The 57,671-nt window shown below is 46.1% G+C and carries 58 protein-coding genes, 1 tRNA gene and 1 pseudogene (2 of these 60 running past the window's edge); 14 read left to right on the top strand and 46 right to left on the bottom strand.

All coding sequences use genetic code 11. From position 1 onward, the window contains the following. The 8 genes from MH117_RS19925 to MH117_RS19890 form a co-directional block, all read right to left on the bottom strand. On the bottom strand, nt 1-130 hold the 5' end (the start) of the coding sequence (locus MH117_RS19925) for a TerD family protein (protein WP_239331663.1). Its footprint begins 449 nt before the window's first position; only the first 130 of its 579 coding nucleotides appear in the window; it begins with the start codon at nt 128-130; its stop codon lies off the left edge, out of view. A gap of 86 nt (nt 131-216) precedes the next feature. Beyond that, nucleotides 217-798 (bottom strand): TerD family protein, encoded by a 582-nt coding sequence (locus MH117_RS19920; RefSeq protein ID WP_239331661.1) that lies wholly within the window; start codon nt 796-798, stop codon nt 217-219. 23 nt (nt 799-821) lie between these two features. Next, nucleotides 822-1,427: a TerD family protein gene (locus MH117_RS19915; RefSeq protein WP_239331920.1), complete on the bottom strand. Its 606-nt coding sequence runs from the start codon at nt 1,425-1,427 to the stop codon at nt 822-824. Nucleotides 1,428-1,727: 300 nt separating this feature from the next. Further along, nucleotides 1,728-2,642, bottom strand: coding sequence for a TIGR01777 family oxidoreductase (locus tag MH117_RS19910; RefSeq protein WP_239331659.1), 915 nt, complete (start codon nt 2,640-2,642; stop codon nt 1,728-1,730). Between the two features lie 210 nt (nt 2,643-2,852). Next, nucleotides 2,853-3,740, bottom strand: coding sequence for an ADP-ribosylglycohydrolase family protein (locus MH117_RS19905; protein ID WP_239331657.1), 888 nt, complete (start codon nt 3,738-3,740; stop codon nt 2,853-2,855). A gap of 79 nt (nt 3,741-3,819) precedes the next feature. After that, a complete protein-coding gene (locus MH117_RS19900; protein ID WP_239331655.1) occupies nt 3,820-4,884 on the bottom strand; it encodes an AAA family ATPase in 1,065 nt (354 codons plus the stop codon). A gap of 61 nt (nt 4,885-4,945) precedes the next feature. Then, a complete protein-coding gene (gene pnuC, locus MH117_RS19895; protein WP_239331653.1) occupies nt 4,946-5,617 on the bottom strand; it encodes a nicotinamide riboside transporter PnuC in 672 nt (223 codons plus the stop codon). Between the two features lie 56 nt (nt 5,618-5,673). Next, complete coding sequence (locus MH117_RS19890; protein WP_239331651.1) at nt 5,674-6,444, bottom strand: NUDIX domain-containing protein; 771 nt, start codon at nt 6,442-6,444, stop codon at nt 5,674-5,676. A gap of 175 nt (nt 6,445-6,619) precedes the next feature. Between MH117_RS19890 and MH117_RS19885 the strand changes: the two genes are divergently transcribed. From MH117_RS19885 to MH117_RS19875, 3 genes are all read left to right on the top strand, one after another. Beyond that, on the top strand, nt 6,620-6,817 hold the full coding sequence (locus tag MH117_RS19885) for a hypothetical protein (RefSeq protein WP_239331649.1): 198 nt from the start codon (nt 6,620-6,622) through the stop codon (nt 6,815-6,817). A 312-nt stretch (nt 6,818-7,129) separates the two neighbouring features. Further along, complete coding sequence (mqnB, locus tag MH117_RS19880; RefSeq protein ID WP_239331647.1) at nt 7,130-7,987, top strand: futalosine hydrolase; 858 nt, start codon at nt 7,130-7,132, stop codon at nt 7,985-7,987. Further along, the gene (locus tag MH117_RS19875) at nt 7,987-8,829 is read left to right on the top strand and encodes a 1,4-dihydroxy-6-naphtoate synthase (RefSeq protein ID WP_239331645.1); all 843 of its coding nucleotides are present in this window, start codon (nt 7,987-7,989) and stop codon (nt 8,827-8,829) included. Before mqnB ends, MH117_RS19875 begins: the two co-directional genes overlap by 1 nt. A gap of 142 nt (nt 8,830-8,971) precedes the next feature. Here MH117_RS19875 and MH117_RS19870 read toward each other — a convergent pair whose 3' ends face one another. Together MH117_RS19870 and MH117_RS19865 are read right to left on the bottom strand one after the other, a co-directional pair. Next, nucleotides 8,972-9,709 carry an acyl-[acyl-carrier-protein] thioesterase gene (locus MH117_RS19870; protein ID WP_239331643.1) on the bottom strand — a complete coding sequence of 246 codons (738 nt, stop codon included), beginning with the start codon at nt 9,707-9,709 and terminating at the stop codon, nt 8,972-8,974. Between the two features lie 120 nt (nt 9,710-9,829). Beyond that, nucleotides 9,830-10,717, bottom strand: a complete 888-nt coding sequence (locus tag MH117_RS19865) for an endonuclease/exonuclease/phosphatase family protein (RefSeq protein WP_239331641.1) — start codon at nt 10,715-10,717, stop codon at nt 9,830-9,832. Between the two features lie 528 nt (nt 10,718-11,245). Between MH117_RS19865 and MH117_RS19860 the strand changes: the two genes are divergently transcribed. Continuing rightward, nucleotides 11,246-12,532 carry a glycosyl hydrolase family 18 protein gene (locus MH117_RS19860; protein WP_239331639.1) on the top strand — a complete coding sequence of 429 codons (1,287 nt, stop codon included), beginning with the start codon at nt 11,246-11,248 and terminating at the stop codon, nt 12,530-12,532. Between the two features lie 95 nt (nt 12,533-12,627). Further along, nucleotides 12,628-12,704 (top strand) — tRNA-Asp (locus tag MH117_RS19855). 212 nt (nt 12,705-12,916) lie between these two features. Here MH117_RS19855 and MH117_RS19850 read toward each other — a convergent pair. After that, nucleotides 12,917-13,738, bottom strand: coding sequence for an arylamine N-acetyltransferase family protein (locus tag MH117_RS19850; RefSeq protein ID WP_239331637.1), 822 nt, complete (start codon nt 13,736-13,738; stop codon nt 12,917-12,919). A gap of 571 nt (nt 13,739-14,309) precedes the next feature. Here MH117_RS19850 and MH117_RS19845 point away from each other — a divergent pair. Then, complete coding sequence (locus MH117_RS19845) at nt 14,310-15,920, top strand: discoidin domain-containing protein (RefSeq protein ID WP_239331635.1); 1,611 nt, start codon at nt 14,310-14,312, stop codon at nt 15,918-15,920. 111 nt (nt 15,921-16,031) lie between these two features. Here MH117_RS19845 and MH117_RS19840 read toward each other — a convergent pair whose 3' ends face one another. From MH117_RS19840 to MH117_RS19830, 3 genes are all read right to left on the bottom strand, one after another. Next, nucleotides 16,032-16,559, bottom strand: coding sequence for an NAD(P)H-dependent oxidoreductase (locus MH117_RS19840; protein ID WP_239331633.1), 528 nt, complete (start codon nt 16,557-16,559; stop codon nt 16,032-16,034). Between the two features lie 111 nt (nt 16,560-16,670). Next, nucleotides 16,671-16,943, bottom strand: a complete 273-nt coding sequence (locus MH117_RS19835; protein ID WP_239331631.1) for a hypothetical protein — start codon at nt 16,941-16,943, stop codon at nt 16,671-16,673. Continuing rightward, nucleotides 16,924-17,166: a helix-turn-helix transcriptional regulator gene (locus MH117_RS19830; RefSeq protein ID WP_051286864.1), complete on the bottom strand. Its 243-nt coding sequence runs from the start codon at nt 17,164-17,166 to the stop codon at nt 16,924-16,926. Before MH117_RS19830 ends, MH117_RS19835 begins: the two co-directional genes overlap by 20 nt. A gap of 210 nt (nt 17,167-17,376) precedes the next feature. On the opposite strand from MH117_RS19830, the gene MH117_RS19825 reads away from it, so the two are divergent. Beyond that, nucleotides 17,377-17,751, top strand: a complete 375-nt coding sequence (locus MH117_RS19825; protein ID WP_239331629.1) for a helix-turn-helix domain-containing protein — start codon at nt 17,377-17,379, stop codon at nt 17,749-17,751. 537 nt (nt 17,752-18,288) lie between these two features. Here the strand turns inward: MH117_RS19825 and MH117_RS19820 are convergent. The 9 genes from MH117_RS19820 to MH117_RS26585 form a co-directional block, all read right to left on the bottom strand. Continuing rightward, nucleotides 18,289-18,672, bottom strand: coding sequence for a DUF5071 domain-containing protein (locus tag MH117_RS19820; protein ID WP_239331627.1), 384 nt, complete (start codon nt 18,670-18,672; stop codon nt 18,289-18,291). Between the two features lie 33 nt (nt 18,673-18,705). Next, nucleotides 18,706-19,194, bottom strand: a complete 489-nt coding sequence (locus MH117_RS19815; protein WP_239331625.1) for a hypothetical protein — start codon at nt 19,192-19,194, stop codon at nt 18,706-18,708. A 131-nt stretch (nt 19,195-19,325) separates the two neighbouring features. Next, nucleotides 19,326-19,727, bottom strand: coding sequence for a RidA family protein (locus MH117_RS19810; RefSeq protein ID WP_239331623.1), 402 nt, complete (start codon nt 19,725-19,727; stop codon nt 19,326-19,328). 329 nt (nt 19,728-20,056) lie between these two features. Continuing rightward, on the bottom strand, nt 20,057-20,482 hold the full coding sequence (locus MH117_RS19805) for an NUDIX hydrolase (RefSeq protein WP_239331621.1): 426 nt from the start codon (nt 20,480-20,482) through the stop codon (nt 20,057-20,059). Between the two features lie 76 nt (nt 20,483-20,558). After that, nucleotides 20,559-21,062 carry a hypothetical protein gene (locus tag MH117_RS19800; RefSeq protein ID WP_239331619.1) on the bottom strand — a complete coding sequence of 168 codons (504 nt, stop codon included), beginning with the start codon at nt 21,060-21,062 and terminating at the stop codon, nt 20,559-20,561. 58 nt (nt 21,063-21,120) lie between these two features. After that, nucleotides 21,121-21,882 carry a kanamycin nucleotidyltransferase C-terminal domain-containing protein gene (locus MH117_RS19795; RefSeq protein WP_239331617.1) on the bottom strand — a complete coding sequence of 254 codons (762 nt, stop codon included), beginning with the start codon at nt 21,880-21,882 and terminating at the stop codon, nt 21,121-21,123. Between the two features lie 36 nt (nt 21,883-21,918). Then, a complete protein-coding gene (locus MH117_RS19790) occupies nt 21,919-22,548 on the bottom strand; it encodes an HAD family hydrolase (protein ID WP_239331615.1) in 630 nt (209 codons plus the stop codon). Nucleotides 22,549-22,690: 142 nt separating this feature from the next. Next, nucleotides 22,691-23,317: a hypothetical protein gene (locus MH117_RS19785; RefSeq protein ID WP_239331613.1), complete on the bottom strand. Its 627-nt coding sequence runs from the start codon at nt 23,315-23,317 to the stop codon at nt 22,691-22,693. Between the two features lie 107 nt (nt 23,318-23,424). After that, nucleotides 23,425-23,550: a hypothetical protein gene (locus MH117_RS26585; RefSeq protein ID WP_275444742.1), complete on the bottom strand. Its 126-nt coding sequence runs from the start codon at nt 23,548-23,550 to the stop codon at nt 23,425-23,427. A 16-nt stretch (nt 23,551-23,566) separates the two neighbouring features. Here MH117_RS26585 and MH117_RS19780 point away from each other — a divergent pair. Next, nucleotides 23,567-24,158, top strand: a pseudogene (locus MH117_RS19780) (response regulator transcription factor); the annotation flags it as partial. 149 nt (nt 24,159-24,307) lie between these two features. On the opposite strand, the gene MH117_RS19775 reads toward MH117_RS19780, so the two are convergent. From MH117_RS19775 to MH117_RS19755, 5 genes are all read right to left on the bottom strand, one after another. Next, a complete protein-coding gene (locus tag MH117_RS19775; RefSeq protein WP_239331918.1) occupies nt 24,308-24,637 on the bottom strand; it encodes a low molecular weight protein tyrosine phosphatase family protein in 330 nt (109 codons plus the stop codon). Nucleotides 24,638-24,835: 198 nt separating this feature from the next. After that, the gene (locus MH117_RS19770) at nt 24,836-25,447 is read right to left on the bottom strand and encodes a hypothetical protein (RefSeq protein ID WP_239331611.1); all 612 of its coding nucleotides are present in this window, start codon (nt 25,445-25,447) and stop codon (nt 24,836-24,838) included. 301 nt (nt 25,448-25,748) lie between these two features. Further along, nucleotides 25,749-27,905, bottom strand: coding sequence for a DEAD/DEAH box helicase (locus MH117_RS19765; RefSeq protein ID WP_239331609.1), 2,157 nt, complete (start codon nt 27,903-27,905; stop codon nt 25,749-25,751). After that, nucleotides 27,902-29,221: an ATP-binding protein gene (locus tag MH117_RS19760; RefSeq protein ID WP_239331607.1), complete on the bottom strand. Its 1,320-nt coding sequence runs from the start codon at nt 29,219-29,221 to the stop codon at nt 27,902-27,904. The genes MH117_RS19765 and MH117_RS19760 overlap by 4 nt, the downstream gene beginning before the upstream one ends. Nucleotides 29,222-29,544: 323 nt before the next feature. Beyond that, the gene (locus MH117_RS19755; RefSeq protein WP_239331605.1) at nt 29,545-32,100 is read right to left on the bottom strand and encodes a TerB N-terminal domain-containing protein; all 2,556 of its coding nucleotides are present in this window, start codon (nt 32,098-32,100) and stop codon (nt 29,545-29,547) included. 391 nt (nt 32,101-32,491) lie between these two features. On the opposite strand from MH117_RS19755, the gene MH117_RS19750 reads away from it, so the two are divergent. The 3 genes from MH117_RS19750 (at nt 32,492) to MH117_RS19740 (ending at nt 35,022) form a co-directional block, all read left to right on the top strand. Further along, the gene (locus MH117_RS19750; RefSeq protein WP_239331603.1) at nt 32,492-33,196 is read left to right on the top strand and encodes a hypothetical protein; all 705 of its coding nucleotides are present in this window, start codon (nt 32,492-32,494) and stop codon (nt 33,194-33,196) included. 321 nt (nt 33,197-33,517) lie between these two features. Beyond that, the gene (locus tag MH117_RS19745) at nt 33,518-34,585 is read left to right on the top strand and encodes a M23 family metallopeptidase (RefSeq protein ID WP_239331601.1); all 1,068 of its coding nucleotides are present in this window, start codon (nt 33,518-33,520) and stop codon (nt 34,583-34,585) included. A gap of 14 nt (nt 34,586-34,599) precedes the next feature. Then, entirely contained in the window at nt 34,600-35,022 is a 423-nt protein-coding gene (locus tag MH117_RS19740; protein ID WP_239331599.1) for a bactofilin family protein, read from the top strand. Nucleotides 35,023-35,077: 55 nt separating this feature from the next. Here the strand turns inward: MH117_RS19740 and MH117_RS19735 are convergent, their stop codons facing one another. Beyond that, nucleotides 35,078-35,968: a LysR family transcriptional regulator gene (locus tag MH117_RS19735; protein ID WP_239331597.1), complete on the bottom strand. Its 891-nt coding sequence runs from the start codon at nt 35,966-35,968 to the stop codon at nt 35,078-35,080. Nucleotides 35,969-36,065: 97 nt separating this feature from the next. Between MH117_RS19735 and MH117_RS19730 the strand changes: the two genes are divergently transcribed. Then, nucleotides 36,066-36,956: a DMT family transporter gene (locus MH117_RS19730; RefSeq protein WP_239331595.1), complete on the top strand. Its 891-nt coding sequence runs from the start codon at nt 36,066-36,068 to the stop codon at nt 36,954-36,956. A 282-nt stretch (nt 36,957-37,238) separates the two neighbouring features. On the opposite strand, the gene MH117_RS19725 is transcribed toward MH117_RS19730, so the two are convergent. The 8 genes from MH117_RS19725 to MH117_RS19690 all read right to left on the bottom strand — a co-directional run bounded on the left by MH117_RS19725 (nt 37,239) and on the right by MH117_RS19690 (nt 46,570). After that, nucleotides 37,239-38,525, bottom strand: coding sequence for a polysaccharide deacetylase family protein (locus MH117_RS19725; protein ID WP_239331593.1), 1,287 nt, complete (start codon nt 38,523-38,525; stop codon nt 37,239-37,241). Nucleotides 38,526-38,816: 291 nt separating this feature from the next. Continuing rightward, the gene (locus tag MH117_RS19720) at nt 38,817-39,974 is read right to left on the bottom strand and encodes an acyltransferase (protein ID WP_275444741.1); all 1,158 of its coding nucleotides are present in this window, start codon (nt 39,972-39,974) and stop codon (nt 38,817-38,819) included. 90 nt (nt 39,975-40,064) lie between these two features. Further along, nucleotides 40,065-41,315 carry a sensor histidine kinase gene (locus MH117_RS19715; protein WP_239331591.1) on the bottom strand — a complete coding sequence of 417 codons (1,251 nt, stop codon included), beginning with the start codon at nt 41,313-41,315 and terminating at the stop codon, nt 40,065-40,067. A 12-nt stretch (nt 41,316-41,327) separates the two neighbouring features. After that, nucleotides 41,328-42,029, bottom strand: coding sequence for a response regulator transcription factor (locus MH117_RS19710; protein ID WP_239331914.1), 702 nt, complete (start codon nt 42,027-42,029; stop codon nt 41,328-41,330). A 133-nt stretch (nt 42,030-42,162) separates the two neighbouring features. Beyond that, on the bottom strand, nt 42,163-44,043 hold the full coding sequence (locus MH117_RS19705; RefSeq protein ID WP_239331589.1) for a copper amine oxidase N-terminal domain-containing protein: 1,881 nt from the start codon (nt 44,041-44,043) through the stop codon (nt 42,163-42,165). Between the two features lie 213 nt (nt 44,044-44,256). Continuing rightward, nucleotides 44,257-44,964 carry a purine-nucleoside phosphorylase gene (deoD, locus tag MH117_RS19700; protein ID WP_239331587.1) on the bottom strand — a complete coding sequence of 236 codons (708 nt, stop codon included), beginning with the start codon at nt 44,962-44,964 and terminating at the stop codon, nt 44,257-44,259. An 84-nt stretch (nt 44,965-45,048) separates the two neighbouring features. Then, nucleotides 45,049-45,711: a nicotinamide riboside transporter PnuC gene (gene pnuC / locus MH117_RS19695; RefSeq protein WP_239331585.1), complete on the bottom strand. Its 663-nt coding sequence runs from the start codon at nt 45,709-45,711 to the stop codon at nt 45,049-45,051. Between the two features lie 163 nt (nt 45,712-45,874). After that, nucleotides 45,875-46,570: a Crp/Fnr family transcriptional regulator gene (locus tag MH117_RS19690; protein WP_239331583.1), complete on the bottom strand. Its 696-nt coding sequence runs from the start codon at nt 46,568-46,570 to the stop codon at nt 45,875-45,877. A 298-nt stretch (nt 46,571-46,868) separates the two neighbouring features. Between MH117_RS19690 and MH117_RS19685 the strand changes: the two genes are divergently transcribed. Then, nucleotides 46,869-48,923: a methyl-accepting chemotaxis protein gene (locus MH117_RS19685; protein WP_239331581.1), complete on the top strand. Its 2,055-nt coding sequence runs from the start codon at nt 46,869-46,871 to the stop codon at nt 48,921-48,923. A 214-nt stretch (nt 48,924-49,137) separates the two neighbouring features. On the opposite strand, the gene MH117_RS19680 is transcribed toward MH117_RS19685, so the two are convergent. From MH117_RS19680 to MH117_RS19660, 5 genes are all read right to left on the bottom strand, one after another. Then, the gene (locus MH117_RS19680; RefSeq protein WP_239331579.1) at nt 49,138-50,226 is read right to left on the bottom strand and encodes a Gfo/Idh/MocA family protein; all 1,089 of its coding nucleotides are present in this window, start codon (nt 50,224-50,226) and stop codon (nt 49,138-49,140) included. Next, complete coding sequence (locus MH117_RS19675; protein ID WP_239331577.1) at nt 50,219-51,181, bottom strand: AraC family transcriptional regulator; 963 nt, start codon at nt 51,179-51,181, stop codon at nt 50,219-50,221. Before MH117_RS19675 ends, MH117_RS19680 begins: the two co-directional genes overlap by 8 nt. 22 nt (nt 51,182-51,203) lie before the next feature. Then, a complete protein-coding gene (locus tag MH117_RS19670) occupies nt 51,204-52,205 on the bottom strand; it encodes a Gfo/Idh/MocA family protein (RefSeq protein ID WP_239331575.1) in 1,002 nt (333 codons plus the stop codon). 238 nt (nt 52,206-52,443) lie between these two features. Further along, nucleotides 52,444-52,722 (bottom strand): GNAT family N-acetyltransferase, encoded by a 279-nt coding sequence (locus tag MH117_RS19665; protein ID WP_239331573.1) that lies wholly within the window; start codon nt 52,720-52,722, stop codon nt 52,444-52,446. A gap of 20 nt (nt 52,723-52,742) precedes the next feature. Beyond that, entirely contained in the window at nt 52,743-52,886 is a 144-nt protein-coding gene (locus tag MH117_RS19660; RefSeq protein WP_239331571.1) for a hypothetical protein, read from the bottom strand. Nucleotides 52,887-53,126: 240 nt separating this feature from the next. Between MH117_RS19660 and MH117_RS19655 the strand changes: the two genes are divergently transcribed. Further along, a complete protein-coding gene (locus tag MH117_RS19655) occupies nt 53,127-53,714 on the top strand; it encodes a type 1 glutamine amidotransferase family protein (protein ID WP_239331912.1) in 588 nt (195 codons plus the stop codon). 61 nt (nt 53,715-53,775) lie between these two features. On the opposite strand, the gene MH117_RS19650 is transcribed toward MH117_RS19655, so the two are convergent. The 4 genes from MH117_RS19650 to MH117_RS19635 all read right to left on the bottom strand — a co-directional run. Next, nucleotides 53,776-55,494: a SulP family inorganic anion transporter gene (locus tag MH117_RS19650; RefSeq protein WP_239331910.1), complete on the bottom strand. Its 1,719-nt coding sequence runs from the start codon at nt 55,492-55,494 to the stop codon at nt 53,776-53,778. A 559-nt stretch (nt 55,495-56,053) separates the two neighbouring features. Then, nucleotides 56,054-56,770 (bottom strand): lysophospholipid acyltransferase family protein, encoded by a 717-nt coding sequence (locus MH117_RS19645; protein WP_239331569.1) that lies wholly within the window; start codon nt 56,768-56,770, stop codon nt 56,054-56,056. A gap of 142 nt (nt 56,771-56,912) precedes the next feature. Beyond that, complete coding sequence (locus MH117_RS19640; protein WP_239331567.1) at nt 56,913-57,221, bottom strand: hypothetical protein; 309 nt, start codon at nt 57,219-57,221, stop codon at nt 56,913-56,915. 412 nt (nt 57,222-57,633) lie between these two features. Beyond that, nucleotides 57,634-57,671: the 3' portion of an FtsX-like permease family protein gene (locus MH117_RS19635; protein ID WP_239331565.1), read on the bottom strand. Its footprint extends 1,888 nt past the window's final position; 38 of the gene's 1,926 nt are visible here — the last part of the coding sequence; its start codon lies beyond the right edge, outside the window; its stop codon occupies nt 57,634-57,636.

The raw sequence follows: 57,671 nt of genomic DNA, 5'->3' as shown, positions 1-57,671 counted from the left end.
CATCCAGATCAAAATCGTTGCCGCCATCGTACTTGTTCGTATCCCATCCTAATCCGATAATCACTTTGGTTAATCCGGGGTTAGACTTCGTTAAGTCTACTTTCTGGCCTTTCGATAAATTTACAGGCATCTACTCCAGCACCCTTCTCCTTGTATTAGAAGGAGCCGCCTGTTGTTGGACGGCTCTCAACACTGCATAGCAAGTAATGATTACGATTAGCCTACATCAAGGCCAAAATCGCGGCATAGGCCTGCAAGACCATCTCGATAACCGCTGCCTACAGCGCTGAATTTCCATTCACCACCATGACGATACAATTCTGCCACAACGATAGCCGTCTCTACAGAAAAGTCTTCGCCCAGGTCATAACGGATTAGTTCTTCACCAGACTGCTCGTTTACAATCCGAACAAAAGCATTGGACACTTGTCCAAAGTTCTGACTGCGCGTGTCCGCTTCGTGAATGGTGATACAAAATGACACCTTGTCAACCTCCGCTGGGATATTGGCCAGGTCCACTTTGATCTGCTCATCGTCCCCTTCGCCTTCGCCTGTGCGGTTATCGCCTGTATGTACAACGGATTGATTACTGTTCTGTGTATTGCCGTAAAAAACAAAATCCTTTTCCGAAGCTACTTTACCACCATTATTCAATAGAAACACTGTTGCATCCAAATCAAAATCTTTACCGCCATCATACTTGTTCGTATCCCATCCAAGTCCGACTACAACCTTAGTTAATCCAGGGTTTCCTTTTGTCAAATCAATTTTCTGGCCCTTCTGCAAACTAATCGCCATGTCGTATCCCTCGCTTCGTTGTTTTAGGTATATCGCGTTGCCAATACATTAATATGAGCAGCATGGGCACCTTCGCCCAATGCATTAAACTTCCATTCGCCGTCATGGCGATAGATTTCACCAACTAGCAGAGCTGTCATACCCGCATAGCTGTCCGTCAAATTAAAGCGAATAAGTTCTTGATTATTGCTTGGGTTGACCACACGGATAAAAGCGGAACGTATCATCCCGAAATCTTGACGACGTGATTCACATTCGTAAATGTTGACACACATCAGAATCTTATCTACGTCGGCAGGCACTTGAGACAAGTCGATCTGAATCTGCTCATCGTCACCGTCACCATCGCCTGTAAGGTTATCACCAGAATGGTGGACAGAACCACAAGGGCTCTTCAGATTATAGAAGCAAACAAGATTGCCTTCCTTCATGAGCTTCCCATTCGCACTTAACATGAGGGCAGAAGCGTCACAATCTACGTTCAGGACTTGTTTTTTCTTCATCCCAAACAGTCCTTTCTGCTCGACCTCGGCTGGATCCCACCCAAGACCTACAACGATGCGCGACAGACCTGCATTACCTTTTGTCAGATCAACCTTCTGACCTTTGACTAATGAAATCGCCAAAATATTTCACCTCCCATATTAGAATTATTATCCACCTTCATCTTGCTAGCATTCTACAATTCTAGTAAGGATTCGACGGATTATTTTGTGATATTTTTCTAGATTTTAATACGAGGCAACCTTAATTATAGTTTCATGTTTTTACCACGTAAAGAAAATTAATACTTTGTAAACATATAAACTCAAATTATGACAAAATACGACTAATAACGATAATATTCATAACATCTTTCTACAAAATAATAAGCCGTGAGCTTCTGCTCACGGCTTTGCCATCTGCTTGATTACACCCTTTTTGTAGAATTATTGTGCTGTAATTTGCCTCAGCGCTTCATCCAGTTTGGTGTACCGGAATGAGAAGCCTTCACGAAGCAAACGCTTCGGTACACAATTGCGGCCGGATAACGCAAGCTCAGGGTCGGCCCGCATAATCAGATAAGCACCAAGTCGGACAAAAGGCGTTGGAGCTGGCGGCTGCCATCCTTTCCCCATAACTTCACGGAGCGTCTTCATGAACTCACGGTTCGATATCGGCTGAACTCCAGTAGCATTATATATGCCCTCTGCTTGCTCTTCCTCAAGCGCATAACGAAACATAGCGTTAAGGTCATGGAGATGGAGCCAACTTATATACTGCCTGCCCGAACCAATCGTACCGCCAAGACCAAAGCGTGCAAGCTGCATTAACGGTTCCAGCGCACCTCCGTCCGGGCCTAAGGCAAAGCCGATACGCAGCATAACCTTGCGTACACCTGGGATGTCTTGCTGAAAAAAGGCTTTCTCCCACTGCTGACACACTTCAACTGAGAAGCCATTCCCGTGCGCAGCATCTTCATCGCATTCACGTTCCGTATTGCCAAAGATCGCAAGTGATCCCGCCTGTACGATCACCTTCGGCTTCACCTTAAGATCACGTACAGCCTCATCGATAACACGTACAGCGTCCAACCGCGAGCGAATAATCTCAGCACGATTTGCCTTCGTATACAGACAATTCACACTTTTTCCCGTAAAATTCACCACACCGTGTGCGCCTTCCAGTTCACGCTCCCAGCCGGATTGTGTCCTGCCATCCCATTTCACATAACGAATGCCGTCTCTTGTTCCCGCTTCTCCTCGCGTCAATATACAGCACTTGTAACCAAGCTCACATAAATAGGTGCCGAGTGCCTGACCCAAAAATCCGCTTCCACCTGCAAGCACGATGCTAGCTGCCATGTTATCCCTCCTTGGCGTGTACTCTTGTTCATGCTAGGACAAACTTACAATAAACTCATAACCCGACTACCTCTATCAACACTTTCCAATGTGCAATGAGGTAGGTAGAAAAGGAAGGGCCAACGACTCCAATTAAAGTGGAAACCGTATCATCCTTCCTAAGTTCCTTTATGAATAGGATAATATTGTTAAATGCATAAATCCATCTTTTTATTTGCAGCCAATCAACCTCAGCATCATTAATTGTTCTGCCAGCTTGTGCAATTGCTGCTTCAACATAATGGCTTTCCGATAACGCTCTGGGATCGCATCGTACCCATAATAGATGCCTGCTAATCCACCCGCAATCGCACCAATTGTGTCTGCATCTCCCCCTCGATTGGCAGCACCCTGCACCACCTCTTCAAATGATGACGAGGATAACAGCAGGAAAATGACCCAATGCATCGTGTCCACTACATATCCTGTCGGTTCGCATAAAGGAGGCTTCAATAAACCATCCTGATCCCGCTCATACTCGGTGCCTGCTATCTCACAAGCAATTGCCTCATGCAACGATTCATTATGGATAAGACGATATGCAATTCGATTGTAAATAACGCAAGCTGCGTCGCAGCGTTCATCGTAGTGAGTCATACACGACTGCATACGGGTAATCCGGCTAACCACTACTGGGTCATCATAAGCAAGCGCAACTGGAAGGCATCTCATCAGCGAGCCATTCCCCCCGCTTCGTCCCAGATCCTGGTCCGCAAGGAAAGCTGCCTCGAACCAATTATTCTCCACCTGCTCCAACACATGCCTAATAATGTTGCCAACATCTTTAGGTTTTGTCTCATACCAGGCGATAAATTGTTCCCCTATTGCTTTCATGGGATCATCAGGCCGCTTCAGAATTCCTTCCGCCACAGCGATCGTCATCATCGTATCGTCTGTCACCTCCCCTGGCTCCAGGCCCCAGACGCCTCCCCCTATAATTTCTGTTAATACTCCGTATGTCTGACTGATGGAAGATGCTGTCATAAACTCAGTCGTCCCGCCTAACGCATCCCCAACAGCAACTCCAAACAAGCCGCCTTTTATACGGTTTATGAGCATGCTTCTCCCTCCTTCCTGCTCTCACAAAATAGGCAAACCTCGCATGACTATCTCATTACTATTCCTGATCACGGCTGTATCAGACTCCGCATCCATTTCCTATCCATTCAGCCAGATTCGCATAACGTCTATATGCAGCCAGCGTCTTTTTTACTGTGCTGACTCGCTGCTCTAACGTCCCTTTAAGCGGAATATAAGAAATATTGCGTAGAATAAGATCGGTCTTTATTTGCTTCTGAAAAACATGACGCTGAACGTCGCCTGAACGATCCCACGTATCGTCGTAGGGAATATCATCCTCACACACAAATACGAGATCGTATCTGGCCGCAGCCTGACTTGCCAGCTCCTCCAGTCTAGGCAGAGCCTTGCCGTGATAATAGCGCGAGAACATATACGTGGTAATGGCATTGGTATCCACCCATAGGAAGTCACGCGCCTCTTGCACCAGCGCTTCTTCACGCTCCAGATGGCCCTCGGCGATCTCCACCAACTGCTCCAGGGTCAGTCTGCGCTCGATCTGATTATTCTCCCAATATTCTCGACCGTATTCAGGCATCCAGATGCTTCCGTACTCTTTTGCCATATGAGCGCTTATTGTTGTCTTGCCTGTCGACGGCGCACCCAGGAAGACGACCTTCGTCACCAGATCACGGTAAACGCAAGGATCAAGATAGGCTTTGCATGCATAGGGCGCTTGCCTCACAGCAGTACCCGAGATGGGATACATCGTCCGTTCTTCGTCTACTCTTCGATCTACAGCGCCAAGCGCAGTGCTCATATGCTCCCCATAGAACTCGCTTGAATAGAAATGTGTCACGGTGCGGCCTGCCAATAAACCAAGTATATATTGTTCCTGCAGCCGCTTAATTTCGGGGGTGTCCCCCATTTGCTGAGGGCCGTCCCAAGCCTCAATCACTTCGATGCTGGGATACAGTTTACGAATCCAGCCTGCCCGGACGGGCAAAGGCACATCAATTGTATCCGGACAATCGTAGATAACTACAATCACGTGCTCCATCTCACGCAAGGCAGTCTCAATCATAAATTGATGGCCTTTATGAAGGGGTGCAAATTTGCCAAGGGTCAAGCCTACCGATGTAATTACACGCTGATTGCAGCTAGTGCCAATTCCATTATTCATATAAAATTTCCTCTCGTTGTAGTAATCAGACAATCATGATGCTAAACCTTAGCAAGCTGGTTTATGGAGAATTGGCTGCCTGCTTCAAGCCAGTTGCCAATCCACTCTGGCGCTTCTCCATGCCGCGCTGCCATTGAAGCAGCCCCGCAATCGCAATCGCCAAGAACACTACATACAGGCAGCCAACCGTAAACAATCCCTTGTACATGTACATCCCAATCGATAACACATCAACAGTGATCCAGAAGTACCAGCTCTCCCATATTTTCTGTGACAGCAAATATTGAGCAGCAAGGCTTAACGTCGCGACAAGCGCATCCAGATAAGGAATTGATGCATCTGTGTAAGTCGCAAGTAAATAGCCCCATGCAACTGTAATACCGACAATGGCAGCAGCCAGCCAAATCCTCCATGTGGACGACATGCGAACAGTCGGACGAACCTTATCTGCTCCTCTACGCGTCAGCCATACAATCCAGCCCTGAACGCTGAAAGCAAAGAAAAAGATTTGCAGCGTCATATCCGCGTACAACTTCGCATCATAAAACATCACGAAGAAGCATGCTACGTTCACTAGGCCTATCGGCCAGCACCAAATATTCTCGCGCGCCGTAAGCCAGACGCTTAACAGCCCTGTAGTAGTAGCCACTATTTCTAAAGTAGAAGAAGACGTCCAATATGCGACCAGCAGCATCCCCATCATTAACCCCGCTAAAGTGATCCCTCGATTCATCCTTAACCCCTCTTTTCAATACTTTCAAAGTGACAATATCAATTCATAAAAAAATTTTACCCGTACAGAGATAACTTTGGTGTCTCACCTGTGAATCGGTACAGCTGCGCTGCCCGTTGGGAATATTGATTTGATTTTAGCAGCTCGCCTCGAGAATCACGCACTTCCTCCAGCACGCCGCTGCGGCTTTTCGTTGATTTCATTTTACGAATGAAATTCGATTCCTCAAACGCAGGCTCCACCGTCTTAATCACTTGGTACAGTTCTGCAAGTGTAAATGATTCTGGCAGGAACTCTTTTGCAATATCAGTTCGCAAAATCTGCTCTCTCACGCGGTCTAATGCCTCTGACATAATCTGCTGATGATCAAATGCCAACTGCATGGAATGAAGAGCCTCCTCCACTGTAAACAGGCCCACATTTGCGGCGTCGTCCGCTGCCTGCCGCTTGCTCAAATAGTCTTCATGCACAAGCGCCACATAAGCGTGGGAAATAATCCAGCCACGAGGATCACGACCAGGCGAGCTGTATACGTTTAAGTACTCCATATGGAGCCCTTCGACACCCGTCTCCTCAAGCAGTTCGCGTCTTGCAGTCTCTGCCATTGATTCCGTATCGCGTGAGAAGCCGCCAGGGAACGCCCACATCCCCTCATAAGGCCATACTTTGCGTTGAATGAGCAGCACCTTCAGCTCTCGCTTCGGCAGTGATTTGGTGCCACGACGCTGTGATTCCGACGTAATCGTAAATATGACAATATCGGCTGGCGCACCATCTGGGGTGCGAAATTTGCGTGGATTGTAATTGTGCTCATTTTCTAGTTCCATCTGTGCCGCTCCTTTTTAGTATCTTTTTGATAATATCAATATGACATTATCAAAAAGAATTGTCAACTTCTTTTTCAGACCTAATGCGCAAATCGAAGTTGCAGGGTAGTCTATCCACTTGCACTCAACGCTATCATCGCATATGATAAGATCAATTCTATTGGAGGTGTATTTTATGAGCAGCAAGACCAAACGCAGCCGCCAGAAGCTGGAGCGAGAGAACAAGCTGAACCCTGAGTTGTCTAGACAAGCATGGCAGCGCAAACCGATGACCCAAGTTGTACCAAATAAGAAAGCCGAACAGCGCCGATCGATGTGCCGAAGCAAATGGCATGACGATGGCGCTGTTGTTATATTTGGACAGACAGCTTGAAACCCATTAGCCAAGCGAGTCGACACGTCTAGCAGCAATTCTCCTTAAACGCTCATTCACCATCCATGCCGCTATTCATATAAATATTTTTACATATAAATTATTATCCCTATCTTTACATATGCCCCCATTAGCGATAAGTTGGAATAAGATAAACTAAGAACTGCTGACCTGGTCACCGCTAAGACGTTATGCCAATCGGAAATGCTAATCCGTTTCGATGGAGACCTCATTCGGATTCTTTCATCAGGCAAGATAAGCTTGGAGAAGTGGCTTTATTAACTTAAGTACATTTGAAGGAGTACTATAGATATGAACATAACAGCTTCTGTATCCCCTACTGATGGGAGCCCTATACAAGAACACAAAGAATTGCAACGGGTACTTGTTGTTACCTCGGTCGCGGCAGAGCGTGACGCCGTACTCCGTGGGTTAAAAGGCTGCGCTAGATTCAACGTCGTCATAGGCGGCGTTGGTTCAGCAGCGGCAGCAGCCAGTACCGCAGCCGTACTGGCTGCTGCCGAGTACGACCTCGTGATTTGCGCCGGAATTGCAGGCGGATTCGTAGGCGTTGCCGAAGTCGGCTCACTGGTTGTAGCCAGTGAAATCGTTGCCGCCGACTTGGGAGCCGAAAGCGGCAATAATGGACATGCCCAAGAGGACGAAGGGAACGTCGGCAATGAAGACGTCAGCAAACATGCGGGCCGTGATGTGGATACGGCCCTAGCTGCGGATATGAGGAAGTCAGAGCGCGGCAGCGCGTATGCAAATCCACACAACGCAGGGCTTGCAGACGTCGACTTCATCAGCTTGGATGAACTGGGCTTCGGGTCGGCAAGAGCTGCAGTGGATGCCCAGACTGCCGCACGGCTCGCAGCAGCATTGGAGGCGGCACGTTTGGCTGTAAGCAGCGGCCCCGTGCTTACATTATCCACAGTAACAGGCACGGCAAGATCCGCTGCCGTTCTCGCCAAACGTGTGCCAGGCGCTGCTGCCGAAGCGATGGAGGGCTATGGCGTAGCCATAGCGGCTCAACAGCGCGGCATCCCGTGCCTGGAGCTGCGCTCGATCTCTAACGCGGTCGGCCCGCGCGATCGCTCTGCATGGCGAATCCCGCAAGCACTGCAAGCGCTCGAAGCCGCAAGTACCGTATTATCGGAGGTGTTATGATGAAGATTGCTTTTTCTCCCTGCCCAAATGATACATTTGTCTTTCACGCTTGGGTACACGGGCTCATTTCAGGTGCCCCTAAGCTGGACGTGCAATATGCGGATATCGACATTACCAATAGTTTGGCTGCTAGCGGTCAAGGACCTGAAGTGCTGAAGATCTCATACGCTGCCCTGCCATGGGTACTGTCAGATTATGCTCTGCTGCCTTGCGGCGGCGCGCTTGGCAGAGGGTGCGGGCCGCTTGTGCTCACACGCAGCAGCTTGACGGATACTAGCGATCCAGGCGTACTCACTGGACGCCGTATCGCAGTGCCAAGCGAACGCTCGACAGCTTACATGCTGTTTCGGCTATGGGCCGCCCAGAACGTTCCAGGCGGTGTTGGCGAGATCGTGGTCATGCCTTTTCACGAGATTATGCCTGCCGTACGCGACGGCTTGATTGATGCAGGGCTGGTTATCCACGAAGCCCGCTTCACTTACCCTTCTTATGGCCTGACATTGTTGGCCGATATGGGCAATTGGTGGGAGGAAGATACGGGGTTGCCCATCCCGCTCGGCGCCATAATTGCCCGCCGTTCTCTGGATCTGGAGGCACTGACCCAATGGACGCGTGCATCCGTGGATTACGCTTGGGCCAATCCTGAGGCATCTCAGCATTATATTTTGCAGCATGCCCAAGAGATGAATGCTGATGTTGCTAAGCAGCACATCCAGCTTTATGTTAATAACTTCACCGCTAACCTTGGGGAGGATGGCTATGGTGCCATCACTTCACTGCTGGGACGAGCTGCGGAGGAAGGACTTGTGCCCGCCTTCGACTTAGCCAAGCTGCGCGTATAAGCAATATGCACCCAAGCTGATTCCTTTCAAAAGAGCTTGGGAAGAAGCTTCAACGGTGCTGAACATAGAAAGACCTTCACCCTCTTGTTAAAAAGAGGAATGAAGGTCCTTTTGCTTGTTGTGAGCAAATTCTAATTTATCGCTAACACTTTAGCGATACCTCGGCATCAAAATATTTTTTCCCCTCGCCAGATCTGCCACTAACAAAGCAGCTGCCGCTGTCTACGCCGCATGAGCGAAACACAGTGATCTCTTCATCCAGCCTCGCCTCCTGATGATACGTGATGCGAAAGCGAGTAATGCCAGCATCCAACCGCTTTACTGTGAGTGCATCCAAACAAACGTCCGCAAACTTCGTATTGTTCATATGACCATTCATATCAATACTGCTCTGGCGGACCTTAAGATCATAAGCATGATCCAGCAAAATATTCGAAGGAATCTCAACTCGTTCTGGTACTTCTCCAACGGAGTCGGACGTATGTGGCTGTACCTCATACGGCAGTGCTGAAGCACGCAATATACGGCGCTTGTTCAAATCGACTAATACCCATACCGTTCTCGCTTGTGCAACCTGCTCTTGATCTGGACCATAGATGCGAAAATCCCGCAGCCACTGCACACCTTTTGAGCCTTTGTGCCAGGTATCCAACTGAATGGTTTCCCCGTACCGCGGCATACGATATATTTCCAGATCCACGGTTGTGAGCATCCATGCCATCCCTCGCTGCATCAGTTCTTCCAATATAATACCAGATTGCGTAATATCGGCATCGCCTGCTCGCTGCATCCATTCCAATAAGGTCGACAATTTGCAATCTTTCTTGTAATCACTATTATCCGAGTGTATATAATGCTTCTCGCTCCAACATTGTGTCATAAGCTCTTCGTTCTCCTCCGAGTCGTTAATTGCCTGATCATTTAAGCTGAAGGCAAGTCCTATACATTACTTATCATAATGCATCTCAGAGCAAAGCGCACAATCCGAACGTTAACGCACTTACCTCCATATTATATCCGCTACAATTGGAAAGTGATCAGAAGGAAACTGACCTGCATGATGATCCCCAATGATGCCATAGCACCGGACATTTACCTGCTCATCGACAAATATAAAGTCAATTGGCGAGTCAAACTCTAGACCTTGCGATTGTTCGTCCTTGCGATGTTCAGGAAATAACTGCATTGCCACCTCGTCTGTATCGAACCCGTGAAACGTAAAGGACGGGCCAAAATGCTTGTAGTAAGCTGCTTCCGCTGCATCTTTCAAATGCAAGTCGTCCTCGCCTGTTTTGCCGCATAAAATAGGATAGGCTGTCGAGTTAGACGTAAAATTGAAATCTCCAGTGACGATAACAGGGTACGCACCAGCCAAATGCGCTGCACGTTCACGCAGCAGATAAGCGCTCTGTTCCACCGCCAATGTCCCCACATGATCGAAATGGGTATTTAAATGGACAAATTCCGTATCTGTTCGACGATCTCGCAGTTTCACCCAGGTTGTCACCCGCGTACAGGCTGCATCCCATCCCATCGAGCCGGCTTGGTCTGGCTGTTCTGATAACCAAAACGAGCCGCTCACCAGTGCGTCAAAGCGCTGCTTAAGATACAGGATGCTAACAAATTCCCCTTGTCTCACTCCATCTTCCCTGCCAACCCCCACAAATGCATACTCTGGCAGTAATTCCTGTAGATCCTCCACTTGATTAACTAGCACTTCCTGCAAACCCGCAATATCTGGACGATGAAATCGAATCAGTCCTGCAACCATCTTTGCCCGTGATCCCCAACCATTCACATGGTAGTCCTCCGATTGTCCATTACGGATATTAAATGACATCACTCTCATCTCATGATCCATCTCATACATGGTTTCGTGCTGCTTCATGAAGCTCACTCCATTCCGGTCAGGTTGTATTCCGATATCTACTCTTACCGTGCTCTAGAAGAGCTGACACCGGGAATGTTCATGCTGCAAAAGAGGCTCAAGCAGCAGCTTGCTATCCACTCTATGAGTCTCTCAATTTAATTATCTAAGGCAACATTAGAACAGTTTCTGCTTCAAATCAAGCCGAAATATATGCTCATGGTCGTGAGCATTACACATACGCTTTGCTATGGAGCTTAATCCTTGCCGTCTTACTCCTTGTTAACAACATACTCCTTAAGTTCAAACTCATGGGGGTGTACTTTTTGCTTATTTAGCCATCTATAACACACTCTTTTTACCGCATCTCTGATATAACCAATAAGGTGCAAAAGCTCTGCTTTAGTCCAACACCTGTTTTAACTTTGTCTTCTACAGACATTACAGACATTCACCTATCAACTACTGGGTGCATAGCCTAATTAAAATTAGGTGCTGCATTGCTATACGAATCCGTCAATTTCTTCAAAAGAGAAAAGGAGACCGATCATGCAAATTCATGTTGTACAGCAAGGTCAATCGCTTTATAACTTGTCCCAAACTTATAGTATTCCGGTAGATGACATCACTGATGCCAATGGCATGACAGTAAATCAATCGCTCATCATCGGTCAAGCTCTATTGATCCCTATTGTCGGTCAATACTACTGGGTTCAGCAGGGAGATACTTTAAACGATATAGCGCAGAAATATAACACTACGGCACAAGAACTGGCGTCCATCAACAACATTAAGATCAATAAACCGCTTACCGTAAGCCAACGCCTCTACATCCCTCCTGCCAAGCGCTCACGGGCTGAGGTTAACGCCTACATCGAACCACGAGGCCGCGTCGTCTCGAAAAATCTAACAGATGCAGCGAGGGAAGCAGCTCCGCACCTAACTTATCTTGCCCCGTTCAGCTTTCGAATCCAGCGGGATGCCACTTTGCAAGCTCCGCCGCTTGATCAATTGCCCGCCATTGCCGAGCGCAGCAAAGTCACACTTATGATGGTTGTAACCAATCTGGAGAAGGATCAGTTCAGCGCTGAACTCGGTGAACTAATCCTGAACAGCGACCAGTTGCAGAATAAGCTGCTCGACAACATTATCCGGACGGCAAAGGAATTACACTTTAACGATATTCATTTTGATATTGAGCATTTGCGTCCAGAGGACCGAGAATCCTATAATCGCTTTTTGCGCAAGGCGTCCAAACGAGTTCACGACGAGGGCTTTCTCATGTCTACAGCACTCGCACCAAAAACAAGTGCTTCCCAGACTGGCGAATGGTATACGGCTCATGATTACAAAGTACATGGCGAAGTAGCCGACTTTGTCGTGATTATGACCTACGAATGGGGCTACAGCGGCGGACCGCCGATGCCTGTCTCGCCGATTGGTCCCGTACGGAACGTACTGGAATACGCGAAGACCGAAATACCAGCCTCCAAAATTATGATGGGACAGAACCTGTACGGCTACGATTGGACACTTCCGTTTGTGCAGGGCGGCCCTTATGCACGTGCTTTAAGTCCGGTAGCCGCTACTGACTTGGCCAGACGACGCCGCGCTGCCATCCAATATGATACGGAGGCACAAGCACCCTATTTCCGCTACTGGGATGACAACCGGAAGGAACATATCGTATGGTTCGAAGATGCCCGCTCAATTCAGGCCAAATTTGATCTGTTAAAAGAACTAGGTATACGAGGCATCAGCTACTGGAAGCTTGGGCTTGATTTCCCACAGAATTGGCTGCTGATCGACGAAAATTTCGAGGTAGTGAAGCGATAAAGGATCAAGACACAGCTATATCCTGATCGGCTAAAAAGAGGCTTGTCACACAAACACTCTATATGATAATATATTAAATGTCATTAAATTGTTGTGGAGCTGTGGTGTAGAGGCCTAACATGCCTGCCTGTCACGCAGGAGACCGCGGGTTCGAATCCCGTCAGCTCCGCCATTTTACCTGATCATCGTAACATCATTCTATAAGCTGCAAATACAAGCAGAGGAGCTAATCCTCTGCTTTTTGGTATGCTCAGGCAGATGGATCGGAATATAGTATTCAAACTCACGGCCTGCATGCTGGACATAGTGGCCTGCATATGACCGCTCGCTTTGCAGCTCCTGCATATTTATTCTCGGAATTTGCAATAAACGCAACCTACTCCGCTATCGACGCTGCGCATTTAAGGGAATCATCCGGTTCTGTGCCTGCTCGATTCCGAAATAGGTAAGCAGCGCCTCATCATATGCCTTCTGTGTCTGCGGGACAAAACTAGTTACCTCATCCCCTATGTAAATGCGGAATTCATCTCCAGATACAGTATGACGTCCTTCTCGAGTCCGTATTGCCAGTATTAAGTTCTGGGTAAATTTCGATTCTGGCGCATGTTCACACCAATATGTAGCCATTGCATAATCGCTGGGCAACTGCGGTTCTTTCGTAAATGAATATAGCCAGTTCCACTCGTCCTGCTTCCGCCCACACAATACCCAACCAAACTGGGGGTCGATTAGCACACGATAGCACTCCTTACCCTGTGCTTGCACCAGCCCTTCTTGCAGCAAGATCGGCCTGCATGGTGTGCCTCCCCCGCCTCCAACATCACACAAGTATTGTACAGTTCCAATTGTAACCTGCAGCACATGATGGCTACGCATAGGGGGTGGATAAGAATCCCCCCGCCAAAAACGGGCTATTAAATCCGTTACAGAGAAACCAAGCTCCCGCAGCAACCATCCAAATAACGCATTTAATTCAAAGCAATAACCGCCCCTGCGCCTGTGCACAACCTTATCAATAAGATCGGGGACTTCTAACGATAGCGGGATACGCTCGATAATATCCAGGTTCTCAAAAGGTACAGTATGGAGATGACACTCCTGTAATCTGGCTAATGTCTCCACACTTGGACGCAGCTCTCCGTCATAGCCAATGCGACTTAAATAAGCTAGCGCATCTGCCTGCAGCCTATGGCTCTGAATTTCCATACCGATCCCCCTTTACTCTTGCTCAACTCCTATAGATAGTCCGCAATTTCACCATCATCATAACAGTTCTAACATCTACCAACAAGCTAGAATGAAGCAGAGGAGTCAAGCATCAGACTGGAAGCATTCAGCCCCTAACTACCTTATATTTTTACAATAGTTGACATTTAACTTCAACAAATGATATAAACGATATAACTATAAACAGCACATACTTAACCTACTATACTTTCTACATATGTATACGCTTGCATATTTTTCTTACATCTCATCAATGATTTACTTTGTACTATAAATTTAACGCTATAGAGCCCCATCACCTTCAATTTTTAAAGCGCTTAACTTAAAGATATTTACTCATTGCACAATTAGAGCTTTTATCGTATGCATACTATTTAACTTTAAGAGTCTTACCCCACTAGGCATTGATCTTATCTTCGCCTCTCACCTGAGAACTTCAAACGATCAAATTGAACATCCTATCGCACATGATCGAAAAAGCCAACGCACTAGAAAACGACTAGGCACACCTTGAGTTTATGTCTCCACTAACAAAAAGGGGGTATGACACATGTATCGGTTTGACAATTATTTTAATCGGCACTACTTAAATTGCAGGAAGCTCCAGCTCTTATACTCCATGCTTCAAAAAGGGATTCAAGTTGATTATATGTTCTATAACGTCTACGAGGATAGTGCGACAGTGTATGAAGAAGCTGTACTTAACAAAACAACGCGACCTCAGTATCCCAGCTTGCTGATGAGCGAGACGGAACATTTTGGCAAGGTGTACGTGTATGATGCCTTCGATACTTTTGACGAGGCCTTCGACCATGTTCGCCGCTTATTGTCTGAACAGAAAGATGTATTTGTGTGGACTAAAGGCAAGTATTTGCCCCATGTTGAACGTACAACTATCCCACCTGAAGGGAGCCATTCCTTCACTATAACCTCCTACAATGAACAGGAGGATACGTTTCACATCCATGATGAAGAATATGAAGCCGATTACAAGCGCGCTATTATTGCGACAGCCTACGAAGGAGCACTCCCTCAGATTCGTAGCATTGCTTATCTGGATCTGGAACAGATCGTATTTGATGACTCGTGTATCAAGCTGTTCCATGAAGCGATGAAGCAGCATATGGCACAGATTGATAGCAGCTTTCCACTCTACCCGGCTATTCAACAGCTGCTGCAGGGGAATTTGATGCATTTTGCCGACATGCAAGAGGCCTGTACCCATGTAGTTGAAGCGTTATCCATTCTTTCTGGGTCCAGGATTCTATTTTCCAAATACATTAAAATTATGAATTACCCTGAACCGCTGGCTGAGGCATATTCGTATGTGTCTGATCGGATCGAACTGTGTAAATATATGATTTTGGCGTCCATCATGTCTCGGCAGATTAATCCGCAGCTAGCTTTAGAAATTGAGAAGCTCCAAACTATTGAACAACATGTACTTGCTGTGACAAAGGAGATTATAATCAACGGTGCTGCGGAACACGTATACGACGAGTTCATCATACCGACAAGTATCTCCCAAGTCGAGTACAGTCCGTCAGACAACAAGCTGAATCTATCTTGGGATGAGCCGCAGCAGAACCTGTGGGCCGCCTCCTATCACTGCTATCAGCACACGAAATTTTTGGGAAAGACAACATCACCGCAGATTCAATTGTCCAACTACGATTCCCGTTCACCGTATGGCATCACTTTAAAGGTTGTTGATGCTTTTGGCCGCCCAGTAAAGGATACTTATCACCCTATCACGCTGCAGGAAACCAAAGCCTTATTGATTGACAAAGCATTGTACAAGACCGTCTCCGCCTCCTCCGAAGAAACGCATGAAAATGTGCGGCAAAATGTGGTGGACGGAAATCCTTATACTCGCTGGAGTAGCGAGCGAACGGATCAGGAGTGGATCTGCATAGATCTAGAAGAACAGACGCTCATCACAAGAGTCCGTCTCCACTGGGAGTCCGCTCATGCCAAAGCCTACAAGCTGCAAATATCGGATAATGCAACGCACTGGACAGATATTTATGAGACATCATCCAGTCTCGGCGGTATTGAAATTGTTGACGGATTAAACATACAAGGTCGGTATATTCGGATGCAAGGAATCGAACGAGCGAGCATTTGGGGTTATTCTTTGTGGGCATTTAACGTGTATTAACTTGAAGTATTTTCTCTTGTTCGTAATTACTATTCAGGCATTTAATAGCAGGGCAGGTCGGGTTTCAGCCGGCCTGCCTGCTTGTATCCCCCTGCGAGCATACCCTTGGATTTATATCACCGGAGCCAAAATATGCTTCGCATATTGTTCTGCGCTGAGCCGTACATCCTGCGCAGACGCCTCGTGTGTCCCATAAAACACATATGCCGGTAAATAAGTCGTTCCAATCAGATTGCTTGTTGCTTGGAAGGGTCTTAACAATTCACTCATCGTGAAATGATTTGCGCCGCCTGCGCGGTATTTCTCCTCTACACTTCCAGCCGATACCGCCAGCATAAGCTCCTTATTATGCAGCTTGTCCCCTCCTGAGCCATATGCCCAACCGTATGTCAGCACTTGGTCCTGCCACTTCTTCAATAGGGGCGGCGAGCTGTACCAATAGAATGGGAATTGCATGACGATACGATCATGCTGCTCACATAGACGTTGTTCACGCTCGACGTCAATTAGCTCATTGGGATAACTTGTATAGAGATCATGTACCGTTACATTGGCATGCGTGCGCAGTTCTTCGATCCAAGCTCGGTTCATAACGGAGCTCTCCAGATCAGGATGAGCAACTATGACTAATACTTTCATCAGTGATGTCCTCCATATAAGTTTTTTAACTTCCTATTTATTTTATAGTATAGCACAAATTAATAGTATGTAAGATTAATAAATAGCTCTATCCTGTACACGCATCGCCGATTACATCTCCGACTTCATGGCAAAGGCCAGCATCTTTGCGCCATCCTGCAGACCGCGTGCATACAGCCACTCTTTCTGAATCTGTGACATAAGGAGCTGTAATTGTATAAAGTCCTTCATCAACTGCTCATGTTCCGATTCAAGTGCCGCCATTAAGCGACGCTCCCACTGCTCAGACTGTACCTTCATACGTTGGATATCACTTAGCTGCTCTGCTTGGTCCATCAATTGACTCATACGTTCTGTCCAGACCTTACCCATCCAATCCGTCATTCTTGCAGCCCCTTTGCTCCGAATTGTCCCTATTCTCATCCTCATAGAACAATGCATCAACAGACATGCCGTAATGATTAGCAATCCGTTTTGCCACAGCGAGTGATGGTGTACGGGTTCCTCGCTCGATCGCTCCCAGCATCTGCCGCGTAATTCCAATCTGAGTTGCGACTTGGTCCAAAGTCTGTTTCCCTCTAAGCTGGATCAGCCTTATCCTTCTCATACCTGTCACCTCATATATGGAAGCAGTAGCAAGTCTTTGTAACTCTCCTTCTCCTACTATATTAGACACATTGTGTGTCAGTCAATTAAATGTGAAACTTTTAGTCAAAATAATTGGTAAGGAAACTCTTAGTTTCCTATAATGAAGTCATCTCTCCGGTTACGTAACTGTTACTGGAACGACATTAGAATCCTAGTAGAGGTGATTCCTTTGTTTGGACGACGGCTTGCGGAATTAAGAGGTATGAAAGGCATCACCCAACAGGAATTAGCCGATCGGCTCCACCTATCCCGTGCCCAAGTCTCGAATTACGAGCAGGGCTCGCGCGAACCCGACTTTGCAACCCTGGTCTTATTTGCCGATTTCTTCGAAGTGAGTGTGGACGATATGTTGGGCCGCAAGTTCCCACCCTCGCCTGGAACCTACATTCAGCTTGATCCAAGGCTGCGCAACTCCGCTTTCTTCGGCATCCATAAGGAGGAGCTATCGGACGATGAAGCCGATCTGCTGAAAGGAACCTTAAAGGTATATCGCGAGGTGAAGTTGAAGCATGGCGACAAGAGCAGCACAACACCAGCTTCATAATACGAAATAAACCCACAGCATAATTGTCCATATTAGATAGCGCTGGAATCATCGCGTATCTGGAACAAGCTGTGGGTCTTTTTGTGTACCAACATCAACATTGAAGTCAACATACTCTACTGTAGTATAACTAAGAACGATTTGAGGAACGTAATTATTAGTAGCATCATAGGCTTGGATTACACTCCAGCCCACCCCAATTAGAATTATGAGGATAGAAATAATGAAGGTTCGACTAATATGAGTATTTTAAGTTTCATTTCGGCTCACCTGTTTCCTAGTCTAGTTACGTAGAACTATAGAGATGGAATCAGCCTATATTGATCATTTATTGATTCCTTTGAATGTAAATATCTAGCGCCTTAATCCCTCTTCGGGCAAATTTAATGAGCAATATCAATACATATAAGGATATTCCAATTACGGCCAGCCACAGACATTGGATTATGATTAGTTCAAATGAAAAGCTCACGGGTTAACCTCGCTTTCTCTTTCTCTTATTAATAAATGTTTATGGTGCTTACATCCTATTTTTTATCAAAAAACGAATATCCTCTTTGCTGTCTCGTTTACTTCTTCGAGTAACTCTCCTTGAGTGGGGTCTGTAACTATCCTTGTAACTTCATTCTTAAATTGGGATATATAGAGTTCCGGGAGCTTTTGAACAAAGTAGAGCAAGCACCCGTTTTTCCAAATATCATCCTTTGAGTTTAGAACTGCTTTGATGTGAGGTATTGTTTCTTCGGGGTATTTAAGCAGCAGCTTGGCTACATCCGAAGCTATAGGCCAATTGATATCTTGCAGCCACTCTACTAGTCGGGGAATTAGCGGTACGATTATAGGCGGATCCAGATGAAATAATTCATTTACGCTCTCAAAGTCGTGCTTATCTCTTGGCAAATATTTGGGTTTATGCTCCATAAAGACCTCTTTGTTGATGATTTAAGTCATACGCTAACTTTTACTTAAAAATATAGTTACCTCTTGCAATTCACCCTGATTGTCCAAATGTCTCAAGGTCTTTTCCACGGCTTCCTTTTCCATAGACTTCATAATAACTAAATGCTTAATATTTATCCCTGGAGGATCAATTATTTCATTGTTAAAATACTCGATAAGTTTTTCCGGGGTTGTTAGGAGACACCAACGTTTAGATCCATCTTTAAACATTATCGTTACTTCTATAAAATATTCTGTATCCGTATCGTCATCAAATTGCCATTCTTCCATCATTAATATCATCTCATCTTCTCTTGAAAAATAGGAAGCAGGAATCCATACTCTTCTCCCCTGATCCCCAACGATCCTATATTTCTCTGCGTCTTCATCGACTACTTCGTATGAGTTCCCTCTTGTTAATGCATGCTCATACACGCCGATGCTATTACACTTAACCATACGGGCACCCATAGATTCATTCCCATCACGTATTGATTGTACCAATGAAATTCATCCTTTTTGTACATAAATAATCCCCTCCGTTAAACAGTCATTACACTCATTAGATCATGAGCTTTTTTTCCGTATAACAAGAGGGGATATGTTCATATCAAGTCGTCACTTTGAGCTTACCATCATCCAGCTGCCCAAACATCTAATTCTATTTTCAACTCTGGAAGACCCAGTCCTTTAACATAAGCTATCGTCATTGAAGGAGGAGTATTCCCGAATACATGATTCCAAATCTCATAGAAATGATTCCAATCTATTTCTTCTGTGGCCCAGATGTTGATTTTAGTTACATGATCAGGAGTAAGATGCTGAGAAGCAAGTACCTCAACAATATTGCTCATGGTGTTGGTTACTTGTTGATTAAAGTCTGTAGAAATATGATTGTTTGGATCGATGCCGATTTGACCAGAAAATACATATATATCAGCATTTCTACTTATTTTGGTTACATGACTATAGTTTCCAACAGGTTTTGCTATCTGTTCTGGATTAGATCTTTGAATTACATGATTAGTTAAGTTCATGATTCGTAATTTCTCCTTTTAAATAGGACATATATCATCTATAGATGGTTATATATGCGCACTGTTTTTATTTTCTCTGGATTTAGACAGACCTATCCCGTCCATATCAATTCTAGAAAAAAACAGCAGTAGAATACCCAATACCAAAGGATAAATATTGAATCGACCGCTTTTTCATTAGGTATTCCCTCCTTCATATTTAAAAGTAAGATGGCTTTACAGTAGAACATGACTATTATAACATCAAAAATATGTATTTAGTAATATACGAAATGGGTTTCCGTTATCTGTGTCATGTTGAGTTTGATCGATGATGAGAATCGATGCCTCTAGACTACTCCTTGATCAGAGTACGTGATCTCTCTCTCCTGACTAATCAACCCGTATAGTCCTTCTTTATAATATGGAAGCAGCTTATCTGCTTCTTGAATCGCCACCCATTGTATCTCGACAATTTCCTCTGGTCTAACGACCGTTTCAACACCGCCAATGATCTCCCCGCGGAAAGTAATAAATAGTGCATGCTCATGGTTTCGTGCTATCTTTGCCTCATTGACAGCAACAATCCCAAAAACTCGTATATCATATCCTGTTTCTTCTTTCGCCTCACGAACTGCTGCGGCTTCAAGTGATTCCATATCCTCAACTCCACCGCCAGGAAGTGTCCATCCCCCATTATCCTTGTTCTTTACCATTAAGATCTTCGTCTTCGATTCATCCGTTATTAATGCATATACAACATTCACACGTTTCATAGTTTACCTGCTTTCTGTATCATTTCTTCTGCCGATATAAATCAGTTATTGTTCTGAATAAGATTTTCCTGCACCGCTACTCCCCTCCACGATATGCATATAAATGATCAAGTTTATTGCCATAAAGCACTTCGACGCCAGCCTTATTGTTTTCTATCCAAGCATCAATATCCTGTACCATTGGATGGTCAGTTACTAGATGGCGCCGATAAAAAAAGAGCGATTTAGACCATATCACATCACCTTGTGTAGTGATCAATCTTACCCGCTCTAGATCCTCTGCTAAGTTGTCAATTTGCTCGGAACCTAATATGTGTACTTTTAATCCGTTTATATAAAAATGGTAATGCACAAAGCTATGATACGAAATGTCTGATGGTTGATACTTCTGGAACAGATCATAGGATTTAGTAAAGCAATCCCACTGCACCATGATATCTAAATCGTCCATATCAATCTCCATCCCATGCACGAATAGTGAAGTGGATGCATCATAACTGTAGCTTATATCATTGATGTCTAATTCTTTGGATATAATCTTTATTAAATCCCACCATCCAAAGTTCACTTGATTATCCATGTTTCATTTACCCTCCTATTTGAGCCCAGTCGGGTTCAGTCCTTCATTGGTCCAATTCCTAAAAAGGCAGCTCATCTGATTTATATTTGATTCCCAGCCGTTCGAACCACTCATTTAAGCCACTCCATAATCGTTCGCACAATACATATACCTTTTCCTTATCCGCTTCATTTCCCTCCAGAACACACATAACTAATTCTTCATATCCTGCTGGCTTGTCCTTCATAGCTAATGAATCCTGAAAAGTCTTTGCTCTAGTACGAAAATATTGCTTGTTCGCCAGTCCAATTAACTTGGCCGTCTGCCAACTTAAATCCTTTGCGCCTATAGCCAAATACCCAACGTTCCCATTCTCCCAGTTGTTTCTGATCTTCCCCATCGTTTCATACGATTCCCATATCATAAATTGCTTCATGACCTCTCGTAATTCGACTTCTGGCACTTGCAGAGGAAGAAGCTTAAGTTCTTCAAAGATGTGATGAGGATCGTATAGAGATAATACGTGGATAAATACTCCCGCTTTAATAGGCCACATGTCATCAACCTGCTTGGCTTTGATATAAGCCTCATCCAAGGTTGCTGTACTGATTTCGATCTTGAATTTATCATATATGAACTCATAGCTATCAAGACGAATGGAGTTCTGGGTGATCACATGCATTTCAATATCCGAATAATGCCCATCTGTTCCTTGCCCAATTGAGCCGTACACACCGATGGCCATAATCGCGTGCTTATGCTTGGCAAGCAACCGATTTTTTAATACCTCTATCATCGCTAACTTTTCTTCCCTTGTCGTACAAACAGGGTATACAACCATAGAAAAATCCCCCCTTATATCTCTATTAATTCATATCTAGCGGGTCTTATTCAGCAGATTCAAAATATCTTGAGGTTGCTCTAATCTATAAGCTGCGTCAATGCCCACCTGATTTTTGCATCCCCATAAAGCAAGCCCAAAATCGATGCCCGCATCGCGTGCGCATTCATAATCATAAATCGTATCTCCGATATAAATGGCACGTTTCGGGTCAGCCCCAGATACTTGAATGAACTTTAACAAGGGTTCTGGATGTGGCTTATGCTTACTTGTATCATCCGCGCACACAGCGTAGGATAAATAATCCATTAGACCAAACGGTACAAAATCATCCTGCAGTTCCTGCTTTGTCTTAGAAGTAACGATCCCTTGGGGGACACGTCGATTGTGCAGCTTTGTAATTACATCCAACATGCCATCGAATACTTTAATAGAAGCATAAAAATCCTTCATATATTCATTCCATCGTTCGTTTGCTTTATCGATATCCTTAATTCCCAATTGCGGTAAAGCGGAGGAACCTGGAATACCCAGTACGAATAAGAGATCTTCTCGCTCATACGATTGACTATAATCCGTCAGCAGCATCTTCTGCAGAGAGCCAAGTACTGCCTGCTCCGTATCAATCAAGGTTCCGTCTACATCATAAATAATCGTATCGTACATGAATATCGCTCCTTATTTATATATCTAAACCCTTGAAAAGAAATATATCCCATTATTTCAAAAATTCAATTCTATCTAGTTCTTTCAACGCGTATTCTAACGTAGTCTGCTTTTTCCTCGAATTCTCTGTAATTCTCTGAGCTTAATCCTCAAAACGCAGCGTGAAAATGATCGCCTGTTCGAGTCTGCTTAAAGATTCCGGCGTGAAGTCCGCCGTACGAATTTGATTAGTGCTCGTAGCATGCATCCCCCATAAATAAACAGGTTCTTTAGCAATAAAGGTAAGCTTTTCATTGTGTTCGATCAATCCTTGAGCAGTCAGCCCTTTATTCCAAGGAGTAGTAAAGGTAACAAGACTATGTCCTGAATCCTGCACAGTATTGACTTTAATCTTGATATTATCGTCCTTCCCCTCAAAAAAGGAAGCGATATCAACTGAAATCATGATTTCAACTTCTGGACTTGCTTGTTCGTCCCAACTGAAGAACAAATCGCCGATGGAGCCAGATGAAGCTACCTTTTTTCCATTTTTCCAAATATCAATATCCAGCTTAGCATTTGGTTTATTTCCTTCATACCGTAATTTAAATGCTCCGGACATCGCACCAAGGAAAGGTTGAAACTTTGCATGGTCACCTTTAAACAAGTCAACGGGTGTCAGTGTAATTTTAGTAGATTCATTCTTGTTTTTAGTGACATCGCTATTTGGCTCTGCTGTACATCCTGTTAAGGATATCAATACGATCAGCACGCACACTATTAATCGCACAATTACACCTCCTATTGAAATATTTTACAACAAAGCATCTGCATACTCCACTAATCTAATTGTTAGTTCCAATAGAAAAATGGAACTGCTGCACCGCAAGCTCCTTTTTAATGTCCCTCTTTTTTTAATACTTGGGCAGCAGCAATGACGACTGATTGTTCATTACACTTCTTTACAAGCAAACGACATCGCTCAATAAAGTGAGCGATGTCGGCTTTAAACTTAATGGCCAAACTCCTTGTTGAGTAATTTAATGGCACGTTGTCTATTCATTCTGGATCAGGAGAAGGAACTTTCGTCATATGTAATATTCCGTTGCAGTCAGAACCAATGCATGAAGCGATCCGCCTACTGATTGTTGATGATCAGGTGATCATTACCAACAGGTTGAAGCAAATCTTGACGCAGCAGACTGATTTTATCGTCGTTGGTACGGCGGGGAGCGGACGGGAAGCCATAGAACATTGTGAGCGATCCTAACCGGATATTGTGCTCATGGAAATTCGTATGCAGGGCATGGACGGGCTTGAAACTCATTTATAACGGTGGAACATGGATCGACCAATCGATTGCGACGCAAGTATTCGAAGAGATGAAGCGTCAGCCCGAGCAGTTGGAAAAGATAAGCTTAAGTCGGGAAAACTACCCATACGGGTTGACGAAACGCGAGATGGAGATTCTGGAACATCTATCGGGTGGACTGCGCTACAAATCGATCGCCGCCAAGTTATTTTTATCGGAGGGAACGATTCGCAATTACTGCTCCATTCTCTACTCAAAGCTCGGCGTCAGCAATCGCGAAGAAGCGATAGAAATGGCGCGAACGGAGAATATCGTGTAGATGGTGCTCATGATATGCTAGACTGTTCTAACATGAAATAGCGGCGCTCTAGGACTTTGAAAATAAGGTCTTAGACTGCCGCTATTTTTTTGTTATGCTATTGTTTTCCGTTAGTTAAATTAACAAAATTTCAAACCTTCAGTCACATTTTAATCCGGCACCTCTATATATTCAGATACTCTCGATTTCAAAATTTCTATTAATTCTTCATCCATGAATTTATAATCATCCGGTATATCAAGACAGATTAATTGTTTATTGGTCAGTTTATTTGCAAACTTATCTCGTAGTCTGCTACTATGTTTTTTCTCCATCACAAATATCAGATCCGACCAACCAATATGTCCCTGAGTGACCTTAATTCTTGCATTTTCCTCTGTTCCCGCTGATTTAACATCGTAACCATTATAGCCATGAAAAATCTTCTCTGCTGTTAGACTGCGCCACTTATTGCGGCTACAAATAAATAGTATTTTAATCGAAATTCACCTTCTCTTATGTTTTGACAGCGATTTCAATTGTAATCCACTCGTGAACATATAATTATTTTTGTCAGCTGATCTAATAGTCTTCTTATATTCATTACAAAGTATGTATTAGGTGATATCCGTTTGATTCTTTATACACTGATCCGAGAACTGGCTAGTCTATTTAATGTTTCTTGGAGTTACCCCCTATCATTTTAGGAACCATTGCTCCATTTTTACCTTCATCGTATCAGCAATATCTCCATTTTTGCTATTCATCCAGTAATACAACGGCCCTTTTATAAACTTTTCTAAATCAGACCTTGTCAATTCTAAGCAATCTAGCAATTCCTCATATTCAAACTCTATGTAATAAAGACTCGCCTCATCTGAATTACTCAATAATTCAAGATTATCCGACCACACTCGAACGAGATTATCATGATAAGTAATTTCAGGACTTGGATCGTGCCCTAGCCAACTGCTTGTTCTATTCTTTACTGCATCGAGGACCTCATACCAGTCTTCCAATCCACAGCAACAGCTAGGCAATATAAATTGACTCTCATTATTAAAAAAAGCTACTCCTCCTTGTATGACTACTCCATCTTCCTTAAACAAGTCATGACAAGAAGCTTCTAAAGATTGCGTAACGTCTATTTGATTATATCCAAATAAATGTATTAAAAATAATTCAACATCTTCCCTACTGCTCTCAGCAGTTAAAATGACGTAATCCTTATATGGCACATTTTCGTCCAGCCAAGAGGGAATAACAAAATAAGGTTCCGTTATTACTGGTTTTGTATATGGTTTTATCAATATAACCACCACCTTAGAAAGTACCTTGCTTGTATCTAATGAAGTCAGCCTCCATCTTTATTTACTTGTATGGTTCTCGTTGTAGTATTCTTGAAAGACAGCATCACACAATGGTTCATTCATACAAAAACGTAGTTTTCATTTAGCCCGCCAAGTAACCAGCACGAACCTCCCCATGAAATTACCTCCGATAGAGGTTCGCGCCAATTTACGATTACAAAGTGAATACTAATTGATCGGTGAATATAAAAACTACTGAAACGAGCAGTATTTCTATTAACAGCCCATGCCTAAACCATACTCACCACTCCAACCCGTCCACCGCAAACGCCTTTCTCACCAGCTCCGGCTTCACGAATTCGTCGTACTTTCCTAAGTACGGCGCTTCCTCCGAGCCTAGCAGCGATACTGGATCATCTATATGTTGGAGCTCCCATTGGATCTGGTCCGACAGCGTGGCCGCGTCCGCATGGCCAGAGACAGTCATGTAATACGGCTCCAGCGGCACGATAGAGCGCAGGCCAAGGCGGTCGGCGAGGCGGAGCTTCAGTACACGCTCTAACGTACGGAATGATTTCGTGCCAGTCCACGGCAGAATAAAGCAGGAGTCGCCTCCCGCAGGGACGACGGTCTGCTTCAGCAGACCGCTTTCACGGGCGAGTCGTCGAGCACGTTCCAAACGGTTGACGGCACGCGGCGCCAAATACGGATATATATCGCTGTCCGCCAGCACCTCGCGCATTCTCCGCATGACAGCCGTGTGCACGTCTCCGCCAGCACCCAGCCAAAGCGTGTCCACCTTGCCTTCGGCGGCCTTCACATACACCGCCTTATGCTTCGTATCCACTTCAACGACCTTCCACAGCTTGCCTGCCAGTGAGAAGCAGTACCCCGGAGGCGGCACGGTTGTAATCGAGCCGATCTCCTCCGTTCCGTTATACACAGCGTGTTCCTCATCGTCCTTAAATACCGCCAAAAATCGGAAATTGTTAACGATTTTCTCCCCGGTCAGTCCGATCATAATCCCGCCCTCTTCGGTCCGCTGTAAATGATCAGTCTGCAGCAAATAATGCAGGAACGCTTTGTACTCCTCAGGTTCAATATGCTGAAAGGGTGGCAGCGTTAGCACGGCGCGCGCCAGCTCAATAGGCGAAGCCTCGCCCATTCCCTTAAGCATACTCATCGTCTGATGATACAGCACCCCGATCGGCTTCTGCCGCAATGAGATGGGCTCCACCCATTTATCGCGCACATACAGCTCAATCACCGCGATCGCTCGCAGCAGCGTCCACGGCATCCTAGCTGGCAGCGGCGCTTCCTCGTCCTCCTCTTCGGGGACAACAAAGAGCATTTCTGACGCCGCATCGCCGCGCCGCCCCGAGCGGCCAAGCCGCTGCACGAAGCTGGAGCAGCTATACGGCGCGCCCAACTGCACGACCCGCTCCAGCTCGCCAAGATCGATACCGAGCTCTAGCGTCACCGTTGCTGCCGCAACCGCGGGGCCCGCCCCTGTTCGCAGCGTCGCTTCCGTCTCCTCGCGCAGCATCGCCGAGATGCTGCCATGGTGCACATGGAACACGTCGCGCTCCTGCCGCCGAGCAGCCACCCGCCGCAGCTCCAGCGTCATCAATTCCGCATCCGAGCGGCTGTTGGTGAAGACGAGAGCCTTCTTCAAGCGCGTGTGATCGTAAATATAATCGTAATAAGCCTTACGCGCATTTGCCAAGTGCTCCGCCTGTTCCTCATCACGCGCATCGGGGAACGAGAAATGATCCACGCTCAATCGCAGTTTCCGCCCTCCTTGTGGCGCCACGATCTCGACTGAATGCGGCGTTCCGGCTCCGAGCCATCCGCTCGCCGTCTCGTAATCGCCCAGCGTTGCCGATAGTCCTACTCGACGTGGACTACAGTTCGCCATCCGCTCGATCCGCGTTAATTGGCTTAACACTTGAATCCCTCGATCCGCCCCCATAAAAGCATGCACCTCATCAATCACGATATAGCGCAGGTCATGGAACAGAGCAGGGATTGCATTGGGATTGTTCATCAACAGCCCTTCCAACGACTCTGGCGTAATTTGAAGCACCCCAGCCGGATTGTTCATCAGCTTGGTCTTCTCCGCCTGCGCCACGTCTCCATGCCAATGCCACACTGGGATATGCCCTTCACGCATCAAATCGTTTAGCCTTTCAAATTGGTCGTTGATCAATGCTTTCAGTGGTCCAATATACAAAATGCCAACTGACTTCGACGGCCGTTCGTGTAGTTCCGTCAGCGCTGGAAAAAACGCCGCTTCCGTCTTTCCAGAAGCGGTACCCGACGCAATCAACAAGTGATTGGACGTATCAAACAACACACGGCATGCCTCCACTTGGGCCTCACGCAGCGTATCCCAACGACGTTTATAAATAAACTCCTGAACAAAGGGCGCCAACCGATAGAAGGGATGTCCACTCATAACTCAAACTCCGCCAAGAAATCATTGGCCTCATCCGGATCAGATACCGCAGGTTTCACCAGGCGTTCCCCTAGCAACGACTCGAACGATATATCTGGATGCTGATGCAGCGTATGCATCATATCCACAAAATCACGGATAATTTCCCTTGTCGTCAAAAGCTCATCCGCGCCCAACATCCCGACTGCTTGCTCCATAAACAGGATCAATTGACTATCCGTCAAGGACACTTCATAGCCAAAGTGCAGCCCATGCACATGCCGTAATCTTCGCAGAAGAATCAATATTTCTTCATAAGACAGCATGTCCAGCTTAATAATAGGCCCTGTATAATTCCGTAAACCCGCCCCCGCATAACGCCCAGCCACCAGCCTTGAACGCAGCGCCTCATAACTGAACAACCCGCGCCGCTCGTCCTCAACGAACTGCGGGGTGCCGCCCATGAAAATGCCAAGATGCTCCGCCTTGCCCTGCATCGTGTCGTTAAACATCGTCAGCAGCTTCTCATAGTTGCTGTTGCGGGAAATACTGTTCGTTATTTTATATAAATTAACCCCTTCGTCTATAAACAGCAGCAATCCTTTATACCCGATCCTTGCGACAAATTCGGCCCACAGCTTCATATAATCGTACCAATTATCATCGTCGATAATAACACCGACGCCAAGCTCTTTGCGCGCATCCGTCTTTGTCGGATATTCGCCGCGCAGCCAGCGTAAGGCCGCCTGTTTAAGCTCGTCATTCATTTGCTTATATCCAGACCAATAAGCAGCCAGCACCTTTGCGAAGTCAAAGCCATGCACCATATTTTGCATTTCGTTGGTCACAGCAACGATTCGTTGTTCCACTTCCACGGTCAGTGCAGCGTCATTCGGACTCAAGCCAAGCTCCGTCATCACACTCTGCTGCAGCACTGCAATCCATTTCTGTAAAATGGTCTCCAATGCGCCCCCATCCGGTCTTGTTCGCGTTGACAAGTTCATCATCAGCTCACGGTAGGTCGCGAGTCCCTGCCCTTTGGTTCCTACAAGCCGGCGCTCGGGCGACAAATCGCCATCTGCTACCACAAAGCCGCGATCCATCGCGTAATTACGAATCGTTTGCAGCAGGAAGCTCTTCCCGCTGCCATAACGCCCCGTAATCAGCTTAAATGCCGCACCGCCTTCTGCAATGTTGTCCAAGTCTCCCAATATCGCTTCAATCTCGGGCTTGCGTCCAACCGCAATATGCTCCAACCCGATTCGCGGCACCACGCCTGCCGTCAACGAATTGATTAATGCAGTAGTTATGCGTTTTGGAATTTTAATTTCATTCATTACCTATCACCCCAACTATGTCTGAGCCTAGATCGATCCTCATCATTACAGCTGCAAATACGCTGCCCAAAAAGGTACTCGACACCACAGCCTAAATATCATCTAAAAAGTTCAATCTTTGGATAACCGTGCGTCCCATGGCTTACCCTAGAATTGCGGATCTTCCTTTTAAGGCCAAATGCCGTTGCTATTTCTCGTTTCTCGTCGCCAATAGATGATTGCTCGTTCCACTTCATGATCTTGCTCTTGTCTAACGTCAACTTTTTATTTTCTAGCTAAAATAAGATAAGACTCATTCAGGTCGTAGTGGTTACGTTCGCACGTCAACACCTATTCATTTCTTTAGACAAGTGTTCGCTCCTCAGCCATGCCCCGACTTTGGAAAGGTGCTCTTCAATAATCACGTTATTTTCTACGAGCAAATCGCCGATCATCTCCATCGCTTTCTCATTGAGGTCATCGATCAGTAATGCAGGCATCGTGCCGTATTGCTGCGAAATAGCGAATAACCCCTGCTCCCCTTCCCCTCGAAAAAGAATCATTAAAGCCTCTAATTCTACAGATTTCAGCGACTTCAACAAGCTCTCCCATTCCAGACCAACTTGCTCGTCCACCTCTAAAGCCTCACCATTCCCCTTGTTGTTGGATGCATTATTTAGACGTATCAACTCAGCTATATATTCATCATCGATCACAACTTCGCCATTCTCATAGATGAGAAGCAGATCGCCCAGTTCCTCTAGTGCTAATTCATTCATATCATCTATCGCCAGTTCAAGCATCATACCTGGCATTAGAACAGCTAGCTCATGGATCTCCATCGAGGCGTCACTGCGCACAAGATAATCCAGCAGCATCCGATGATCCGAAGACAGCTTGTTCCAAACCTTCATCATCCCGCTCGCCGAATGATGTTGGTGAGCCACCTTCTCCACTTCTGAGTGCTGATTTTCAATCTGTGGCGAGACCTTAACTGTGCCTACATTTTTCAGCAAGTCTAATTCCTCGGCCTCAGTCTCTGTATCAATCGTTAACCTCTCGCGGACAATGTCCGAATCCGTCTGAAGCTGGGCAAGCTTATCCGTATCAATGCTAACTGGCGGCATCTTTCGCGCTGGCGCATTAGCCCGTGCATACTCCCGCTCGAGATAACGTGTAACGAGCGCCTCCACCTCTGCGGCCACCTTAATACCGCGCAGCTTGCCGCGAAAGCCAACCAATCTGCGGAGCGTATTCTCTGTCACCCGTACGAGCTGCGTGATCATCCCCCGCAGCGGTACATGGGTACTTAGCCGCACCAATCCAATCGTCACGGTACGCCCATATAACGTCGTATCGTATACCGCGCTGCGGAACAAGTGACGCTCATGTCGTACTGTACCGCTGGAACCAGGGTGGTAGCGTTCAATAAGACGCAATCCCTCGGTACGTTCCAAGTAAGCATCCACAAGAGCCAGCACTTTAGGTACATATGTCTCCAGCAGTGCCTGTCCTCCATTTACATAGAACTTGCTTTTCGCGACGTTATAGTCAGACAACTTGTCAACAGCTTTCAGCCCTATATGCAATGGCTTGGCCGACAAACACTCGAGCAGTTCCAACTCCATTAGTTCACCCGACAAGCCATGCGGCAGTCGTTCAATTAACACCTGCAGTGGAACATCAAGTCGATGGACGAGCACAAAGTCCGCGATCCAATCCGGCAGGTAAAAGTCCAAACGCGGAAAAGACGTTCGGTATGCGTCCCATACTTGCAACAACAGGCTGCACCCCTGGCTTGGCTCTTCCCATCCCACGCCATTAATCAATTCATACATATAAATAAAGAGATAGGATAAATCCGTATCCGGATACCTTCCTTGACGTACCTCAGCACGCCAATAGAAATACCATTTGGTCTGTGCGGCATTCATATTGCTGTACGCAGGCCAATAAGCAGCAAAGGGCACATACCGTGCTTCCGGCCCAATAAATGGCTCCATTTCACGTGCGCGGTCAGCAAATTGCCGCTCTCTGCTGCGCATCAGCTGAGACCCTTCTACCTCCACAGCGTAATTGTCCTCAAGTGGACGAGCATCGACATTATCTACAGCACTATCAAAATGGATAAATGATTCCTCTATCGAGTTCCTTCCGTGCTCTGGCTGGTCAGGATTACGTACATTACCAACCTCCCGCTGTACAGGTGGTAGCAAGTCATTTTCTTCCCTCTTGCTGCTATTAGCCCCAGCCATCACCCGTTCAAAGACCAGCACTTTAGATCTTATATTCTCCCCTGCCAACGCTAGTTGGGTTAAATAATCAGCCGTCTCGTCAAATGCTTGTACATAACGTTCCGCTTCTGCATCCACCAGTCCCGAGTCCATCTCCTCACATCCACCTGCTAGCGGCTCCTCAACACTTACCTGCTCGTGATGCAGCGAAGCATCCAGCCGCCTGCGGGCCCATCCCCATATATCCGTCTCCTCAAGCTCTATATCAAATGGAGCAAACTCAAGCTCATGCTTCGTAAATTCCCCACGTTCATTTACCTGCCCCGTACGGCTTGTCGAATGCGGCCCACTTTGCGATAAGCACATATCCACATCTGCAGCTACATACATATCTGCTTCCTCAAGCCCCATCTGCCAGTCAACGGCCTCCTCTCGCCATGCCGCCGCGTTCCAATCCTCCTGCTCCAAATCCTCATACCAGTCATCCGCTCCAAAAGGATCTGCGGCAGTCTGATCTTGTTCCCGTTCCAGATCTTCCACAGGGACTGAATCAGACAAAGCGTGATCCTTGGACATCTGCTCACGCTTATTCGGAATCGACATGTTCTGCTCTTCACCTTGAATTTCCATTTCAGCAAAACGGATCGGTTCATGCCGCTGTCTCATCGGTAGTCTGACCTCCCCATCTATATGTAATCGGTTCGTTATTCTCGTCCAAACACTTGTACGTATATTATAACATTTTACGCACAGCTTGTAAGATGCTGTCATTCTTTTCGCAAAGGAAAGTGAAGTACCAATCCCCGTCCAACGCTTATAATTACTCGGCTCCCAGCTTACTATGAAGAACCCATCAAAATAAAAGCTGTCTTCCGACTCGACTTACGCACAACAATTGTCTCCCATTATCGTCTAAGATTAGAGATGGAATTTTTTGAAAGTTAGACAACAGCCGCCGTGCTGTCCTACCGCCGTAACAGTAGTATAAAGCGAGCCTGTAGGGATTTATCGTTGAGTTATGATTTGTAAAAGCTCGATATGAGGAGGAGTCTCATTAGTGAAGAAACGCTATCGATTAATTACAATTATTGTTGCTTGTTCAGTTAGTCTAATATTAACGGCCTTTTTTTTACTTGTGCGGCAAGTAGATGCCTCAATAGAACAGATTATAGACCAAAAATTAGACCAGATCATGGCCATAGGCCATGACAACAACGGGAGCGCTTCTGCACTCCCTACTGCCTTACATTCCAACCCATATGACTACACTCGAAACAGCGTACCCTTTTCACATATACTTAAACTCGGCCATGCAGCGCTTCCTATTTTGCAAGACAAATTGTCTGCCACCAAAGAGAACGGACTGAAGCAGTACATTATTGCTATTGCGATCGAGGATATCGCTCAGGTTAAATTAAAGTCAGCATCATCAGCCTCCTGGGACACTGGAAAAGAATTTCTGACTGAATGGCGGCAGCATCTGCAACATATCCCGCAGCGTGTCGCTGTTATAGTAAACTCGAAAGCAAATAAAGAGCAAAAAGCAGTACAGCTCATTCAGTTAGGCTTACCTGCCATTCCATTTATACTCGATCAACTGGAGCTAGGTCATACTGAAGTCTTATCTGCGATCCAACAGCTGATATCCTCAAACAGGCTGGAAACTGACCACTCAACATTTTCGATGGAGTGGCTTGCTGCTAACCAATCCGACTATGAAGAACTAAGGCAGCTCGTCCTGCGCGCAGCACTTGAACGATAACAGAAAGAACTCAGCTAAATAGTTATAAATTAAGGCGACTGTTCATATCAGTCGTCTTTTCTTTCTGTTGGTTGGATAGAAATGTCCTGCTTCTTCTAGGTCTAAATTATGCTGCATAAAGAGGAGTGAAGTCCCTCTCCTTGTTGACGATTACCGAATAAATAGGCCCTTGGAATCAATCATATGAACATACCGACATTTTTAATAGAAAAAACGTAATGTTCGTGATATGTTAATAGCAGTGTGCTTTTACGACAACGATCCCTAATTTTGTATACATTTCGTCATATAACGACATGTTTAATGAAAGGTTGACCCTTCATGAAGAAACAAATAATGAAGAAAGAATGGATTTCTTCCAAGCTCACCATCGTCATCATGCGCGACGCGCATCAATCCGTGAAGCAGATCCAACTGCCCAAGCTGATGCTTGCTGTCCTGCCTGTCGCCCTCTCAGCGCTGCTGCTGGGCATGGCCGCTTATCTCTATTACCAATCCTTCACCGTCACTTCACTGACGGCTGAATCATCACAATATACGAACCATATGCAGAAAAAAGAGAAAGAGATCGATCAGTTAAAAGATCAGGTATTGCAGCTTACAGCTCTTGCCAGCGATGTTGAAGGGCGTATGCAGCAGATCACAAAGATGGAGACTCAGCTTCAGCAGTTCGTAAGCACGTACAGCAACCCGAAGGAACTGACAAAGACGAAATCATCCAGCAAGAAGACAGCTGCTCTCATTCAACCTGTCTCATCATCAGCTCGCTCCCTTAATGCCATTAATCCGATGGGCGGCGAGTATCGTGAAGCATCGAGCGAGGAAATGATCGCGCTGGCCAAATCAACGGGAGATAAGCTGAGAAAGATGCCAAACACCTTTACTTCTCTGCTGTCCAACGTAAATGGAACACTGCAGGAAGTAAAAGAGACAGAGCATATTTTACATGGAACACCAACCCTCTGGCCGACCGAATCAACTCGTATTACATCCTTGTTCGGGTATCGGGAAGATCCGTTTAATTCCAAAGCAGCACTTCATTCGGGGCTTGATATTGGCGGCAGTCATGGAGACACAGTCTATGCCGCTGCAGAAGGCAGAGTAACAGATACAGGACTTAGCGAATCTCGGGGCAATTATATTATTATTAGACATCCTGAATCTGGTCTAACTACCCGATACTATCATCTCTCCAGCGTGAAAGTGGAAAGCGGTGCCAAAGTAGCCAAGGGAGATCCGATTGGCGGTATGGGAAGCACCGGCCGCAGTACGGGAACACATCTGCATTTTGAAGTAGTCGAAAATGATAGTCCTGTTGATCCACTGCCATACTTGCAGCAATTTGCCGAAGTGACGATACCTACTTCGCTGCAAAATAATCATGAATAAAGGGGAGTTCGAGGATGTTTAAGAGCAATAAAGCCTCTGTGCAGCCAACCGACACGCTGATCGGTTATGGCACTCAGGCAGAAGGCAAGCTTATATGCGAGACAAGCCTGCGTATTGAGGGCAACTTCCGGGGAGAGATCGAATGCTCCCGCGATGTCGTCATTGGCGAGAGCGGAGTCGCCCATTCTTCCATCCAGGCAGCAGACATTGTAATCGCAGGTCAAGTACACGGCGACATGCGGGTTAGCGGCAAGCTGACGATTACGCCAACTGGCCGACTGTATGGTAATATTACGAGCGGCAACCTTATTATTCATGAAGGAGCAACATTTGTGGGCGCAAGTATTATGTCCAAGAATGAGGACAGTCCTGTCATCTCACTGCAAGTGGACAACACCAAGCGCCAAGCAGCCGCTGCAGCCGAACAACAGGACTAAGCTTGCACAGCGTGGTCGGGCTGGTTGCTGCTCCTCCTGGCGTCAGTTAGTTCACTTATATATTGCCGCCACCCTGATCACCTCCGAACAACTTAAGCGCCGTCTCGATAAACAGATTAACAGCGATAGAAGTATCTGAACGCGAAGGAACTGCCAATCGAATGTCCCTGAACGCCTCCGGTTCTAATTCGCGGACAAGTACATTAGGCGGCAGCGCCCATAATGATAACTGTGACAGTATAGCGGTGCCCAGACCTTCCTGAACCATGTTTAATGCTGTATTCACGTTTCGAACGACGAACCTCGCCTGAAGCTTCGTATCTGCTCTGCGATATAAATCGACGATCGGAGACTCGTAACCGGACCGGCACATAATCATGGAGTCGTGGCTCAAATCCTTTACTGCAATAACAGAACAATCTTGCAAGGGATGACCCTCTCTTATTACGGCATACATCTTCTCCCTAAACAACGGAATCGTATCCAGATCACCGTCCGGCGGAATGATAAGCCCTACATCCACTACTCGTTTGTCCAACCAGTCTTTTATTTCGTCTATCGTGCCTTCATGAAGCTCAAATTCCAGCTGCGGGTATTTTTCCGTAATTACACTCATGATCTTCGGCAGGAAATAAGAGGATGCGACGGGAAAAGCCCCCACCCGTACTGTCCCTATATCCAACCCTTTTTCCTGTGCAATTTCTTGATCTACTTTTTCAAACGACTGTAATATATCTCGAAACAAAACTAATATTCGCTTCCCCACATCCGTTAACAGGATGCCGTTGCGCCGATCTCGAATGAGCAATTTCACGCCCATTTCAGTCTCCAGGCTTGACATGGCGCGGCTTACAGCTGGCTGAGTCAGGTTAAGTTCCTGTCCCGCCTTCGTAAAGCTCCCTGTATCCGCTATTTTAACGAATAGCTGCAGTTGTTGATTTGTCATAACAGAATTGTTATGCCTCCCATGATAAACATTCATTTTATTAATGCCAGGATGCATTGTATCATGAGAACAGACAACAAACAAGGAGTGATCCCACATGCCTCAACTCTCACGTGTGAAGGTAGCCGGTTACCTCACATTTTTAATTTTGATCTGGGGCATTAACTGGCCGCTGTCCAAATTTGCACTGGCTTATGCTCCCCCTATTTTATTTGCAGGTTTGCGAACCTTTGTTGCAGGCATCATCCTGCTTGCCTTTGCGCTAACCAGGTACAAACAGCTCCGTTTCAAGGAAACGTGGCCCATATACGTGTTGGCTTCTGTATTAAACATCGTGCTGTATTATGGCTTTCAAACCGTTGGCCTGCAGTACATGCCTGCTGGTCTGTTCTCTGCAATCGTCTTTTTTCAGCCCGTCCTGCTAGGGATATTCTCTTGGTTATGGTTTGGTGAAATGATGTACGGGCTCAAAATGGTTGGCTTGCTGCTCGGATTTGCCGGTGTGTCTGTCATGAGTATCGGGGGATTCTCCGGAAATATATCAGGTTGGGGCATTATACTGGCAATTGCCAGTGCGCTTTCATGGGCCATGGGCTCACTGTATATGAAAAAACAGGCCGCACAGGTGGATTCCGTCTGGATGACGACGATGCAGATGTTGATTGGCGGCATCGTCATGCTCGCATCAGGTTCCTTCATGGAAAGCTGGGCTGATATTGTATGGAGCAGTTCTTTTATCGGAGTTACACTATTTATATCGGTGTTTGTCATCGCGCTCGGCTGGCTCGTCTACTTTACCCTGATTGGTACAGGTGAAGCCAGTAAAGTAGGTTCCTTTACGTTCCTTATACCCGTCGTGTCTATTTTGATTAGTGTCATGTTCTTCCATGAAAAGGTTACCGCTAGCTTGCTGACGGGGCTTGTGCTGATTGCGTTCAGCATTCTGTTTGTAAACGTAAAACCGAAGCGTTACCGATTACAAGCTTAGTCGGTTGGAGAATTGAACTGGTATTGGCGGCTGCGGATAAATATCCTTATTCTTATTTTCCATGGAATCGTCATGTTGAATGTGATATGTACACTCACCTCTCCACCTGCACCCATGTCTTGGCACGGTGTAAGGCGGATTATCTACCTTAAAGCATCACCAAATGTGGAAAAACCCGCCTTTACGGAGGGTTTTTCATCTTATGTGTGCTCCTCCTCATGGGGATTCAGAGCTAATAACACGATAATGGCTTGCGTCCGCTTCCTACCCTATTCCCCTGCATTAAGCCCGTTCCTTATGTTGAGGCAAGGTCTCCGCCTTCAGATGCACCCGCTTCTGTTTATGATCCCACTCTACTTTAATGTCATGAATGGCGCAAAATTCACGCAGAGGCAGCATCACATCGCTTCCCTCCCGTTGATAAAGCTTCTTGCTGAACGAAATGGTCCTGCCATCAATCGTAACCGTAATCGGAAGCCCTACGTTTTTGACAAGAGTTGTTCCACCTATCAGGTTGATCAATGCCTCTGGAGTCTGCTTGCTGTTCCCCGCGTCAAAACGAAAGGCATTTTTGTCGTCCTTTGTTGTCATTCCTTTCTTTACCGTAAAAGAAAGCTGAGTACCCAGCTTGTTCAGCACCTTTATCACGTCATTATTATAGGCACCGTAAGGAAAGGCAATTACGCTGCGTTTATTGCCGAGCTCTTGCTTCAATCGCTGCTCCGCTGTGGACAGATCCGCAGTTATTCGGGTGATATACTCCTGATCACTTTCTATCCGCTTCTTATCCTTTAAATACAAGTGGCGTGTCAGCATCGGCTTCTCTTTACCCGCGGCATTAATTGCCCCGTACTTATGAGAATCGTATGTATGGCTGTAGAAGCTCATCCCTGCTTGCTTCATCTCACGCATCTGATCCCATGTCAGCTTCTTACGACCTGTTTGGTTATCAATAGCAGATACGATGACAAAGTTAGTGGCCGTGTAGTTGTATTTTCGCAAGATTGGATACGCCTTTGTGTAGAAGCTTTCATATCCATCATCAAAAGTAAGCAGCACCGCATTGTTTGGCACCTTTTTGCCTAAAATCATAAAGTCTATATATTCATCCATACTGATGACCTTGAAACCATGTGTCTCCAGCAGCTTCATGTGGCGCTCGAATTGTGATACCGGCAATATGTGAGACACTTCCGGTTTGTCTGCGAGATCGTGATACATCAGCACCGCAACTTGGTTCTTGTAATAGACTTTGGAAGCTGGTGCAGCAGCGGAAGTTGCAGCTCCAACGGGCTGCTTGCTCACTTCCACCTGCATCCCAAACACCGACTTAATAAATGCCGGCGACACCATAAGTTGTCCGTCGATCAGCTTAATTCCAGACTCCACCTGCACATTCTGTCCGTTTACGGTTGCTGTTATTGACTTCGCCTCCGTACTTGATGCGCACCCTGTAAACAAAGATAGGACAAGCATACCAGTTAACAGGATCTTTGTTCGAAGGTGAATACGATTCCTTTTGGGACAATTAGACCTACTATTTATGTGTATAAAGTTGTTTGCTTTCATTAAGGCTTCCTCCCCTGCTTTCTGTATATACCAAGTCTAGAAGGAAGAACTTAATGAATGCGTACGCCAATCCTTAACGAATCCTTATCATTTTCCTAATCTGCCGCACGCCTCTTAAGAAATCGTTAATAACCACAGAGAACATACCGCCCAATAAATAAAGCCCGCATTGCTGCGAGCTTTTACCTACAACCTGATTTATTGTGTTTGTGTCCATCTATCAGTATCATAATGCTTAACTCATCTTACGTACCATTTGCATCTATTGCCGTCGATACTGCTCACCGCAGCCTAACTGCTGCTTACGACACGTACCGCTCGTCGACTCCTTGGTACGGCAGGTACCTGTCCGAACACCACCCAAGCATGCGGCAGCACGCGGACCACAAGCGAGACCGTTGCCCATGAACAGATTAACGCAAACAGGAATCCGCCTGCGTACCAGAAATGAAGCAATCTGCTGGAAGCATGCTCTGGAGGGAACGAGCGATAAAGCAGCAGAAAGAAAGGATGGATCAAGTAAATGCCAAAAGAAAGTTCACCTAAGCGATGCATGGATTGAACCAGCCACGGCTTGGCATGCCTGCACAGCAGATGCGCCAATTGGAATGCCATTAATGCAGCCGCATAGGTATGTACGTTCCATGCCAGTTCATACGCTAATGTATTATATGCGGCACCATAGAGTCGAGTATTGTACCACATCAGCATATGACATGCCCCTGCTCCGATACCGGTAAGCCACAGCATGCCCCATACCGCTATCTTCGTGGCAGTCGCATGTTCGCGGCTTATAACGATCCATGCCTTTAACTTCGGATAGTAGATGCCGAGACAAGCGCCCAACATAAAGTATGACATGTACGATAAGGACCAGCTCCCTTTATTCGGCACTTGAAGGGCGTACTTATTCAAGAGGATAAAGCCCCATTGCAAAGCAAGACCGATAGGTACAGCCCATTTCGCCACAACCGGTTTACGCTTAAACAGACCTAAAAAAATCGGAAAAAGCACATAGAACTGGATGCTTATAAAGATAAAGTAAAGATGCGTATAAGCTTTGCCAGTAGCAAGACTGACGATAAACTTGCCCAATGTCTCTTCCAATGAGCGGTCACGGTAATGCAGAAAGTGCACCAGCACAAAGTAAAACACGGAAAATAATGCATACGGCACAATAATATATTTTAATCGTCGTGCATAAAAGCTCTTGATCAGTGCCTTGTCCAACGTACGCTGACTGTAGCTATAGAACAGCACAAAACTGCTGAGGAAGAGAAACGTAGGTGTACCTATTTTCATAAACACATTAAAAAAGTTATACAGCAAATAAAAGTTTGAATCTTTCATGGCAAGCGTGGCAAAAGAAGTAGAGTGTACGGACAGCACTCCGATAATCGCCATTGCCCTGACGAGCTGCACTTCGGGCAGCTTCTCTCTAGATGACATAATCGTTACCCTCCTTAATTAAATCTCCTAGAACGGAGTATAAAGGAGGGTTCTTAATGATTTCGTGTCGCAGATCTTATCGATTACTTATCAATTTATTAATAAAGGTTTAGAACTTTCGGATACAAGCGGCAGTCTGGTCTCAAATGTAGTTTGGCGGCGGTCGCTCATTACAGAAATGCGTCCACCATGCACTTCAATGATGCTCTTCGTGATTGCAAGTCCAAGCCCCGTGCCGCCAGTGGCCTTAGAACGGGACTGCTCCACACGATAGAACCGGTCGAATATGAACGGCAGATCCCGTTCTGAGATCGGATCGCCATAATTCGTTATGCTTACAACAGCTCCCTCCCGCGAGACACCAATCTCAATATCCACATACTGGCCTTTGCGGCCGTATTGTATCGCGTTAGACACCAGATTCTCATACGCACGAACAAGCCGATCACCATCAGCCAACACTTTAAGTGTCTCATGCTCCGTATGGATACGACAGGTCATCCCCGCATTCTCTAAGCTCGGTACAAATTCTTCTGCCAACTGACGGATGAAACTGACGATGTGCAGCTCCTTCAGTTCAAGCGGTAAGCCGTTATTGATCCTCGTATATTCAAACAGGTCATCGATAAGCTTCTTAAGGCTGTTTGCCTTCTCATAGGCTATGTTCACGTAATAACGCAGCTCTATCTCATCTTGATAACGATCTTTATCGATCAACTCCAAGAATCCGAGAATGGATGTAAGCGGTGTACGGAGGTCATGTGATACCCCTGTAATCAGGTCATTCTTTGTCTTTTCAGCATTTCGCTCCTCTTGAATGGACTGACTCAATTGCGCGCTCATCTCGTTGATGCTCTCCGCAACCCGCCCCAATTCATGCTCCGGCTTTACCGGGATCGTATGCTGGAACTGGCCCTTTGCAATTTCCCCTAATCCATATGTAATCTCTTGCAAATAAGAATTTAACTCAGACGCTACCTGATTAATCTCAAATGCAATTCCACCCAGCTCGTCTGAACCCTTGATCGGCAAAGTCGTATCATATTGTCCCTTGGCAATATGTTGCGCCGCCGTGCGGATCTCCTCCAAGTAGCCAATTACACTGCGGCTGAACTGATAATAACTAAAAATAAAAATGATGATCCCCAACACAATTGCCGTAGGCTTCGAGCCAATGTTGTTAATTGTTAAAATTAACGGGATATTATAAGGTTTGATCGGTAGTAAGTAAGTGGCAAGCAAATTACCGAGCAGAATAAACAATCCAGTAACAGCAGCACTCGCGATCAAGACTAATAGGAACCTCCAACGTACTGTATGCAGCAGCTTGTTAGTTGACATGCTCTCGCCCTCCTACGATGATTCCATTTTATAGCCAATTCCCCATACGGTCTTAATGTACTGTGGATTTTGACTGTCCTTTTCGATTTTCTCACGAATTTTGCGAATATGAACCATCACCGTATTTTTCGACTCCATAAAGGGCTCGTTCCATACTTCCTGATAGATCTTCTCCATACTCAACACGATCCCACGATTCATAGCCAGCATCTTCAGAATAGCGAATTCACGCGGCGTCAGCTTCACAGGCACGTCATCCACGGTAACGGAGTGAGTAGCTACGTTAATGATCAGATCATCAATCTGAATTTCGTTATCGTCTCTATTCCGCGCTGCCTGATTAAACTGCTTGTATCTGCGCAAATGAGACTTCACTCTCGCGAGCAAGACGAGCGGATTAAACGGTTTAGTTACATAATCATCCGCCCCGATGCTTAACCCCGTAATCTTGTCAATATCCTGACTCTTTGCTGACAGCATAATAATCGGGGTATTGTTCTCCTCTCTAATCTTCATACAGGCTTGGATACCGTCCATTTTAGGCATCATGACATCCAATATAATCAAGTCAACACGGTTGTTTTGCAACAGGGCCAGCGCCTCTTCCCCGTTAGATGCTTGCAGCAAGTTATAACCCTCATTTTTCAAATAGATTTGAATCAGCTCTATAATCTCTTTTTCATCATCGACCAATAAAATGGTTTCCCTAGCCATCTGTTTATCCCCTTTTTCGGCATGTTCATTCATTTATAAACTAATCAGTCCATTCAGATGCTGCTAACACACCATCAAGACGCCCCTTGGAAAGAAGCGTCTTGATCACATCTCTATTCGACTGTTCTTCAGGTTACTCCTTCATTTCCGGCATAGGCAGGAACAGCATGTGAAGTGGCAGGTTGCTGCCGGAAGCTAGCACAAAACTAAACTTCACCTTCTCTGACTGGTTGCCAGTACGGTATAGTACACCAGCCTCGTCAGGATTCAGCAGAATGCTGTCATCGGTCATGTTAACGACCTGCCCATTCACAAGGAATGCTCCTGCATAGTGGCCGCCACGGGCATTTAACGCTACGACAGTACGAGGGGCCACCTCCACCTCCATGTTATACAGCACGCCTGTGTTGCCAATATTAATCTCATCCAGCCCTGTAACACGATCCACGCCATCTACAAAAATATCGCTGGCGTTATCACCGATCACCAGCCGTTCCGCCTTCTCGCCGTGCAGTCCTTGAACTTCAAGCGTGCGGTTCCCTTCACTGAATGTCCCGCGGACGTGCTTGCCGTCACGGTCCATCAAGCTTAGCTGCGGCAACGCTTTTATAGGCTCCTTGGCAGGGTCTAAAATGACAACCGAGAATTCCAGCTCGGCATCGGTGCTAATTTCCGAATAGGAGGTCATCGTCAGGCCGGGCTTAATTGGTGCCTTGCTGATGTCCGGCAGGACCACAACCGTTTTTCCTGCGGGTACCTTCATCGCGTTAACCTGCTCGCCTTTCGCGTGAGACCCTAAGTAACGAGATACCGCTACCTTGCCGCTAGTCGAGACATACTGTGTTGGACCACCCATGCCAAAGGCGTCCAAAGTCAAGTTGGCATCTGTCTGATTACGGTTTGTCGCCAACAAATACACCGTTAAGTCCTGCTGTGAACGATTCTGGTTATGGATATTAATCCGGAACTTCCCTGACAGGACATCTCGATATGCAATACCCTCATCCCCCAACAGGTGCTCTGGACTATTACTGCGAACAAATGTCATGGGACTGGTCACAACATGATAAGGAACTGGCGTATAGTTCAACACATCACCACCGGCGACGGAAATTTTACCGCCTTGCGGAGAATAGAGCATCGCGTAATCGGCCTGTGTATACAGTTGGTTATCAGTAATGCGTACTGACTTGGTTACAGTATGCTTCAGCCCATGCTGATTCTGTACTTCCAGTGTAATTTCATGTATGCCTGGTTCAAAATAAGCGGGCTGCTTCCCTTTCCACGTTCGCTTCACAATCTTACTCTCTTCATCGTAGCTTGTATCCTCGTATCGAATATGCTCCCCCATGCGATACTCTTCCTTGTCCGTTTGGAATTCCGCTACAGGCTCCTTAAACTTGACCACCTCACTCTTTGCCCATTCAAGCGTATAACTTTTGCCTGATACCTTAAGCGAGCTATTAGTCAATTGGGCCCAGCTCTTCAGCGGAACCATCATGCTGCCCTTGTAGGTATAGATGGTTCCTGCAGCCGTAACAGGTTTCCCGTTTACAACTATGCTTTTGGAGTCCGGCTTGAATCGAATGGTCTGGCTGCCGCTGCTTGCAGCCGATTGTTTAGTTGCCGCATCATAAGTAACAGTATACTCATAGCGAGTTGCCAAGCTCTTCAACGGGGCATAAGCGACTCCATTGCGAATTGTGATGACTTGTGCAGCCTGTACCTTCTCTCCATTATGTACCATTTGACTGCTTTTGTCAGTCATCGTAAGTACATGACGGCTGCCCTCTCTCTTCACCGCGCTGCTATCATTAACACTCTGGCTGCTCTTCACGAGCTGATCCTCCCAGGCTGTTGAGAGGCTTGGATCACCGTTTTCGCTTGATATAGAAGGTATACTTGCAGCATCTCCTTCTTCCGCGTACGCCGCAGTACCGAAAGTCGCCAGCTGCAGTGCAACCAATGAGCAGGCCAATACCCCTTTGAATCCATTAGACACATAATTATTCATATGATTACGTCCACTCCTTCTCGTCTAAGTCCATTACTATGGACGGTGAATATAGGATATGACGTCTCTTAATGGAAAAGGTTTCTGGACTTAAGAGAATGATAAGATGTTAAGAAATTAGTAAGATTTATTAACAAAGAAAAGCAATTCTTCCGTCCGCCGACGAAAGAATTGCCTAGAATCATGGCTTTATTTATTGATGAACGCTTGCAGTTATAACGTAAAAGCGGTCTCCAAACCAAGACGAATCATATCATGAAGCGCGGTCTCACGTTCTTGAGACGTGACGGTCTGATTGGTCAGCATGTGATCAGTCACCGTCAGAATCGACAACGCACGAGCATTATACTTGGCAGCAACCATATACAGCGCAGCCGTCTCGTTGTCGCTTGCCAGCACCTGATAGGCCGCCAGTTTCTCATACATATGTGCATTGCCGTCATAGAAATGATCCTCCGTCATGACAAGCCCAGCTCGTACCGGCAGGCTCATCTTACTTCCGGTGTCATATGCCGCTCTTAACAAGTCAAAATGTGCTGTAGGCGCATAGTTAAAATTCTCAAACTCATGCTTAAACATCGCAGAGCTAGTGCATGCCCCTGTGCCCAGTACCAGATCCATATGCTTGATATCCGGATGATAAGATCCGCTTGATCCGATACGAATCAGGTTGCGGACACCGTAGTCATGTGCCAATTCTGTCGCGTAAATGGACATCGACGGCATGCCCATCCCTGTACCCTGAACCGATATACGCTTGCCTTTATACGTACCTGTATACCCTAGAATGCCACGAATACGATTGTAGCATACCGCATCCTCCAAATAGTTCTCAGCAATATACTTCGCACGCATCGGGTCCCCAGGCAATAATATCGTCTCGGCAATATCACCAATGCTTGCTTCAATATGAAAGCTCATCCTATATTCCTCCTCATTAACCCCATTCTGTCACTCTGAGCTGATCCCTGATCCCTCAATAGAGCAGCGAGTCGCTGATCGACCTTAAAATCCTGTTCCCGTTGCCCCTTTGCGGTTACGGTTGACTTCGTAATTTTGTCTCCATTCCAGCAGCCCATCGATGCACAAGAACAGATTAATAACAGCAAGTAAAATCATGACGTACAGACCAGTTGAGAAATACACCACAATAGAAATGGCATTCATCAGAATCCACAAGTGCCAGTTCTCCAAAATCTTCTTACTGAGCAAGTACTGTGCAACAAGACCAATAACAGCGATTAATGCATCCAGATACGGATTACTTGCATCCGTAAATTTCACTTGAATGTACGACCAGAGTCCCCATGAGAGCAAGATAATAGTCGTCCAAATGACATAACCTTGTGCAGACAAACGAATTGTTGGTGCAACGTCTTCTTCCCCTTTGTTCTTTACCCAGTAATACCAGCCATATAGGTTAAAGATAAGCTGCAAGGCCGCCAGAATAACCATCGCATATAAGCCATTGTCAAAGTAAATGTACATAAAGCTCACGACCGCAATGGCACCAAACAAGAAATTAATAACTTTCTGTCTTGCCAGTAACCACACATTCACCACGCCTACCACAGAAGCAAAAATCTCGATATACGAGGAATTTAAATAGATGCCCGCCCCAATACTGATAGCGCATGCGATTATTACGAACAAAGGATGTTTTACCATGTGCTTTACCTCCTCCATGAGTTTAACCTGCTGCCTGTTTACAATTCCTTGCCCTTGACACGCTTACTATCAAATGACAAGGCTTTCATATTACGCCAAACGATTTTAACTATCTAACTATGAACTACGAGCGTGTATGGAAATCATCATTTCTTCGTTTGATTTAAGATCGGCTGATCTGTTCCTCTAACCGCAATTGATCCATATTTCGAATGATAATCTCATGCTTGTGTAAGTTAATGATATGATGTTCCTTTAATTTCGATAAAATACGGTTGATACTTCGAGGAGTCACCGCAAACTGTCTGCTAAGCTGCTGCTTATCGATCTGAATGATGATCGTCCCGTCCGTGTTCTTCTGACCTTGCGGTACGCAGCTGAGCAGATAACTGCACACCCGTTGATGCAGCGGATACAGATTATTGTCTCCCTCCTTCTTTAAAATGTCATATTGCAGTTTTAAGATGCTGCGAATAAAGTACTCATTAAAATTACGGTCCAACTGCAGCCACTTCAGAAAATGATCTCGCTTCAGTCCCATCAATGCAACATCAGTAACCGCTTCCACATTACTGATAAAAGGAAGCCGATCAACAATTTCTAATTCCCCAAGCATATTTCCGGCAGTATAAGTAGATTGAACGTATTTCTTGCCATTTTCCCCAACCACGCTGATATCAGCTATCCCATCTACAAGGATATAGAAGCTGTCCTGTACGTCCCCCTGTGAAAATAATACAGTGCCCGCGGCATGCGTAGTAAGCTTCCATTCTCGCAATATTTCATAAGGGCACTGCTTCAACATCGCATAAATATGGTCGCTTTGCTCCATGTATTTAATCATTTGCTGCATCCCCATTTTGGACTCACCTCAAGTATATAGTTCTGGCATCATAGCCGTACAGGACCCTCGTCCGCTGCACATCTAAAAGTAAGAATGAATTATTGAGATTTCGGTCTTTATTCGGGACAATTGTCCTTTGGACCCGGACAGCTGTAGTCCTGGACTGGTAACCGCCTATCCCTTTATTATCGTCAACATCAATATGATTAAGGTTTATAAAAAATGTGTCGAAATAAAACAAATAATGTCGTATGATGAATTATATTTCATCATATATTGATGATATTTTACCATTCGTCAGGGGGAATACACCATGCTGCACAGCATAAGAACCAAATTAATCGCAGCTTTTCTTCTTACCATTTTGATCCCCATCTCTACGATCGGCACTATCGTGTATGTCACGACGCAATCCCAACTGTCGGACAACTTTGTCGAATCGACGAATCGCGAGCTAAATCAGGTTGATAGCCGCATCGCCCTTTATTTTAAAACCCTAAAAGAAAATGTACTTCTTTTGGCTAATGATCCCGTCATGAGCCAAGCCAAGGGCAGCGTTACCTCTTACGTTAACAATGCAAACAAAACCAAAAGCCATTCGTTAACGGCTGGCCATATAGAAGCCGCTATCGCAACAGACTTCCAACGATACATACAAGCACATCCGAAGACCTCTTCCGCCTTTTTGGGTACACAGGATGGCGGTTTCGTAGTTTTACCGGACAAGGAAATGGTGGCTAATTATGACCCGCGTCTTCGTCCATGGTACAAACAAGCACTTGAGCATCCTAAAGAGGTCCTGACGACTGATCCTTACGTGTTGTCGGGAACCGATACTTTTGCAATCAGCACAGTGGCTGTCGTGAAGGATAAACAAGGAGCCCCGCTTGGAGTGGCCGGTGTTGACACCAGCCTTGAAGAATTAACTAATGAATTAAGCGATATTAAGATCGGAACGACAGGTTACGTCATGCTTTTATTTAAAGACGGTACCATTCTAGCGGACCCTAAACATAAAGGCAACATCTCCAAAAATGTCGCAGACCTGGAGGCCAAGGAGTTTGCAGACGTCAAAAATATGGATGCCGGGAAGTTTAACGTGCAGTTGGATAAGACCGAATATGTTGCCAATCTGTTCACTTCCAAGACAACAGGCTGGAAATATATCGCCGTTGTAGAGCAGGAGGAACTGGATGAAGGTGCTGACAAGATCGGCTTTATCATTTTCCTAACTAGTACCATATTCGCTGTGTTAGCGGTAGCAGTTAGTGTTATGCTGTCGCTTCGGATTACGAAGCCGCTTAACGTCGTTGTCAGCAGCTTAAAACGTATTAGCGAAGGCGACTTTACAGAGGAAGTGTCGGAACGATTGTTAAAACAGAAAGATGAAATCGGTGTGTTGGGTCGTTCTCTGCATATGATGCAATCTTCCATTCATACCGTCATTTTAGAAATTAAGAGTGCAGCAACGAAGTTAAGCGCTTCGTCCGAGCAATTAAATGCCCATGTCGACGACACGTCTAAGACGGTTAATTCCATCTCTTCTCGCTCAGAAGATGCTTCAACAGGAGCTGAGAACCAGCTTCGTGCTACAGAAGAAAGCTCACGAGCAATGGAAGAAATGGCGATTGGTATCCAACGGATTGCCGAGACAACTTCGATGATCGCGGAATCATCCATTGATACCACATCGCAAGCAGAGCAGGGCAACCAGCTCGTCCAGCAGGCGGTAACACAGATGACAGACATTGAAAGCTCTGTGCACCAGTCCGCTTCCATCGTGAATCAATTGGGTGAGCGCTCACAGGAAGTTCAACAATTTGCTGTAATTATTAAAAATATTGCCGCGCAAACTAATTTGCTAGCGTTGAATGCAAGCATTGAAGCAGCAAGAGCAGGCGAACATGGCAAAGGCTTTGCTGTTGTGGCAGGCGAAGTGCGCAAGCTGGCGGAGCAGTCTGCTGATTCAGCCAACGAAATAGCACGTGTCATTGAGCATGTGCGCATGGAGACTGAACAGGCGATCGAAGCGATGGCTGCTGTTAGCTACAACGTGCATTCAGGAGCCGACAAGGTGAAGGAATCTGGTGAAGCATTTGTGCAGATCCTGCGCCAGATCGGCAGCATTACCAATGAGATTCAAGAAGCTTCCGCTGTCTCGGAAGAGATGTCTGCCGGTTCAGAGGAAGTGGCTGCTTCAGTTGAGGATATCGCTAAAATTGCGAAATTATCGACTGGACATGCAAAACAGATTGCTGCCGCAGCACGCGAGCAGAAAACTGGCATGGGCTCGTTAACTGAAGCGGCCGAAGAGCTCCATCAGATGTCGCAAGAGCTGAGCCAATTGATTGAAAGATACAAAGTATAATCAGACTATTTGTGTTATAGCTAAAGAAGGTGGAGCTGTCATATTAGGCGCTCCACCTTCTTTTATTTAAGCTGTTCTAGACCCAAAGAAGAAATCTCCATGTCCTTCTGCATTCCTTCATTTTCGATATGATTGAGCCGTCCCTGTTAAGATTGGTTGCCCCGTTAAGATTGATTGCAACGATAACTGCCCTTTCACTCTTTGGAGATATCGATCACAATATGGCGGGCACTGTAATTTCAACTTCCCGCTTTAATGCAGCTGAACGGAGGAAACCATCAATAATCGCTTGATTGTACAAGATTTCCTGTCCCGGAATTGGCGCTTGCCTGCCTTCCTGCACCGCCTCAACGAAATCGCGTACCTTCTCCAGGAACAAGTCCTTATTGTGCGTAATAATCGGAATCGGACTTTCCGTATGGTGACCTTGAATGTCATGATACATCGTGATCGAGCCTACGCTCCCGTCAAATACGCCGCCCCATGGTCCCGTACCTGCTGGCGTCACCTTTAGTCCCGCATCCGTGCCAAGAAACATCGTGGCTCCCAGTGAATCCATATGCATCGCCCACGATATTTTAAAGTGTAAAGTCAGATCGTTCTCGAATCGAATTAGTGCCGAGCCGAAGTCTTCTACTTCAAATGCATCTGCCTGCGGATGATACTTCGGATTTGTACCAAAGTGATTAGACGAGTATGCCGACACGGTAATCGGCTTCGGATTGCCGAGCGCGCTCAACGCCATATCAAGCGAATAGCAGCCAATATCCGCAATCGCCCCCGCTCCAGCAAGCGACTTTCTTACAAATGTGCCGCCCGGCATACCTCTGCGGCGACCGCCGCCAGTCTCAACGTAATATACTTTACCAAGCTGGCCGGACTGAACCAACTGACGGATCGTAGCCATGTTCGGATCATACCGCGGCTGAAATCCTACGTTCAGCATTCGTCCCGTCTGCTTGGCAGTCTGCACCATCTCTGCGGCTTCATCCAGCGTCACGGACATTGGCTTTTCCAGCATGACGTGTGCTCCCGCTTGCAAGCTGTCTATTGTCGTCGCATAATGTGAAGCATTAGGCGTGCAGATGCTTACGCCATCCAGATCCAGCTCCAGCAATTGACGGTGGTCGTCATAGGCTTGAGCTTGCTCTAGCCCCCATTGTTGGATAAACTGCTGCGCCCGTCCTGGAGCTATATCTGCAACCGCCACAATCTCGACGCCCTCAAGTGATTGGTAGCTGCGTGCATGAGCGCCTGCTATACCACCACTTCCGATAATACCGATCCGTAACGTTTTACTCATGTGTTGTGTCCTCCCCATTATGCAGCCACTCCCGCTTGCGGTATTCAGAAGGTGTCATGCCAAAGCGTTTGCGGAATACAGCATGTAAGTAATTCCCATTCGCAAATCCTTCGCTGACAGCGATCTTCTCGACTGAATGCGCTGTGTCCTTGAGCTGTCGGCACACAGCTTCCAACCGAACATCCTCCACAATGCTCGAAAATGAACCATTGTCATGATAAGTTTTCAGAATACGCTGAAGCTGACGTGAACTAATGTTTAGCTTGTCTGCCAAGTCTTCCAACGTTACAACACCCGCATAATTGGCGCGAATATACTGCAGTGCCAACCGATAACGAATGGCTTGCAAGTCACGCGAGGGCAGCGATACCGGTTCGTCCCCCATCTCATAAGCGCGGACGGCTCGCAGCACAATTTGCAGGACGCTCTGCTTGATCGTCGTATAGGAGCCGACTGTGTTGGCGATGCAAGCTTGATACGCCTCCAGGAAGCATGACATCGCTCCGTAAGTGTCCATAGTTGGCACAAGCGGCAGCTTGTGCAGCCTCTCCATACATAATCTGGAGTCCGCAGCTTCCCAGCGATCAACAGCTAGACTATCTTCGGGCTTCATTCCTGTTGTCCTGTCCACAATATCGATGTGCAGACACAGCTCATCCATCGCTTCTTCAAGATGCGCCTCCTGATAGTGCATGACACCAGGCCCCGTCAGGTAGAACATCCCTGCACTCAAATCGAACTCCCGTCCGCCCATCGCGACCTTGCCCCGTCCACGCGGGATAAAATGAAATTCAAACTCTGAATGCTGATGGAAGCCAACCGTCTTGCCTGGACCAAATGTCGTCAAATGAAAACGCAGTACTCTTATCTCGTAATGTCCCCAACGAATGTGCAGGTCAAGCCGTTCCAGCGCCTCTCTCCGTTCACGCATGACATCAAATGGAAATGGATGCAAGCGGTTAGCCTCCTTTCATCCTCTACTCACGTGCAAGTTCATCTAATCGAATCAAACGACGTTCTGTGGTGGAACGATTGGAAGCTTCCATCAGCTTGGTCAGTTCGAGAGCGATTCCTATATTTTCATCAGCCGTTGTATTATGTTGAATATGGCTTACCCATTGCTCAAACGCACTCTCACGGTTCGGCAGCAGCGGAAGTTCCTCCCAAGCTTGACCATCACCATGCTGAGTCGTGCGGAGCAGCAGCTTTTCTTCTGGGGTGCCGTACAATAAAGATCCTTCTGTTCCATGAACTTCAATCGTAAACGGGGAAAACGCATTTACGAACCCAGCTTCGACGATACCGACTGCACCAGACCAAGTAGACAGTACGGATACGGCGTTGTCCTCCACGGCTTTACCGGTCACGTAGCCGTATTGCGCTGTTACGTCTGTAGGTTCCTCTCCGAGAAACAGACGTGTAAGGTACATCGGATGGCAGCCGAGGTCGATCAGCGCGCCGCCGAAGCAATCCTCCAAGCTGTAAAAATGCTCCGGCAACCAACCTGCAAGCGCCCCATTATGAGATAATCGCACACGAACTTGTGTTACCTTGCCGAGCAGCCCTTGATTCAAGACGCGCTGAATCGTCAGCGTATAACCATCGTTGAGACGCGGCAAGGATACTGTCAGCTTCACGCCATTCTCCTCCACCGCCTTCACGATCTCCAACGCTTCTTGTAATGTAGGCGCTAACACCTTCTCAGTAAAAATGTGCTTGCCTGCTCTGGCTGCTTGAATGATCACATCACGATGCATTCTAGTTGGCGCATCAACGATAACAGCATCGATATCACTTGCTAGCAAGTCTGCTAACGAATCATAGAATGGAACGCCAAGCTGTTCTGCCGCCTTGCGCCCACGTTCTTGATCCTCATCCCACACTGCTGTTATTAGGGTATCGGGATGTGCCTCCGATTGTTTTGTATAATCCCAGGCATGTACATGCCAATAACTAATTTTACCGATACGAAGTGACATATCAATCTCTCCTTATTACTATAGAATAATGACACTTGCCTACAATATATCATATTCACTGTGCGATAATAGTTCAAAATGGCGACATATTATCTATAAAATTACGACATCAAATATTATTCTTCTATATTTTTCTTATCACGGAACGTTCTCCCTGATATCCAAATGCCTTGACTCGCTAACTGTTCAGGATCGCTCAAGGTGGGGTCCAAAAGGATCGGTCTCGAAAGTATAACTGTTAATTAATCAGATGCCTATTTCCATAGACAATGACTTCGGATACCTCTTTACAACCTGCTCGTTTGTAAATGCCAAGCCCCTCCGGTGAAGCTTGAAGCACGCAAATTCCATCACTCATTCGCTTGGCCTCCTCCAGGAGATAGTGAAACATGGCAGATCCTAATCCTTTGCCCCTGTATTCCTGTCTGGTAGCAATATCGTATATACCCACGCTATTTTCTGTCGATAGAAGCGAACCAATGGAGACAGCCTCGCCGTTGTACTCGCCTACGTACATTTTAAATTCTGAGCAGTACTCTAATGACGCGCAGCAGCTTTCCCATAGTATGCACGTAACTGTTCTGCTTCCTGCGTATCACCAAAGAGTGCCGACAGTACTTCACCAAATTGAATCACATCGGTTGGCGAAACGACCTGACGAATCGTACATCCTTCCGGCATATGCTTCTCAGGAGTTAGCTGCGCAAATAATGTAGAGCATCCGTAATAACCGGATCATCAGCAGTTGTACTCCGTCCGTTTCGATGAAATCTTTCATTCCATTCATGTTGTTTACAATAAAAATAATGACGGTCGTCATTTGACTGACTATAGCTGTCAGCAAAGGTAGCTTATACTAGACATAGTTTATTAGGTTCTATCAGGTTCTTATATCAGGGAGGTACACAAATGGGGACGAATATTCGCGAAGTGCTGCTTTTTATTACGGATGGCTTCTCCGATTGGGAGGCTAGCTACGCTACAGCCGAAATAAACAAGCCCTCTACTGGCTATTGTGTTAAGACGATTGCGGTAGATGCAGAACCTAAAACGTCTATGGGCGGACTTAGGGTGCTGCCAGACTACAGTCTGCCAACATACGTGCCTAACGAAGATACAGCGATGCTGATTATCCCAGGCGGCACAGGCTGGCGTGAGAAGCATAACCAGCAAGCATGTGTACTCGTGGACTTCTGCTTCAGCCAAGCTATTCCAGTAGCTGCTATCTGTGACGCGACCACCTTCTTAGGTCGATATGGCTATCTGGATCAGCACAAGCATACAAGCAACTCGCTGGTCTCTCTTCAAGAAGCAGCTCCGGATTATAAGGGCGAGCAGCTTTACATAGAGGCTCAATCTGTCCGTGATCGAGATGTAATAACAGCCAATGGCACAGCCGCGGTCGAATTTACCAAGCATATTTTAGATCTGTTGGAAGTATATCAAGGAGAGTCGCTAGAGGAGTGGTACAGCTTCTTTAAACACGGGTTGTATCAAGGTACTGTTTAAATAAAAATATTCAAGAAATGATAATAAGCCAACACCCACGTCGTGGATGTTGGCTTATCATTTAGGATCCAGATGAAGCTTGTTTGGAGGGTACCCCCACGGATAAGCCCAAGCTTAAGCTCTCACACTCATGAAAGGCATGATGACTGCAAGCAGTACATGTCTGCTCGTCAACCAACAGCGCTGCCTCCTCAATTGCTTTGTTGGTCTGATCGAAGAAAGCACCCGCCCCAATGATGGTGTACAGCCCGGAACGCTTTAATATTGTTAGAGGCTGCGGCTGTATTCCCGAGATGAGCACCTTTGTGCCCTGCTTTTGCAGCATGCGCAGCCCTTCCTTTAGCATCTTTGCTCCTGTCATATCCATATAGGGAGCTGAGGCCATTCTAATAATAACGACCCTAGGCTTGCGTTCAATTGCTTCGTCAAGTCCTGTGGTAAACATACGAGCCACCCCGAAAAACAGCGGTCCGTTGACCTTATAGATCATAATCTGCGGACAGTCATGGTCTTTATCTACCATGTGTGGCCCCAGCTTATGCTGCTCATCTTCAGGGTCCGGCAGCACCTGCGCTACCTGGAAAGTATCCCCTGCACGCTTCACGAACAGAATGATAGCCATTAACAAGCCAACCTCTACGGCAATGGTGAGATCTGCAAGGACGGTCAGCAGAAAAGTGATCGCCAACACAAGCGAATCACCCGTACGCGTAGCCAACAAATGGGCAAACGCCTTTCGTTCACTCATATTCCAGGCGACCAGCATAAGCACAGGCGCCATTGCGGCCAATGGAATAGCCGAAGCATAAGGGGCGCACAACAATAATACCAGCAGGACAACGATGCCATGGATAATCCCTGACATAGGTGATACTGCGCCATTTTTAATGTTTGTCGCCGTGCGGGCGATCGCTCCAGTGGCCGGAATGCCGCCAAATAACGGCGTAATGATATTTGCAATACCTTGCGCGCGCAGTTCCTTGTTGCTGTCGTGGCGATCCGCTGTCATACCATCAGCTACAACAGCCGACAACAACGACTCTATGCCCCCAAGCATCGCAATCACAAGTGCTGGCTGCAGCATATGCACCCAAGTCTTCCATGACAAGTCTGGCAGACGAAAGCTGGGCAGCGTGTTCGGAATCTCACCGAACGTGGAGCCAATCGTTGCTACCTGGCCCGGAAATAACAGCGCTGCAGCGATGCTTGAACCGATCAAGCCGACAAGCGCGCCGGGGATCTTGGGCATGAACCGCTGAACCAATAAGATTACACAGAAGCAAATGATTGCCGTAAGCACGCTGTACCCGTTCCAAGTACCTGCATGTATGACCAGCTCTTTCATATTGGATAAGAAATCTTCGTGTTTTACAAGTCCCGTCAGCCCGAATAGATTGCCGAGCTGTCCAGTAAATATTTGAACGGCAATTCCAGCCGTGAAGCCAATCGTCACGGAGTGTGGAATGTATTGGATAAGCGATCCTAACTTGAATAGCCCCATAAGATATAGTATAATCCCTGCTAAAATACCCGCTATCAACAGATTGTCGTATCCATAGGTCATAACGATACCTAACAGGATAGGAATAAATGCACCTGTCGGACCTCCGATCTGGAATCTGGAACCTCCAAGCAGTGATATTAAGATCCCTGCAATAATGGTTGTATAAATCCCATACTCCGGCTTTACCCCCGACGCAATGGCGAACCCCATTCCTAGTGGAATAGCGATCACCCCGACAACTACCCCTGCAAGCATATCCTTGCGAAATGCCTGCATCGAGTATGATGCAAACCGACCAGCCTGTTTACTTCTCACATGCACCCTTCTTCTTTCGTTGATGTATTTTAAAACTTTTCTACAACAAAACCTTTAACAGTATACGCCCCTGACTTAAACCTTACAGTGAGGAATGTGGCATCCCAAAATCAATACACTACTCTTACTTACAGAAGCTATTCCATCATTCGATGTACCTGACATGAAGATAGGTTCACCTTCAACTCGTGTAAATTCATCGTACGCTTGATTGCCATAACGATAGCCACCTCTGTTTACGGAACTACCTGTTATACACCAAGACGCCCGCCCCCTTTCAAACGCCTTCATTATAAGGCATGACAAGTTGAATAAAAAAACTATTTTTACCAATCCGGATAAGCAATCGTCTACTAAAATATTGTACGTAATACTCACCTAGCCCGCACTTTATCATCAGCAAAAACTCCCGTCACCTATCTTATCAACAAGATATGTGTACGGGAGTCGCTTCATCAGTTTATTTACAGGCATCCAAACATCACCGCATTTATCCCGAATGACACCGAATACCAACCATCTAGGATGCGTTCACAATTAACTCTTTAATCTGCTCTGGCAATGCTGCGGTTTCTTCTTTGGTAAGACCTGCAGTCGGTACAGGTGGCAAGATCGTGACCTTGACGGTAGCCGGACGAATCCAGTTCCCGTTCGCCTCCATTAATTTATAGGAGCCGTTAATTCGTATCGGCACGATCAGGGCCCCTGTCTTCGTTGCTACGCGAAAACCTCCATTTTTGAAATCGCCGATATGGTCTCCTTTGCTGCGTGTCCCCTCGGGGAATATTACGATAGAATGGCCGTTCTTCACCAATTCAGCAGCTTCATTTAAGCTGTTCATCGCCTGACGCACATTTTTCCGGTCCACAAAAATACATCGTAAATACTTCATCCATACCCGGATAAATGGCAGCTTTGTCAGCTCCACCTTCGCCATCAACGCCTTAGGCGCTCCAATATGACCCAGCATAATCGGCACGTCAAAGTTACCCTGATGATTAGCGATGAACACTGCGCCGTCCTTCGGCATATGTTCAAGGCCCTGAACCTCCACTTTAGCCCCTGCAACGCGCAGCAGAGATCGTGCCCATCGTCCTACCTGCTTGGCTGTATAGGCATCAAGCTCGTCAAAACGTCCCTTTCGATATAGCGAATTAGCTTTTAGCATACTGGGAATCAAAAATAACAAGTACAACCAAAAATAAATAAACCAAATCAGCGTTCTTATGAATTTCATGATGCGAATCCTTTCACATAGGATAAAGTTAAGCTCAGTATAGCATGAAAATCGGTTATCCAGACATAACTGTCCAAGAGCCAATTGCAGACAAAAAAATAACCTCCACCAAGGGAGGTTGCCTGCCAATTCAGATGTGGTTCTATTCCACGATCTTAATTTTGAATACGGTGTCGAGCTTTGTGCCAAGTCGTTTCTTAAGAGGTACCTTAATATCTCTTCCCAGCTCTTTAAAGAAAGTCTCCACATCACAATTCACTTGCTGTGCCACTACTGTTAATACGCCCTCTTCAGTAATGTTCGAGTTAGCCTCGGCCGGAACGATAATTTCGATATCATACTTTTTGGTGAGCGTATTGCTGTACCGTGTAAATATTTCAATCAATTCTTCATTGTTGAAATTCTCAATCGCCACTTTGCCTTTATTGGTAAAGATTAAATTAATTTGCACGTTTACATGTCTCCTTTTCTGATAAACCATATTTTGTACTCGAAGAATGATCTAGTTGATCTCCTGGTTCTTTACAAAGAAAAGGTTACTCATCAGCAAGGACTCCTAACGGTTGCTTAATCCAAAGCAGCGTCCTGTAGATATGACTTTGTATTAGTAATGAAAGGAGTTGAACTCTCTATATCATACCATAAACCGCGCCACTGTGCGAAAAGTAACTGAAGGTACTTATAACCACATGTGAATACTCCGGATAACACCCGGTTTTTACCCTGAAAAAAAAGAAGAGCTGCCACCTTATGTATATAAGCTGATAGCTCCAGTATTGGCTTTTTTTAGGCCTTTTATCCTGTTTATAATGCTATTTATAACTCCGAGCACCACATGCACCTGTGCTGACACATTATACTTTCTATACGGCTTTCTGTCGCAAATGCTGCAAATAACGCC

The sequence above is a fragment of the Paenibacillus sp. ACRRX genome, from assembly GCF_022346885.1.
GTDB lineage: Bacteria > Bacillota > Bacilli > Paenibacillales > Paenibacillaceae > Paenibacillus_B.
This window is presented reverse-complemented; position numbering and strand designations above follow the sequence as displayed.

Coding starts and splice junctions, on each gene's coding strand:
- MH117_RS19790 (WP_239331615.1), bottom strand. CDS start 22,548: ATGTACGATACGATTATTTATGATGTAGACGGAACCTTGATTGATACG.
- MH117_RS19760 (WP_239331607.1), bottom strand. CDS start 29,221: ATGAATGAAATTAAAATTCCAAAACGCATAACTACTGCATTAATCAAT.
- MH117_RS19800 (WP_239331619.1), bottom strand. CDS start 21,062: ATGGATAATCAAGTGAACTTTGGATGGTGGGATTTAATAAAGATTATA.
- MH117_RS19740 (WP_239331599.1), top strand. CDS start 34,600: ATGTTTAAGAGCAATAAAGCCTCTGTGCAGCCAACCGACACGCTGATC.
- MH117_RS19900 (WP_239331655.1), bottom strand. CDS start 4,884: ATGAATAATGGAATTGGCACTAGCTGCAATCAGCGTGTAATTACATCG.
- MH117_RS19835 (WP_239331631.1), bottom strand. CDS start 16,943: ATGACGGATTGGATGGGTAAGGTCTGGACAGAACGTATGAGTCAATTG.
- mqnB (WP_239331647.1), top strand. CDS start 7,130: ATGAACATAACAGCTTCTGTATCCCCTACTGATGGGAGCCCTATACAA.
- MH117_RS19720 (WP_275444741.1), bottom strand. CDS start 39,974: ATGTCATCTAGAGAGAAGCTGCCCGAAGTGCAGCTCGTCAGGGCAATG.
- MH117_RS19705 (WP_239331589.1), bottom strand. CDS start 44,043: ATGAATAATTATGTGTCTAATGGATTCAAAGGGGTATTGGCCTGCTCA.
- MH117_RS19910 (WP_239331659.1), bottom strand. CDS start 2,642: ATGGCAGCTAGCATCGTGCTTGCAGGTGGAAGCGGATTTTTGGGTCAG.
- MH117_RS19810 (WP_239331623.1), bottom strand. CDS start 19,727: ATGAACTTAACTAATCATGTAATTCAAAGATCTAATCCAGAACAGATA.
- pnuC (WP_239331585.1), bottom strand. CDS start 45,711: ATGGTAAAACATCCTTTGTTCGTAATAATCGCATGCGCTATCAGTATT.
- MH117_RS19820 (WP_239331627.1), bottom strand. CDS start 18,672: ATGGAGCATAAACCCAAATATTTGCCAAGAGATAAGCACGACTTTGAG.
- MH117_RS19745 (WP_239331601.1), top strand. CDS start 33,518: ATGAAGAAACAAATAATGAAGAAAGAATGGATTTCTTCCAAGCTCACC.
- MH117_RS19920 (WP_239331661.1), bottom strand. CDS start 798: ATGGCGATTAGTTTGCAGAAGGGCCAGAAAATTGATTTGACAAAAGGA.
- MH117_RS19890 (WP_239331651.1), bottom strand. CDS start 6,444: ATGGAACTAGAAAATGAGCACAATTACAATCCACGCAAATTTCGCACC.
- deoD (WP_239331587.1), bottom strand. CDS start 44,964: ATGAGCTTTCATATTGAAGCAAGCATTGGTGATATTGCCGAGACGATA.
- MH117_RS19685 (WP_239331581.1), top strand. CDS start 46,869: ATGCTGCACAGCATAAGAACCAAATTAATCGCAGCTTTTCTTCTTACC.
- MH117_RS19715 (WP_239331591.1), bottom strand. CDS start 41,315: ATGTCAACTAACAAGCTGCTGCATACAGTACGTTGGAGGTTCCTATTA.
- MH117_RS19860 (WP_239331639.1), top strand. CDS start 11,246: ATGCAAATTCATGTTGTACAGCAAGGTCAATCGCTTTATAACTTGTCC.
- MH117_RS19845 (WP_239331635.1), top strand. CDS start 14,310: ATGTATCGGTTTGACAATTATTTTAATCGGCACTACTTAAATTGCAGG.
- MH117_RS19805 (WP_239331621.1), bottom strand. CDS start 20,482: ATGAAACGTGTGAATGTTGTATATGCATTAATAACGGATGAATCGAAG.
- MH117_RS19850 (WP_239331637.1), bottom strand. CDS start 13,738: ATGGAAATTCAGAGCCATAGGCTGCAGGCAGATGCGCTAGCTTATTTA.
- MH117_RS19840 (WP_239331633.1), bottom strand. CDS start 16,559: ATGAAAGTATTAGTCATAGTTGCTCATCCTGATCTGGAGAGCTCCGTT.
- pnuC (WP_239331653.1), bottom strand. CDS start 5,617: ATGAATCGAGGGATCACTTTAGCGGGGTTAATGATGGGGATGCTGCTG.
- MH117_RS19865 (WP_239331641.1), bottom strand. CDS start 10,717: ATGAAGCAGCACGAAACCATGTATGAGATGGATCATGAGATGAGAGTG.
- MH117_RS19650 (WP_239331910.1), bottom strand. CDS start 55,494: ATGCAGGCATTTCGCAAGGATATGCTTGCAGGGGTAGTTGTCGGGGTG.
- MH117_RS19725 (WP_239331593.1), bottom strand. CDS start 38,525: ATGAAAGCAAACAACTTTATACACATAAATAGTAGGTCTAATTGTCCC.
- MH117_RS19665 (WP_239331573.1), bottom strand. CDS start 52,722: ATGTACGTAGGCGAGTACAACGGCGAGGCTGTCTCCATTGGTTCGCTT.
- MH117_RS19830 (WP_051286864.1), bottom strand. CDS start 17,166: ATGAGAAGGATAAGGCTGATCCAGCTTAGAGGGAAACAGACTTTGGAC.
- MH117_RS19870 (WP_239331643.1), bottom strand. CDS start 9,709: ATGACACAATGTTGGAGCGAGAAGCATTATATACACTCGGATAATAGT.
- MH117_RS19680 (WP_239331579.1), bottom strand. CDS start 50,226: ATGAGTAAAACGTTACGGATCGGTATTATCGGAAGTGGTGGTATAGCA.
- MH117_RS19690 (WP_239331583.1), bottom strand. CDS start 46,570: ATGGGGATGCAGCAAATGATTAAATACATGGAGCAAAGCGACCATATT.
- MH117_RS19660 (WP_239331571.1), bottom strand. CDS start 52,886: ATGCCGGAAGGATGTACGATTCGTCAGGTCGTTTCGCCAACCGATGTG.
- MH117_RS19645 (WP_239331569.1), bottom strand. CDS start 56,770: ATGAAATTCATAAGAACGCTGATTTGGTTTATTTATTTTTGGTTGTAC.
- MH117_RS19875 (WP_239331645.1), top strand. CDS start 7,987: ATGAAGATTGCTTTTTCTCCCTGCCCAAATGATACATTTGTCTTTCAC.
- MH117_RS19885 (WP_239331649.1), top strand. CDS start 6,620: ATGAGCAGCAAGACCAAACGCAGCCGCCAGAAGCTGGAGCGAGAGAAC.
- MH117_RS19755 (WP_239331605.1), bottom strand. CDS start 32,100: ATGAGACAGCGGCATGAACCGATCCGTTTTGCTGAAATGGAAATTCAA.
- MH117_RS19735 (WP_239331597.1), bottom strand. CDS start 35,968: ATGACAAATCAACAACTGCAGCTATTCGTTAAAATAGCGGATACAGGG.
- MH117_RS19905 (WP_239331657.1), bottom strand. CDS start 3,740: ATGCTCATAAACCGTATAAAAGGCGGCTTGTTTGGAGTTGCTGTTGGG.
- MH117_RS19765 (WP_239331609.1), bottom strand. CDS start 27,905: ATGAGTGGACATCCCTTCTATCGGTTGGCGCCCTTTGTTCAGGAGTTT.
- MH117_RS19730 (WP_239331595.1), top strand. CDS start 36,066: ATGCCTCAACTCTCACGTGTGAAGGTAGCCGGTTACCTCACATTTTTA.
- MH117_RS19710 (WP_239331914.1), bottom strand. CDS start 42,029: ATGGCTAGGGAAACCATTTTATTGGTCGATGATGAAAAAGAGATTATA.
- MH117_RS19795 (WP_239331617.1), bottom strand. CDS start 21,882: ATGGTTGTATACCCTGTTTGTACGACAAGGGAAGAAAAGTTAGCGATG.
- MH117_RS19670 (WP_239331575.1), bottom strand. CDS start 52,205: ATGTCACTTCGTATCGGTAAAATTAGTTATTGGCATGTACATGCCTGG.